We start from the raw sequence: 54,738 nt of genomic DNA, 5'->3' as shown, positions 1-54,738 counted from the left end.
GAGCCCCCCGCCCGTCGTCACCGCGATCGGCACCGGGCGGAACGAGCGCGCCGCCGACCTGGCCGCGCACATACTGCCCCTCGGCACGGGATTCGCCCTGATGGGACTGGGTCTGGGCTACCTCGGGATGCGGCTGCGCAAGGGGCTGTGAGGCGCGCGGACCCCCGTCCGCGGTCGGACCCGGCAGCGCCCGTCCCCCTTCCGATGTACGCCCGGAGATGGTTGCGGCGGCCTGCATACTCGGTATACATACTGAGTATGTCGATTCGCCACGGCCTTCTCGCCCTGCTGGAAAGGGGTCCTCGGTACGGCTCTCAGCTGCGTACCGAGTTCGAATCCCGCACCGGCTCCACCTGGCCGCTCAACGTCGGGCAGGTGTACACCACCCTCGCCCGCCTGGAACGCGACGGCCTCGTCGCTCCCGGTGGCGAGGACGCCGCAGGCCACACCCTCTACGCCATCACCGACTCCGGCCGCTCCGAACTGCACCAGTGGTACGAGCGCCCCGTCGACCGCACCAACCCGCCCCGCGACGAACTGTCCATCAAGCTCGCCATGGCCGTGGGCGCCCCGGGCGTGGACATCCGCGCCGTCATTCAGTCCCAGCGGCACGCCACGATCAAGGCGATGCAGGACTACACCCGGCTCAAGGCGCAGGCGCTCGCCGCGATCGAGAGCGGCAAGTCCCGCGAACGCGACGACGTGGCCTGGCTGCTGGTCCTGGAGCAGCTGATCTTCCAGACCGAGGCCGAGGCCCGCTGGCTCGACCACTCCGAATCACGGCTCGTACGGCTCTCCCTGCCGGCCGACCGGAGAGCCGAGCCCGAGCCGACCCAGGCCGCAGACACCGACGCCCCCGCGGCCACCGCCGCACCGAAGCCCCGCGCCCTCCGCACCCCGCGGGGCTGAAGCCACCACCGTCCCAGGGGGACCCCCATGCCTGACCAGCACTCCGCACCGCACATACAGCCCGGACAGCCCGCACCGTCCTCGCCCTCCGCACAGCCCGTGCTCCGGCTCGAACGACTCGTCCGCACGCACGGCAGCGGCGCCACCGAGGTACACGCACTGCGCGGCATCGACCTGTCCGTGTACCCCGGCGAACTCGTCGCCGTCATGGGCCCCTCCGGCTCCGGCAAGTCCACGCTGCTCACCCTGGCCGGCGGTCTCGACACGCCCACCAGCGGCCACGTCATCGTCGAGGGCACCGACATCACCACCGCGAGCCGGCGCCAGCTGGCCGCGCTGCGCCGCCGCAGCATCGGGTACGTCTTCCAGGACTACAACCTGATCCCGGCCCTCACCGCCGCCGAGAACGTGGCGCTGCCCCGGGAGCTGGACGGGACCTCCGCCCGCAAGGCCCGGGTCTCGGCCCTGGCCGCCCTGGAGGAGATGGGCCTCGCCCAGCTCGCCGACCGCTTCCCCGACGAGATGTCCGGCGGCCAGCAGCAGCGCGTGGCCATCGCCCGCGCCCTCGTCGGCGACCGTCGCCTGGTCCTCGCGGACGAGCCCACCGGCGCGCTCGACTCCGAGACCGGCGAATCCGTACTCGCCCTGCTGCGCTCGCGCTGTGACGCGGGCGCGGCCGGCATCCTCGTCACCCACGAACCGCGGTTCGCCGCCTGGGCCGACCGCGTGGTCTTCCTGCGCGACGGCAGCGTGGTCGACGAGACCCTGCGCAGCCAGGCCGACTCGCTGCTCTCGGGGCAGGCGGCCGGCCGGTGAAGTCCTCGTACCACTCCTGGATCGCGGCCATCCGGATCGCCCGCCGCGACGCCTGGCGCGCGAAGGGCCGCAGCGCCCTCGTCCTCTCGATGATCGCCCTGCCGATCATCGGCGTGAGCGCCGCCGACCTCACCGTGCGCAGCGCCGAGCTCTCGCCCGAGCAGAAGGTGACCCGTCAGATCGGCGCGGCGGACGCCCGGTTGAGCGACTCCCACCTCACGGGGCCCGTCTTCCAGGACGTCGAGGGCAGGAACTCCATGCCCGCCGGCGGCTACGACACGTACGTCCCCGGCTCGGAGCCGGACCCGAAACTCCTGCCCTCGCTGGTCCCGGCGGGCTCCCAGTCCCTCAAGGACAGCACGGCGCGCACCAAGGTCCGGACCCGGTACGGGCTGCTGGAAACCGACCTGCGCGAGATCGACGCGGGCAGCCCCCTCGTCAAGGGCATGATCGAGATGAAGCGCGGGCGCCCGGCCCGGGAAGCGGGCGAGGTCGTCGCCACGACCGCCTTCCTGAAGGAGTCCGGGTTCTTCGTGGGCTCCGAGTTCCGCGCACGCGGTTCGGACAGCTGGTACCGGATCGTGGGCGCCTACGAGCTGCCCTCCGAGCTGAGCAAGACCGAGATCCTCGCCCCACCCGGCACCCTGCTGGCCCCGCTCGACAAGGCCTTCCAGGCCGCGGGGGTCCCGGGGGTGGTGGCCACCGACAGCTACCTGGTCAAGGTCGGCGGCGATGGTTTCACGTGGAACATGGTCAAGGCGCTCAACACGAAGAGCGTGCAGGTGGTCTCCCGCGCGGTGTTCCTGCACCCGCCGGCCGAGTCCGAGGTGCCGTACGTCGTCCAGCAGAAGAAGCTGGGCTACTACTCCCCCGACAAGGGGCTCCCGACCACCGAACTCGCCGTCCTGGCCACGGTCGTCGGCCTCGCGATGCTGGAGATCTGCCTGCTGGCGGGGCCCGCCTTCGCAGTCGGCGCCCGTCGCTCCCGCCGCCAGCTCGGCCTCGTCGGCGCCAACGGCGGCGACCGGCGCCACATCCGGGCCATCGTGCTCTCCGGCGGTCTCGTCATCGGCGCCGCGGCCGCGGTCAGCGGCACGGCCCTCGGCATCGCCCTCACCCTGGGGCTGCGGCCGGTGCTGGAGGAGTATCTCGGCGCGCGCTTCGGCGGGTTCACGCTGCGTCCGCTGGAGATCCTCGGCATCGCCCTGCTCGCCGTGGTGACCGGCCTGCTGGCCGCGATCGCACCGGCGGTCACCGCGTCCCGGCAGACCGTCCTGGCCTCGCTGACCGGCCGTCGCGGGGTCCGCCGGGCCAACCGGGTGCTGCCCGTCCTCGGCCTGATCGCCCTCGCCGCCGGCGCCGCGATCGCCCTCTACGGCACGGCCTCCTCGATGGGCTCCACGGTGGTCGCGGGCGGCAGCGCCATCGCCGAGCTCGGCATCGTCGCCCTGACGCCCGTGCTGGTCGGCCTGTTCGGACGGCTCGGGCGCTGGTTGCCGCTGTCGCCCCGGCTCGCGCTGCGCGACGCCGTGCGCAACCGGGGGCGTACGGCCCCCGCCGTCGCCGCCGTCCTGGCCGCCGTCGCCGGCACCGTCGCGGTGGCCACGTACCAGCACAGCTCGGAGATCCAGGCGCGCCACGAGTACGTCGCCGACCTGCCGGACGGCGCGGGCATAGTCTCCCTCAACGAGCTCGGCCGCAGCAAGGACATGGCCGCCGTCCGCGAGGCGGTGTCGCAGGAACTCCCGCTGGCCGTCCGGGCGGACGTGGACCACATCTCGTACGGCAAGCCCGGCTGCGAGCGGTCCACCGGCAACGACGGGTGCGGGCGGGTCGACATCATGCGGCCCAAGGAGCAGCGCTGCCCGCTCTACGAGGCCAAGAACGGGGCCGACTCCTTCCCTGCCGCGGAGCGCAAGGCACTGCGCAAGGACCCGCGGTGCACGTGGAACCGCCACTCCGCGCAGTTCAACGTCGTCGTCGCCGACGAGAAGCTGCTGCACGCGCTCGCGGTCACCGATCCGGGCGCCGTCGCCGCCCTGAAGGAGGGCAAGGGCGTCTCGTTCGACAAGCGCAACGTGAAGGACGGCAAGGTCACCGTCCGGCTGATCGACAGCAAGGACGAGACCTACGAGCCGGGGGTCGACCCCAAGGGGGTGGACAAGGTCTTCGCCGTCCACCAGACGCCCGACACGACCGAGGGCTACGGCCTGGAGCTCGTCCTGCCGCCGGCCGCGGCCAAGAGCGCCGGGCTGACCACCCTGCCGTTCGCCTCGTACTTCACCCTGGACGGCACGGCCACCAGCCGGCAGAAGCAGCGGGTGGCCGAGCGGATCGACCAGATCGGCGTGGAGGCCCCCGTCACCATCGAGGCCGGGTACCAGGCCCAGGCCGACATCACGGGGCTGGCCCTGACCCTCTTCGCGGGCCTGGTGACCATCGGCGCGGCCGGCATCGCCACCGGACTCGCGCAGGCCGACGCCGAGGCCGACCTGAAGACCCTGGCGGCGGTCGGCGCACCGCCGCGGGTGCGGCGCACGCTCAGCGGCTTCCAGTGCGGGGTGGTGGCCCTGATGGGCGTGGTGCTGGGCTCGGCGGCGGGCATCCTGCCGGCGGTGGGGCTGCGGCTCGTCCAGCGGCAGGAGACGCGGCACCTCATGGAGATGGCCGGCGACGCGAACGATCGGCTGTTCGTGCCGATCGCGGTGCCGTGGGAGACCCTCGGCGGGCTGCTCGTGGTGGTTCCGCTCGGAGCGGCCCTGCTGGCCGCCCTGGTCACCAAGTCCAGCGGCGCCATGGCACGGCGCGAGGCGGGCTGACGGTCACTGTGTGTTCTCGCCCCCGTACAGGTTGGATCACGCCCGTACGGGGGCACACCGTGTGAGTAGGACGGTGTGCGAGAGAATGACGGCATGGAGATGCCGAGCAGTGAACGGTCGCAGGACAGCCCCCCGCCCGGCTTGATCGTGGGACAGGACGGGATGCCGGTCGGCGGCGCCGATGACGAGTCGCGCGAGGTCCCGGTGACGGAGATGGTCGAACAGCCCGCCAAGGTCATGCGGATCGGCAGCATGATCAAGCAACTTCTGGAAGAGGTCCGCGCCGCACCTCTGGACGAGGCCAGCCGGGTCCGTCTGAAGGACATCCACGCAGCGTCCGTGAAGGAGCTGGAGGACGGTCTGGCTCCGGAACTGGTGGAGGAACTGGAGCGGCTGTCGCTCCCGTTCACCGAGGAGGCGATCCCCTCCGAGGCCGAACTGCGGATCGCCCAGGCCCAGTTGGTCGGCTGGCTGGAAGGCCTCTTCCACGGCATCCAGACGGCGCTGTTCGCGCAGCAGATGGCCGCGCGGGCCCAGCTGGAGCAGATGCGCCGCGCCCTTCCGCCGGGCGCCCCGGCGGACGAGGAGGACGGCCACGGCGCCATCCGGTCGGGCCCGTACCTGTAAGCGCGACATGACAAGGGACCCGGGGTCCCGGGACTTCGGCCCTGGGACCCCGGTCCCGTTCACGGGCACCTGGCAAGTGCGGGGCCCCGCGGGGCACATGGGCCGCGCATACTCAGGGGTATGACCTACGACGCGATCGTCCTGGCCGGCGGCGCCGCGAGACGCCTCGGAGGAGCGGACAAACCCGCCCTCCGGGTCGGCGGCCGGGCCCTGCTCGACCGCGTCCTGGACGCCTGCGCCGACGCCGCCACCACCGTCGTGGTCGGCGACCGCCGCCCCACCGCCCGTCCCGTCCGCTGGACCCGGGAGGACCCGCCCGGCGCCGGCCCCGTCGCCGCCCTGGACGCGGGGCTGCGCGCGACCACCGCCGAGCTGGTCCTCGTCCTCTCCGCCGACCTGCCGTTCCTGGACCGGGACACCGTCGCGGCGCTGCTGCGGGCCCCGGCCGCCGGAGGGGACGGCGCCCTGCTGCGCGACCCCGCCGGCCGCGACCAGCCCCTCGTCGCCGCCTACCGCGCCGAACCGCTGCGGCGCGAGATCGCCCTGCTGGCGACCGAGCACGGCGCCCTTTCCGGCCTTCCGCTGCGCGCCCTCACCACCGAGCTCGACCTGGCCAAGGTGGCGGATTCCGCGCCGTTCGCCTCCTTCGACTGCGACACCTGGGAAGATCTCGCGGTCGCCAGAGCCCGGATCAGGGAGCATGGAAGCGTGCTCGACCAATGGATCAACGCCGTCAAGACAGAGCTGGACATCGACGTCGCCGTCGACACCAAGATCCTGCTCGACCTCGCCCGTGACGCCGCACACGGCGTCGCCCGGCCCGCCGCCCCCCTGACCACCTTCCTGGTCGGCTATGCGGCCGCACAGGCCGCAGCCGCCGGTGGGGACCCCGCCACCGCCGTCGCCGAGGCTTCCCGCAGGGCCGCCGAGCTGGCCCTGCGCTGGGCTGCCGAAGCCGAGGCCGAGGCCCGAGAGAACGGCTCAGGATGACACCCACCGACGCCGACCACGCCCTCCAGGCCCTCGACGAGGCCCTGGCCCTGGTCAGCCGCGATCCGCGCGCCGGGGAGCCCTCCGGCGGCGGTCACCGGGCCGCGGGCTGGCCGCAGGCCCGGGAAGCCGCCGCCCGGGCCGGATCCGGCATCCGGGCCCGCACCCACAGGGTCCCCCTCGCGGAGGCGCTCGGCGAGGTGCTGGCCCAGCCCCTGGAGGCCCTCACCGACCTGCCGTCCTTCGACAGCTCCGCCATGGACGGCTGGGCCGTCGCCGGGCCCGGCCCCTGGACCATCCGCCCCGGGGGCGGAGGGCTCGCCGGGTGCGAGCGCCCCGAGCCACTGGCCGACGGGGAGGCCGTGCGGATCGCCACCGGCGCCCGGATCCCCGCCGACACCACCGCGGTCATCCGCAGCGAGCACTCACGCGAGTCCGGTACCCAGCTCCACGCCGTCCGGCCCGTCCTCACCGGCCAGGACATCCGCCCGCGCGGCCAGGAATGCCGCTCCGGCGACCTGCTGCTGCCCGCCGGCTCCCTCGTCACCCCTGCCGTCCTGGGCCTCGCCGCGGCCGCCGGGTACGACGAGCTCACCACCCGGCCCCGGCCCCGCGTGGAGATCCTGGTGCTCGGGGACGAGCTGCTCACCGAAGGCCGCCCGCACGACGGGCTGATCCGCGACGCCCTCAGCCCCATGCTCGGCCCCTGGCTCACCCGGCTCGGCGCCGAGGTCATCGCCACCCGGCGCCTCGGGGACGACCCGGCCGGGGCCAAGGCCCTGCTGGCCGCCGTCACCGACTCCGCGGCCGACCTGGTCATCACCACCGGCGGCACCGCCTCCGGCCCCGTCGACCACGTCCACCCCGTCCTGAGCGAGGCCGGCGCCGAACTGCTGGTCGACGGGGTCGCGGTACGCCCCGGACACCCCATGCTGCTGGCCCGGCTCGGCGAACGCACCGACGGACGCCACCTGGTCGGCCTGCCCGGGAACCCGCTCGCCGCCGTCTCCGGTCTGCTGACCCTCGCCGAACCGCTGCTGCGCGCCCTGGCCGGCCGCCGCCAGCGGCCCCGGTACACGGTTCCGGTGCAGGGGGAGGTGCCGGGCCACCCGTACGACACCCGGCTCGTGCCCGTCCTGCTGACCGACGAGCACGCCGTACCGCTGCGCTACAACGGTCCCGCGATGCTGCGCGGCGTGGCCGCCGCCGACGGGCTCGCCGTCGTACCGCCGCACGGCGCGCGGGACGGACACGAACTGGAGATCCTGGACCTGCCGTGGGTCTCCGGAGGATGTTTCACGTGAAACTTCACGGCCACGACGCGATGGCCCGGGGCGCCGACGAGAAACTCGTCTCACGGCGCATCAAACTGCCCAAGCGCGTGGTGGAGAAGCCGCTGCGGCAGGTGGGCAAGCGCCTGCTGATGGCGCTGTTCGTCCTGTTCCTGACCGTACTGATCGTGTGGCTCGACCGGGCCGGCTACCACGACAACGCGAACGAGACGGTCGACCTCCTCGACTGCGTCTACTACGCCACGGTGACCCTGTCGACGACCGGCTACGGCGACATCGTCCCGTACAGCGACAGCGCGCGGCTGACCAACATCCTGCTGATCACCCCGCTGCGCGTGCTGTTCCTGATCATCCTGGTCGGAACGACCCTGGAAGTCCTGACCGAGAAGACCCGGGAAGAGTGGCGGCTGAACCGCTGGAGGAAGAACTTGCGCGACCACACGGTAGTCGTCGGCTTCGGCACCAAGGGCCGCTCGGCCCTCCAGACGCTGCTGGCCACGGGCCTGCGCAAGGACCAGGTCGTCATCGTGGACCCGAGCGCCAAGGTGATCGACATGGCCAACGCGGAGGGGTTCACCGGCGTGGTCGGCGATGCCACCCGCTCCGATGTCCTGCTCCGCGCCGAGCTGCAGAAAGCCCGTCAGATCGTCATCGCCACGCAGCGCGACGACACGGCCGTCCTGGTCACGCTGACGGCGCGGCAGATGAACCGCGGCGCGAAGATCGTCGCGGCGGTCCGCGAGGAGGAGAACGCGCCGCTGCTGCGCCAGTCGGGCGCCGACGCGGTCATCACGAGCGCGAGCGCGGCGGGCCGGCTGCTGGGCCTGTCGGTGCTGAGCCCGAGCGCGGGCACGGTGATGGAGGACCTGATCCAGCAGGGCAGCGGGCTCGACCTGATCGAACGGCCGGTGTGCAAGGCCGAGGTAGGCAAGGGCGTCCGGGAGACGGAGGACCTGGTGGTGAGCGTGGTGCGCGGCCACCGGCTGCTCGCGTACGACGACCCGCACGCCAGCCCGCTCCAGCTGACGGACCGTCTCATCACCATCGTGCGCGCCGCGCCGCCCTCGGCGCCGCAGGTGACGCTCGGGCCCGCCGATTAGAGGCTCTCGTTCGCGGAGGTGGCGTACCCTCCGGGCCATGCATGCGATCACCATCGAAGAGCCCGGCGGCCCCGAGGCCCTCGTCTGGGCCGAGGTACCCGATCCGGTGGCCGGCGAGGGCGAGGTCCTCGTCGACGTCGCGGCGAGCGCCGTGAACCGCGCCGACGTCCTCCAGCGCCAGGGGTTCTACGATCCCCCGCCGGGCGCCTCCCCCTACCCCGGTCTGGAGTGCTCGGGGCGCATCTCCGCCCTCGGCCCGGGCGTGTCCGGCTGGGCCGTCGGCGATGAGGTCTGCGCCCTGCTCGGCGGCGGCGGGTACGCGGAGCGCGTGGCCGTCCCGGCGGGCCAGCTGCTGCCGGTCCCGGCCGGCGTGGACCTGGTGACGGCGGCGGCGCTTCCCGAGGTGGTCTGCACGGTCTGGTCGAACGTGTTCATGGTGGCCGGTCTGCGGCCCGGCGAGACGCTGCTGGTGCACGGCGGCTCCAGCGGCATCGGCACGATGGCGATCCAGCTCGCGAAGGCGGTCGGCGCGCGCGTGGCGGTCACCGCCGGCGGCCCCGAGAAGCTGGCCCGCCGCAAGGAGCTGGGCGCGGACATCCTGATCGACTACCGCGAGCAGGACTTCGTCGCCGAGGTGCGGGACGCGACGGGCGGCGCCGGGGCGGACGTGATCCTGGACATCATGGGCGCGAAGTACCTGGCGCGGAACCTGGACGCGCTGGCCGTGAACGGCCGGCTCGCGGTGATCGGGCTCCAGGGCGGGGTCAAGGCGGAGCTCAACCTGGGGGCGCTGCTGGCGAAGCGGGCGGCCATCACCGCCACCTCCCTGCGGGCCCGCCCGCTGGAGGAGAAGGCCGCCATCGTCGCGGCCGTACGGGAACACGTCTGGCCGCTGGTGGCCGCGGGCCGGGTGAAGCCGGTGGTGCACGGCTCGTTCCCGATGTGGGAGGCCGCGCAGGCCCACCGCACGCTGGAGTCGAGCACGCACGTGGGCAAGCTGCTCCTGACCACATGATGACCCGGCCACCTGAGCACGCGCGGGCGCCCCACACCTCGGGTGAGGTGTGGGGCGCCCCGCTACGGCGAGCGCGTCACAGCGAGCGCAGCAGCACCGCCGGGGACTCCACGCAGTCGGCCACGTAGCGCAGGAAGCCGCCCGCCGTGCCGCCGTCGCAGACGCGGTGGTCGAACGTCAGCGAGAGCTGGACGACCTGGCGGACCGCCAGCTCACCCCGGTGGACCCACGGCTTCGCCATGATCCGGCCCACCCCGAGCATCGCCGCCTCCGGGTGGTTGATGATCGGCGTGGAGCCGTCCACGCCGAACACCCCGTAGTTGTTCAGGGTGAACGTGCCTCCGGTGAGGTCCGCCGGAGCCAGCTTCCCGGACCGGGCCACCTCGGTGAGGCGGGCGAACTCCGCCGACAGGGACTCGGCTCCGCGCGCCTGCGCGTCCCGGACCACCGGAACCACCAGCCCGCGCTCCGTCTGCGCCGCGAAGCCGAGGTGCACGGACGGCAGCCGGACGATCTCGTTCGCCGCGAGGTCCACGGTCGAGTTGAGCTCGGGATACTTCGCCAGCGCGGCCGTGCAGATCCGGGCCAGCAGCGCCAGCACCGAGATCTTCGGGCCGCCCACGGCGTTCATCGCGGCCCGCGCCGCCATCAGCTCGGTCGCATCGGCGTCGACCCAGCACGTGGCGTCGGGGATCTCCCGGCGGCTGCGCGACAGCTTCTCGGCCACCGCGCCCCGCAGGCCCTTCAGCGGCACCCGCTCGCCCACCGCCGCGGCCGCGGCGGCCACCGGAGCGCCGACGGGCGCCGGCGCAGGCGCCTCGGGGGCCCGGAGCGCCGCCTCCACGTCCGCGCGCAGGATCAGGCCCTCGGGCCCGGATCCGCGCAGCCCGCGCAGGTCGACCCCGTTGTCCCGGGCCAGCTTGCGCACCAGCGGCGAGATGACCGCCACCGGACCGGTCACGGCGGCAGCGGGAGCGGGTGCGGGAGCGGCGGCAACGGCCGGCGCTGCGGAGCCAGGTCGCACCCGCCTCCGACGCGCCGTGCGCGAGTGGTCCGTCCCGTAGCCCACCAGGACGTTGCCCGACCCGGAATCCTCGGGCTCCGCCTCCGGGGCCGTCTCCGCGCCCACCGCCACCGTGATCAGCGGTGCTCCGACGGGGAGTTCCGTGCCCTCCTCCCCGAACCTGGCGGTGACCACACCGCCGTAGGGGCACGGCACCTCCACCATCGCCTTGGCCGTCTCGACCTCGACCACCGGCTGGTCGATGGCCACGACGTCGCCCACCGCCACCAGCCAGCGGACGATCTCGGCCTCGGTCAGTCCCTCCCCGAGATCGGGGAGCTTGAACTCCATTACCTGCGGCATCAGTTCTCCCACTGCAGGCGGGCCACGGTGTCCAGGATCCGGTCCACGCCGGGCAGGTGGTGCTTCTCCAGCATGGGCGGCGGGTACGGGATGTCGAAGCCCGTCACCCGCAGCACCGGCGCCTCCAGGTGGTGGAAGCACTTCTCCTGGATGCGGGCGACGAGCTCCGCGCCCGGCCCCGCGAAGCCGTTCGCCTCGTGGACCACCACCGCGCGCCCCGTACGCCGTACGGAGGCCATGACCGTGTCCTCGTCGAGCGGGACGAGCGAGCGCAGGTCCACGACCTCCAGGTCCCAGCCCTCCTCGCGCGCCGCCTCGGCCGCCTCCAGGCAGACCGGCAGCGAGGGCCCGTACGTGATCAGGGTGGCGCTCGCGCCGGTACGCCGGACGAGGGCCTTCCCGATCCCCGGCACGGCCGCCGGCTCCGCCGGGTCCCACTGCGCCTTCGACCAGTACAGCCGCTTCGGCTCCAGGAAGACCACAGGGTCGTCGCTCGCGATCGAGGCGCGCAGCAGCCCGTACGCGTCCTCGACGGTCGCCGGGGTCACCACGTGCAGGCCGGGGGTGGCCACGTAGTACGCCTCGGAGGAGTCGCTGTGGTGCTCCACGCCGCCGATCCCGCCGCCGTAGGGCACCCGGATGGTGATCGGGAGCGGCATCGCGCCGCGCGTGCGGTTGCGCATCTTCGCCACGTGCGAGATCAGCTGTTCGAAGGCGGGGTAGGCGAACGCGTCGAACTGCATCTCCACGACGGGCCGCAGCCCGTACATGGCCATGCCCACCGCGGCGCCCAGGATCCCGGCCTCCGCGAGCGGGGTGTCCGTGCAGCGCTCCTCGCCGAACTCCTTCGCGAGGCCGTCCGTGATCCGGAAGACCCCGCCCAGCGTGCCGACGTCCTCGCCCATGACGTGGACCGTCGGGTCCTCGGCCATCGCGTCGCGCATGGCGCGCTGCAGCGCCTGCGCCATCGTCGCCGGCTTCACGGCCACCGTGGTCACGACTGCTCCTCCGCGTCGAGCTCGGCGCGCAGCATCTCCGCCTGCTCGCGGAGCCGGCCGGTCTGCTCCGCGTAGACGTTTTCGAACAGGTCCATCGGGTCGAGCACGGGCTCGGCGTTCATCCGCTCGCGCAGGGTCGCGGCCATCGCCTCGGCGGCGTCCTTGGCCTCCTGGATGCCGTCGGCATCCAGCATCCCGCGGGCGGTCAGCTCGCGCTCCAGCAGCTCCACCGGGTCGTGCGCCTTCCATGCCTCGACCTCGGCGTCGCCGCGGTAGCGGGTCGCGTCGTCGGCGTTCGTGTGGGCCTCGATGCGGTACGTGACCGCCTCGATCAGCGTCGGTCCGCCACCGGCACGGGCCCGCCGGACGGCCTCGGACAGCACCTCGCGCACCGCGGCGATGTCGTTGCCGTCGACGAGGCGTCCGGGCATCCCGTACCCGACGGCCTTGTGGGCCAGGGTCGGGGCCGCCGTCTGCTTGGCCAGCGGGACCGATATCGCGAAGCCGTTGTTCTGGACGAGGAAGACCACCGGGGCCTGCCAGACGGCCGCGAAGTTCAGCGCCTCGTGGAAATCGCCCTCGCTGGTGCCGCCGTCGCCCACCAGGGCGAGCGCGACCACGTCGTCGCCGCGCAGCCGGGCCGCGTGCGCCAGGCCGACCGCGTGCGGCAGCTGGGTGGCGAGCGGGGTGCTCAGCGGGGCGATCCGGTACTCGCGCGGGTCGTAGCCGGTGTGCCAGTCGCCGCGCAGCAGGGTCAGCGCCTGTACGGGGTCCAGCCCGCGGGCCACGGCCGCGAGGGTGTCGCGGTAGCTCGGGAAGAGCCAGTCCTGCTCCTCCAGGACCAGCGCGGCCGCGATCTCGCAGGCCTCCTGGCCGACGGTGGACGGGTACACGGCCAGTCGGCCCTGCCGGGTGAGGGCAGTCGCCTGGGCGTTGTACCGGCGGCCGCGGACCAGCTCGGCGTAGCAGCGGCGCATCAGCTCGGGGTCGAGCTTCTCGGCGGCCGGCGTGCCCAGCACCCGGTACGGCTCGGGGTCCGGGAGCAGCGGGGCGGCATCCGTACGGGGCCTCCAGGCGGGCGGCGGGGTGGAGCGGTGGGATGCACCGGCACCGGGCAGCTCTTGGACCGTCATGGCGGCGTACACCTCCTCGTGGGAAGCGGGCAGGGCGACTCGGCTGTGAGGCGCCTCACCAACCGATTGTTCGGTCGATGGCGCAATTTGGCTACAGGCGGCGCCAGGCTGTGGACAAAGTGGCGCCGGGGCCCTGGGATGGGTGCAGGACGTCCAGAAGAGGGAGGCAGTGGGCAATGCCGGATGAACAAATGGCCGCGCCGGGTTCCGGGCCGGGTTCCGCTCCGGTGCCGCCCGGCGGTGCGCCTTCGGCCCCGCAGGCCCCGCCGCTGCCCCCGCGCCCCCTGGATCCCATCGACCGTTCGATCATGCGCCTGCTCCAGGCGGACGGCCGCGCGTCGATACGGTCGGTGGCCGAGCAGGTCCACGTATCGCGCGCGAACGCCTACGCCCGGATCAACCGGCTGATCGACGACGGGGTGATCCGGGGGTTCACGGCCCGCGTCAACCACGAACGGGCGGGCCAGGGCGCCTCCGCCTACATCACCCTGAAGATCGTCCAGAACTCCTGGCGCACGGTCCGCGAGCAGCTGCGCGAGCGTCCGGGCGCCGCGCACATCGCCCTGGTCAGCGGCGATTTCGACGTGCTGCTGCTGGTCCACACGCCCGACAACCGCACCCTGCGCGAGCTGGTCCTGACCCGCCTCCAGTCCATCCCGGAGGTCCTGTCGACCCGCACCCTGCTGGTGTTCGAGGAAACGGATCTGCTCGATTCCGCCCCGGGCCAGGGCGGCGCGGGACCGGCGATCTCGGAGGAGTAGCGGGGCTCCCGGGACTTCCGGGGCCCCCGGGGAACGGCGGAGCCCCGGGAGGGTCGTGAGGGCCTTCCCGGGGCTCTGTACGAGGCCGGAGGCGCGATTACTTGGTCTCGTAGTAGCCGAACATGTCGACGATCAGGTCCGTCGTCGCCCAGCTCTGGTTCCAGAAGTCGACGACGCCGTTGACGCCGCCGGAGCTCGCCTGGACCAGGTTCGGGACGGTCTGGCCGGCCGTCCAGTTCAGGGTGGACGACGTGGGCCGCCCCGGGAAGACGTTCGTGTCGTTGTCGTACTGCTCCGGAGTGTTGGGGTCCGGGGCGACCGACAGGAACCCGTCCTGCTGCGTGTTGGTCACCGTGGTGTTGAGGACGTACCCCGCGATGCCCTCCTCGCCGGTGGAGAAGGGCTGCCAGAGGTAGCCCCGCGCCGGCACCGGCCCCCACTTCGAGGTGCGGGTGTCGATCCAGCGCTGCGGCTTGGCGGGCATGAAGGCCCCCGAGCTGTCGGGGCTGTAGTAGCCGACGACGTCGACGATGACGTCGGTGCCCGCCCAGGCTCCGTTGAAGATGTTGACCTTGCCGTCGGCGCCGACGGGGACGATCACCGAGTTGGCGACGGTCTGCTTGGCCCTGAAGTTCACGTTGGACGTGTTCGGGGCCTGCTGGCCGCTCGGGTAGGCCGTCAGGTGGCCGTCCTCGCGCGGGTTGGTGGCGGTGACGTTCAGCGCCACGGCGGTGGCGCTGCCCGGCACGTACCAGCCGCCGAGCTGCACGCCGATCGACTTGCGGCCGCCGACCTGGCCCTGCGGCGCTCCCTGGCCGGAGCGGGTGTCCACGGCGCGGACCGGGGTCATCGGCGTGTAGCCGCTGGCCGCGGTGCGGGTGAAGTAGCCCGTGATGTCCGCGATCAGGTCGATCGGCGTCCAGCTGCCGTTGTAGAGCTCGACGGTGCCGTCCTTGCCGACCGGCACGATCACCATGTTCGGGACGGTCTGCGCGGCCACGAAGTTGACGTTGGACGTCGTCGGACGCGTGGTACCGCCGGGGAACACCGTGACGTGACCGGGGTTCGAGGTGTTGGTCGCGGTGACGTTCAGGGCCACGGCCGTGACGCCCGCCGGGATCTTGCCGTTGCCGGCGATCTTCAGCTTGGTCGAGGAGTACGCCTGGACCATGCCCCGCGGGGCTCCGGTGCCGTCACGGGTGTCCAGGAGGCGGGTCGGGGCGTACGGGGTGAAGTCCGAGCCGACCGTCGAGAGCGGCAGCTCGTTGACGGACTCGGCCTGGTTCGCACTGTCCGTGACGGTGACCTTGACCTGGTACTCGCCGAGCTCGGCGTAGCTGTGCCTGCGCGACACCTCCTGGCCCGGGGAGGCGTCCGTGACGTCGGTCGTGCCGTCGCCCCACTCGTAGGTGACCTTGAGGGCGGCGCCCGCGGCGCTGACGACCTGGGCGCGCAGCTCGATGCCGTGCGCGGAGACGCTCTTCGCGTCGAGGACGAGGCCGAGCTCCGGGTTGCCCGCGGCGGCGGTCTCCGCGCCCTGCGCGGTGGCGTTGGCGGAGGTCTTGCCCTTGGCGGCGGGCAGGGCCTTGCGGACCGAGCGCTCCTTCGGGCTGTGGAAGGTCTTGACGTCGGACGCACCGGCCGTGGCCAGGTCCGCTCCGGGAGCGGCCACCCCCTTGACCACCGGTGCGGACGAACCCGCGGCCGGACCCGCGGCCGGACCGGCCGCCTGGGCCGCGCCCGGGATGAAACCAACGCTGGCCGCGACGACAACGGCAGCGGAAACTACAAGACGGCGACTGCGCACCGGCCCCCCATTTTCTGTTACTGCTTGTGTTACTGCTTGAACGCGTTCGAAAGCTCGCTCATCGTACAGAGTTCGCACAGCAATTCATCAGAAAATATGGGCCAGGATCGTGCGGATCATGGCGGGGAACTAGCCGCGAACCGTCCGCAGGCCGTCCAGGGCCATGTGGACCACCGCGTCGGCCAGCTGGTCCGCGGTCGTGCCGGGGTGCGGGCGGTACCACTCGACCAGCGAGTTCACCATGCCGAACAGCAGCCGGGTGGCCAGCCGGATGTCCACGTCCGCCCGCAGGTCCCCGTCCGCCGCGGCCGCCTTCAGCAACTCGGCGACCTGGTGGTCGAACTCGCGCCGGCGCTCCAGCGCCCAGCGCTCGGTCCGGGTGTTGCCCCGCACCCGCAGCAGCAGCGTCACGTACGGGAGCTCGGCGACCAGGACCTCGACCGTGCGGCGCGTGACGTACTCGACCCGCTCGACCGCCCGGCCCCGTACCGCGCCGGTCTCCTCCAGGACGGCGAAGAGCCCGTCGAGCGCGCGGCTGACGGCCCGCTGGAGGAGCTCCTCCTTGCCCGCCACGTGGTGGTAGATCGAGGACTTCGAGATGCCCGCCGCCTTGGAGAGGTGCTCCATGGAAGTGCCGTCGTAGCCCCGCTCGTTGAAGACCTGGACGGCGACGGACAGCAGGGTCTCGGGGGTGTAGGTGTCCCGCTTCGCGGTGGTCATGCGGTCTCCTCCGCGGCGCCCGCGTGGCCGTCTTCGCCCTCGTCGCCCCCTTCGCCGCCTTCGTCGCCCTCGTCGTCCTCGGTGTAGCCGAGTTTGAACAGCGCCAGCGAGGGCGCGTAGCGGCCGCCGGGACAGCGCTCGTCGAGGTGGTGCAGCAGGTCGTACGCCCAGTCCCGGCCGAGCCGGCCGTGCCATTCGGAGGGGCCCAGCGGGTAGTTGACCCCGAGCCGCATCGCCGTGTCGATGTCCTCGGCGCTGGCCGCCCCGCGCGCGACGGCATCGGCGGTCAGGTCGATGAGCATCGCGACCGTACGGGCCACGATCATGCCGGGCACGTCGCCGATGACGGAGACCTTCTTGCCGAGCTTCTGGAACAGGCCGATCGCCTCGGCGAGGGTCCGCTCGCCGGTGTCCTCTCCCGCGGAGAGCGCGATCCGGGTGGCGCCCCGGTAGTCGAGCGCGAGGTCGAAGTAGACGACGTCGGCGAACTCGACCGAGGTCTTGCCGTCCGCGAGCACCAGCTGGCCCTCGCCGGGCAGCTGGATGTACGGGCCCCCGTGCCCGGTCTCCGTGACCGCGATCCCGGCCTCTTCCAGCAGCTCGACCAGCCCGGCGGCCGGACCGAGGTCGCCGACCACGGTGACCTTCTCCGGAGCGGCCTGCGGTGCGGCCGTGTGCGGGGCCGGGACCTGGGCGTCCGGGCCGTACGGGAACCAGCCGTGGCCCGACTTGCGGCCGAGGCGGCCCGACTGGACCAGCCGGCGCTGCGCCAGGGAGGGGGTGAACTTGGGGCTGCGGAAGAACGACTCCCACACGGAGCGGGTGACGGCCTCGTTGACGTCCTGGCCGATCAGGTCGGTCAGCTGGAACGGGCCCATCTTGAAGCCGCCGCTCTCGCGGAGCACGGCGTCGATGGTGGCCGGGTCGGCACCCTGCTCCTCGTACACCGCGAAGGCCTCGGCGTAGAAGGGGCGGGCGATCCGGTTGACGATGAAGCCCGGGGTGTCGGCGCAGCGCACCGGCGTCTTCCCCCAGCCCAGCACGGTGGCGTGCGCGCGCTCGGCGGCGGCCGGGTCGGTCGCGAACCCGCTGACCACCTCGACGAGCGGGAGCACCGGGGCCGGGTTGAAGAAGTGCAGCCCGAGGAAGCGGCCGGGATGCGCGAGGCCTGCGGCGAGCTCGGTGACGGAGAGGGAGGAGGTGTTGGTCGCCAGCAGCGTGTCCGGCGCAACCACCTCTTCGAGGGTCTCGAAGAGCGCGCGCTTGACGGCGATGTCCTCGACGACCGCCTCGATGACGAGCGCGGCGTCCGCGAGGTCGGCGAGGGCGGAGGCCGATTCGATCCGGCCGATCGCCTCCTCGGCCTCGGCGCGATCGAGGCGGCCCTTGGCTGCCATGCGGTCGACGCGGTCCTGGACGATGCCGACGCCGCCGGCGGCGAGGGTGGCGTTGATGTCGTAGATCAGCACCCGGTGACCTGCGAGAAGGGCGACCTGGGCGATGCCCTGCCCCATGGTGCCGGCGCCGACGACCGCCACAGTGCGGGACCGCTCGATTGCTGTCATGTCCTGATCCTCCCGCACCGGGTTATCCACAGGCTTGCCGGGCCCTCTTGTCCCGACCGATCGTTCGGTTACTCTAACTCCAGTCTGCTCTTCTTCACCCGCCCCTGCCTGATCTCAGTCTGCGACCCAGCCTGATCTTGCCCGGCTCAACGAGGAGTTGGTCCCTGATGGCCGCCGAGCTCACCGTCCACCAGCTGTCCGACAAGCACCGGTCCACCCTGGACCAGGCCCTGGCGGCCATCCGCAGCCGCGCCTACTGGTCGCCGCATCCGGAGCACCCCAAGGCCTACGGGGAGACCGCCCCGGCCGACGGGCTGGCCGCCTTCGAAGCGGTCCGCGGCACCCGGTTCGACCTGGGCCAGCCCGGTACGGACGGCTGGACCGGCGGCGAGGTGTCCCCGTACGGCCCCGAGCTGGGCGTCGAGTACCCGCACGCCGACCCGGACGTGCTGCTCCCCGCGATGAAGGCCGGCATGGGCGCCTGGCGGGACGCCGGGCCCGAGGCCCGCGCCCTGGTCTGCATCGAGATCCTGGCCCGGATCGGCGCGCGGACGCACGAGTTCGCGCACGCGGTCATGCACACCAGCGGCCAGGCCTTCATGATGGCGTTCCAGGCGGGCGGCCCGCACGCGCAGGACCGCGGCCTGGAGGCGGTGGCCTACGCGTACGAGGAGCAGACCCGCGTCCCCGGGCAGGCCGACTGGTCGAAGCCGCAGGGCAAGAAGGACCCGCTGGAGCTCGGCAAGACCTTCACGGCCGTCCCGCGCGGCATCTCGCTGATGATCGGCTGCAACACCTTCCCGACCTGGAACGGCTACCCGGGCCTGTTCGCCTCCCTGGCCACGGGCAACGCGGTGCTGGTCAAGCCGCACCCGCGCGCCGTGCTCCCGCTGGCGCTGACGGTGAAGGTGGCCCGCGAGGTGCTCGCCGAGGCGGGCTTCGACCCGAACCTGGTGGCCCTGGCCGTGGAGCGCCCCGGCGAGGGCATCGCCAAGGCCCTTGCCGTCCGCCCCGAGATCAAGCTGATCGACTACACCGGCTCGACCGAGTTCGGCGACTGGCTCGAGACCAACGCCCGCCAGGCGCAGGTCTACACCGAGAAGGCCGGCGTCAACACGGTCGTCGTCGACTCGACCTCGAACTACAAGGGGATGCTGTCCAACCTGGCGTTCTCGCTGTCCCTGTACAGCGGCCAAATGTGCACCACCCCGCAGAACCTGCTGATCCCGCGCGACGGCATCGAGACGGACGCCGGCCACAAGTCCTACGACGAGGTCGTCGCGGACCTCGCGGCCTCGGTCGGCGGCCTGCTGGGCGACGACGCCCGGGCCAACGCGCTGCTCGGCGCCCTGGTCAACCCGGACGTCAAGAGCCGCCTGGAGGCGGCGGCCGCCCTCGGCGAGGTGGCGCTGGCCTCGCGCGAGGTGGTCAACCCCGAGTTCCCGGACGCCGTCGTGCGCACCCCGGTGATGGTCAAGCTGGACGCCGCCAAGCCTGACCCGGAGGCCCCGTACCTGTCGGAGTGCTTCGGCCCGGTGTCGTTCGCGGTGGCCGTGGACTCCACGGCGGACGCCCTGGAGCTCCTGCGCCGCACCGTGCGGGAGAAGGGCGCGATGACGGTCGGCGCCTACACCACGTCGGCGGACACCGAGCGGGCCATCGAGGAGGTCTGCCTGGAGGAGTCGGCGCAGCTCTCCCTGAACCTGACGGGCGGGGTCTACGTCAACCAGACCGCGGCCTTCTCGGACTTCCACGGCTCCGGCGGCAACCCGGCGGCCAACGCGGCGCTGTGTGACGGCGCCTTCGTCTCGAACCGCTTCCGCATGGTCGAGATCCGCCGCCAGGCCTGAGGGCCACGCAGGCGGCGGGCCCGGCGCGGCGGCGCCGGGCCCGCCGCTTGACCCTCGACCTGGTGGAGGTCCCAGAGTCGGGGGTGTGGAGAGCGACATGCGCAGCATCGGCGAGATGGGCCGCGACAGCGGGCTCGGGGTGAGCGCCCTGCGGTTCTACGACCGCGCGGGCGTCCTCGTACCGGCGTGGGTGGATCCGGCGACCGGGTACCGCTGGTACGCCCCCGAGCAGCTCGGCGAGGCCCGGCTGCTGGCGCGGCTGCGCCGCTCGGGGATGCCGCTCGCGGACATCCGGCTGGTGCTGGCCGGCTGGGCGGGCGGGGACACCGGCCTGGTGCCCCGGCTGCTCGACGGGCATCTGCGCCGGCTCGAAAGCGGGCTGGCCGAGGCGCGCGAGGAACTCTCCGCGGTACGAGCCCTACTCGGACACAAGGAGACCTCCATGACCACCGCCACCGCCACCGCCCGACTGACCCTGCCGGGCGCGGGGCTCGCGGCCGCCCTGGACGCCGTCCGGTACGCCGCCGGAACCGACCCGGAGCTGCCGGTGCTCGGCGGGATCCACTTCGACATCGAGGGCGACGCCCTGCACCTCGTGGCAACGGACCGCTACCGGATGGCCGTCGCCCGGACCTCCGCCACCGGTGCCGCCACCCCGGCCGACGGCGCTGCTGCCACCGCGTCCGACAGCACTTCCGACAGCGCTTGCGACCCGGCCGGCCACGGCGGGGGCGGCCGGGTCCAGGTGACCGTGCCCCTCCCGCTCGCGGACGCGATGCGCGCCCTGCTGACCGACGGCGCCCCGGCCCGCCTGACCGTGGACGGGGGCAGGGTGGAGCTGGAGACCCAGGGCCGCCAGGTCGCCGGGCAGAGCCTCGGCGAGGACTTCCCCGACTACCGCCGCCTGACCCTGCTGCCCGAGGGACGCCGGCTCCCGCTGGACGTGCCCGCCCTGCGGCGGGCCCTCGGCGGGCAGGAGGCCGAGGTGTGCGTCCTGGTCCTGACGGACACGGTGACCGTCGGCGACGAGGACTGCGCGGGGGACCGGGTGGGGGTCAACCCCGCCTACCTGCTCGACGCGCTCGCCGCCGGGGAGGAACTGCTCCTGGAGTACATCGGCCCCAAGGCCCCGCTCGTCCTCCTGCGCCCCGACGTCGAGGACGCCTTCTCCCTGCTGATGCCGGTCAGTCTCGAGGCGTGACCCTCGGGCCGCCCCAGTGGAAGAGGGTCATGGCCACGCTGGTGGCCAGGTTGTAGCTGGAGACCTGCGGGCGCATCGGGAGCGCGACCAGGTGGTCGGCCCGCTCGCGCAGCTCGGGTGAGATGCCGTGGCGCTCCGAGCCGAAGGCCAGCAGGGCGTCGTCCGGCAGCGTGAGGGAGCGGATGTCCTGTCCCTCCGGGTCGAGCGCGTACAGGGGCCCGGCGGGCAGGGTGTCGATGCCGACCCGGTCCACGGTGGTGGCGTAGTGCAGGCCCGCTCCGGCCCGGACCACGTTGGGGTGCCAGGGGTCGAGGTCGCCGCGGGTGACGACGCCGGTGGCGCCGAAGCCCGCCGCGAGCCGTACGACGGCGCCGACGTTGCCGAGGTTGCGGGGGTTGTCGAGCACGACGACGGGCGCGGTGCGCGGCTGCCGGTCGAGCCGGGCCCGCCCCTCGGCCCGGTCGGGCCGCAGGGCCAGCGCGGCGACCCCGGTGGGATGCACGCGCGCCACGAGCTCCCGCAGGCCTCCCCCGCGCACCAGCCGCCCCACCTGCGCCGCGACGTCCGGAGCCAGCTCGGCGGCCAGCGCCCGTACGCCCTCGGGATCCTCGGCCACGGCCAGCCGCACGTCCGCCCCGAACCGCAGGGCGTGCTTCAGCGCGTGGAACCCGTCGAGCAGCACGAGGTCCCCCCGCCCGACGGCCTCCCGCCACTGCTGCGCGATGTCGTCGGCGCTCCCGTGCAACTCAGTCATACCGCCGAGCGTACGGGCCGGACCGGGCCCGCCTTCGCCGGGGGAAGCACCCCGCGCACCCTGCGCACCCCGCCGGCGGCCCTGGCGCCCAGCCACAGGAGGAAGGGCGTCGGCAGGAACACCGCGTCGGCCGCGATCATCGCCATGGAGAAGAACGGCAGCCCCAGCAGCACCGCGATCCCCGCGTGCTCCAGCATCATCAGCGCCAGCAGCACGTTCTTGATCCGCCGGTTGAACACCGTGAACGGAAAGGCGACCTGCACCGCCACCGTCCCGTACGACAGCAGCATCACCATCGTCCCGCTCCCCGCCAGCACCCCCGACAGCCCCGGCCACGGGGTGAAGTAGTCCAGGCCGAGCGGGTAGTACAGCGCGGTCCCGTCCTGCCACCGCGAGCCCTGGATCTTGTACCAGCCGGCCGTCGCGTAGATCAGGCAGACCTCCGCCATGATCACCAGCAGCCCCGCGTTGTGCACCAGGTTGGCCAGGACGTCCAGGGCGGCCCGCCCCTCGCCCTCCGGCTCGTACCGGTCCGCCATCCACCACACCGCGCACACGACCCACAGCGCCGCGAAGGCCGCCAGCCAGCCGTATCCGAACCGGTCCGTCACCGCCCCGTACGCGAACACCGCGCCCAGCACGCCCCACAGCACCGGTCCGGCCGCCCCCGCCGAGGCCGAGCCCCGCAGCCGCGCGCGCCGCGCGTCGAGCGACCACACCTGCGCGCACCGGGTCAGCACCAGGTAGATCGCCATCAGGTGGATGACGTTGTCCCCGCCGTCGCCCATGAACACGCTGCGGTTCTGCAGCGACAGGACGCCCACCATGAACACCGCGGAGCTCGCGCGGGTCCGCCAGCCCAGCATCAGCAGCAGGGCCGACGCCACCGAGAGCGCGTAGACCGTCTCGAACCAGAGCCCCGAGTCCGACCACATCAGCACCGAGAAGGCGTGGTTCGAGGCGATCAGCCGCTCCGCCAGGGCGAAGCTCCAGGGCCCGTCCGGCCCGTAGAGCTCCGCGCGGTGAGGGAACTCCCGCAGCAGGAAGAACAGCCAGGTCGCCGAGAAGCCGATCCGGACGACGGCGCTCTGGTACGGGCCCAGCGCCCGCCCGCTGACCCGCGCCACCGCCCGGCCCGCGGCGGCCCGCGCCCGCGCGAGCGCCCGCCCGGCCGCCGGAGCCCGTCTCACACCGTCCACCACGGCAGCTCCCGGTAGTACGTCTGGGTGTCGGTCTTCTCTTCGCTCCACGGCGGCGCCGGCACCGCCCGCGTCGTCGAGCGCAGCTGGATCCGTACGATCTCGCCCCGCCCGCCGGCCGCGTCCCGGCCGAGCCGGGCCAGGGCGATCCGGCGCAGGTACTGCTCCGACAGTTCGCCGCGCTCGCCGATCGGCTTGTTGTCCTCGTCGTGCGAGCCGGTGAAGAAGTCCCAGGCCCGGCGCAGCTCGTTCTGCCGGGTGTGGCTCGGCAGCAGGCCGTGCCGGATGGCGGCGCCGTCCTCGGCCGACAGGTCGCGCCAGCCGACGGTCACCGGCTCGCCGCCGAGGGCGGGACGGACCTCGGCCCGCGCCTGCACCGCGATGTTCTGCTGGAGCGGGTTGGGGGCGAAGAGCTTCCAGTTCTGCTCGAACTCGGGGTAGATCCAGTCGTCGACCGTCCGGGCGTGCTGCTTGCTCACCGTGTTGGACGGTGCGACGTGCAGGAAGACCAGCGCCAGGTGCCCGCAGGCGGCGAGGCCCACGGCAGCCAGCGCGAGGGCCGCGAGGACCCGGTACGGGGCGGACAGGCCCGCGATCCCGGGAGCCCGGGGTGGCCGCCCCGGGTCGGCGGGCGGCCCGACCGGGGGATCCGCCGGCGTACGGGCCGCGGGGACGGCCGCCGCGGCGGCCGGCTGAACGGCCGGCTGACCGGTCGGCGGCTCGCTCGGCGGGTTGGCCGGCGGATCGACCGGCGGACCGGCGGGAACGGATGCTTCCGCGGGCTCGCGCTCGTTCGATTCCATCCCGCCCCGATCATCCGGTGTCCACAGGGTCGACCTCAGAGGTTGACACCCTACGGGCCGCCGTCCCACCATTGAAGAGTACGAACCGAACGATCGGTCGGTCGGGCGGTCAACAATCTCTGGCAGGGGGCCGGGATGGTGGCAGTGACCCCGGAGACGGGGCAGGACTCAGGCCTCGGGGCTGACCTCGGGGCTGACCTCGGAGCCCAGCTCGCGGCAGCCTTCGACGCCGCCGTGGCGGCCGACGAGCGCGTCGAGCCGCGCGACTGGATGCCCGAGGCGTACCGCGCCTCGCTCGTACGCCAGATGGCCCAGCACGCCCACTCCGAGATCATCGGCATGCAGCCCGAGGCCAACTGGATCACCCGCGCGCCCTCGCTGCGCCGCAAGGCGATCCTCATGGCCAAGGTCCAGGACGAGGCCGGGCACGGCCTCTACCTGTACAGCGCCGCCGAGACCCTCGGCACCAGCCGCGACGAGCTGCTCGACAAGCTCCACTCCGGCAAGCAGAAGTACTCCTCGATCTTCAACTACCCCACCCTGACCTGGGCCGATGTCGGCGCGATCGGGTGGCTGGTGGACGGCGCGGCGATCACCAACCAGGTGCCGATCTGCCGCTGCTCCTACGGGCCGTACGCCCGCGCGATGGTCCGGATCTGCAAGGAGGAGTCCTTCCACCAGCGCCAGGGCTTCGAGCTCCTCATGGCCCTGTCCAAGGGCACCGAGGCGCAGCACGCGATGGCCCAGGACGCCGTGGACCGCTGGTGGTGGCCCTCGCTGATGATGTTCGGCCCGCCGGACGACGAATCGGCGCACTCCGCGCAGTCCATGGCCTGGCGGATCAAGCGGCACTCCAATGACGAGCTGCGCCAGCGCTTCGTCGACATCGCCGTCCCGCAGGCCGAGGCGCTGGGCCTGACCCTGCCCGACCCCGACCTGAAGTGGAACGAGGAGCGCGGGCACCACGACTTCGGCGCGATCGACTGGGCCGAATTCTGGGACGTGCTCAAGGGCAACGGCCCCTGCAACGAAGAGCGGATCGGCCGGCGGCGCCGGGCGCACGAGGAAGGCGCCTGGGTCCGCGAGGCGGCCGCGGCGTATGCGCGGAAGCACAGCGCACAGCACGCCGTACAGAACACGGCGACGAACGAGGAGGCAGGGGTATGACGCAGAACTGGCCACTGTGGGAGGTGTTCGTGCGCTCGCGCCGCGGCCTCTCGCACACGCACGCGGGCAGCCTGCACGCGCCCGACGCGGAGATGGCCCTGCGCAACGCCCGCGACCTCTACACCCGACGCGGCGAGGGCATCTCGATCTGGGTGGTGCCCTCCGCCGAGATCACCGCCTCCTCGCCGGACGAGCGGGACCCGTTCTTCGCCGCCTCGGCCGACAAGCCGTACCGGCACCCGACCTTCTACGAGATCCCCGAGGGGGTGCACCACCTGTGAGCAGCACCGATGCCGTGCAGAGCCCAGTCTCTCGCCCCGCCGCCCTCTCCCTCGGGGACGACGCGCTGATCCTCTCCCACCGCCTCGGCGAGTGGGCGGGCCACGCCCCCGTCCTGGAGGAGGAGGTCGCCCTCGCGAACATCGCGCTCGACCTGCTCGGGCAGGCCCGCGTCCTGCTGTCCCTGACCGGCGACGAGGACGAGCTGGCCTTCCTGCGCGAGGAGCGGTCCTTCCGCAACCTCCAGCTGGTCGAGCAGCCGAACGGGGACTTCGCCCACACCATCGCCCGCCAGCTCTACTTCTCCTTCCACCAGCACGAGCTGTACACGGAACTGGCCGCCGGCGACGGACCGTTCGCCCCGCTCGCGGCCAAGGCCGTCAAGGAGACCGCGTACCACCGCGACCACGCCGAGCAGTGGACCCTGCGGCTCGGCGACGGCACGCAGGAGAGCCGCGCCCGCATGCGGACCGCCCTGGACGCGCTGTGGAAGTACACGGGCGAGATGTTCCAGCCGGTCGAAGGCATCGAGGGCGTCGACTGGGCCGCCCTGGAGGACCGCTGGCTGGCCGCCGTGGGCGGCGTACTGGAGCGGGCCGGGCTCGCACTCCCCGAGGGCCCGCGCACCGGCGCCTGGGCCGCCGGGGCGGGCCGCCAGGGCCTGCACACCGAGTCCTTCGGCAGGCTGCTCGCCGAGATGCAGCACCTGCACCGCAGCCATCCGGGGGCGTCGTGGTGACGGAGCAGGCCCCCGGGGCCGCCGAGGCCGTGACCCGCCTGGAGGCGGAGCTGGCCGAGCTCGCCGGCTCGGTCCCCGACCCCGAGCTGCCCGTCCTCAGCCTCGCCGAGCTCGGCGTGATGCGCGGGGTGCGGATGTACGAGGACGGCCACGTCGAGGTCACCCTGACCCCGACCTACACCGGCTGCCCCGCCATCGAGGCGATGTCCGCCGACATCGAGCGGGTCCTGACCGGCCACGGCATCCCGGACGTGCGGGTGCGCACCGTCCTGGCCCCCGCCTGGTCCACCGACGACATCAGCGCCGAAGGGCGGCGCAAGCTGGCCGAGTTCGGCATCGCCCCGCCGCGCCCGCACGCGGCCGGCGGACCGGTCCCGGTGGCCCTCTCGGTCCGCTGCCCGAACTGCGGATCGACCGACACCGAACTGCTCAGCCGGTTCTCGTCCACCGCGTGCAAGGCGCTGCGCCGCTGCACCGCCTGCCGTGAACCGTTCGACCACTTCAAGGAGTTGTAGATGGCCGCGTCCACGCCGTCGCCCACGTCGGGCTCCGGGCGCCCCGCGCGCCACGGCGCCTTCCACCCGCTGACGGTGGCGGCGGTCGACCGGCTCACCGACGACTCCGTGGCGCTGACCCTGCGCGTCCCCGAGGAGCTGCGCGGCGAGTACCTGCACGCCCCCGGCCAGCACCTCACGCTGCGCCGCCGCACCCCCGAGGGCACCGAGGTCCGGCGCACGTACTCGATCTGCTCGCCCGCCCCGGCCCCGGCGGGCCCGGGCCCGGCGGCCCTGCGGGTGGGTGTGCGGCTGGTGGAGGGCGGCGAGTTCTCGACGTTCGCCCACAAGGAGATCGCCGCCGGGGACGTGCTGGACGTGATGGTCCCGGCCGGGCGGTTCGTCCTGGAGCCGGCCGCCGCCCCGGCCGGTGGGCACTACGCGGCGATCGTCGGCGGCAGCGGGATCACCCCGGTGCTGTCGATCGCGGCCTCGCTGCTGGCGGAGCGGCCCGACGCCCGGTTCTGCCTGGTCCGCAGCGACCGTACGGCCGCGTCGACGATGTTCCTGGACGAGGTCGCCGACCTCAAGGACCGCTTCCCGGACCGGTTCCAGCTGGTGACCGTCCTCTCCCGCGAGGAGCAGGAGGCCGGGCTGCCGTCCGGCCGGCTCGACGAGGAGCGGCTGAAGGCCCTGCTGCCCGCGCTGCTGCCGGTCGCGGAGGTGACGGGCTGGTACCTGTGCGGCCCGTACGGGCTGGTCATGGGCGCGGAGCGGGCCCTGGGGGCGCTCGGCGTCGTACGGACCCGGATCCACGAGGAGATCTTCCACGTAGAGGACTCGGCCGCCCCGGCCCCCGCCGCGGCCCCGTCCCGCGTACGGGTCACGGCCCGCCTCGACGGCCGCTCCGGGACCTGGCCGGTCCAGGGCGGCGAGTCCCTGCTGGACGCCGTGCTGCGCAACCGCGCGGACGCCCCCTACGCCTGCAAGGGCGGTGTCTGCGGCACGTGCCGGGCGTTCCTGGTCGCGGGCGAGGTCCGGATGGACCGGAACTTCGCGCTGGAGGCGGAGGAGACGGAGGCCGGGTTCGTGCTGGCCTGCCAGTCGCACGCGGTGACCGGGGACGTGGAGATCGACTTCGACCGCTGAGGCCGCGGCCTGACCCGCGCTGTCCATTTCCCCCGTCCTGCTCTATCTTGACGCACCGTCAGGTCCGGTCCGGGCCTGACGCCGGGATCCGGTGCGCGCGGGAGGACAGGCAGTGGACTTCACCTTCACCGAGGAGCAGCAGGCCGCCGTCGAGGCGGCGAAGGCCGTCTTCGCGGACGTCGCCCCCGACGGCGTGCCCAGCCCCGCGCTGACCCCGGGGGCCGTCGCCGAGGACTTCGACCGGCCGCTGTGGGCCAAGCTGGCCGCGTCCGACCTGCTGAGCCTGGTCCTCGCCGAGGAGCACGGCGGCGCGGGCCTCGACGCGGTCGCCCTGTGCCTGGTGCTGCGCGAGGCGGCGAGAGTGCTGGCCCGGGTGCCGCTGCTGGAGCACTGCGCCACCGCCATGGCCGTCCAGGCCCACGGCAGCCCCGAGCTGGCCGCCGCCCTGCTGCCCGGCGCCGGCCGCGGGACGCTCGTCCTCACCGCCGCCGCCCACGGCCGCAGCGGGCACGATCCCGCGGAACTCGCCGTCACTGCCCGGCGCGAGGGCGCGTGGTGGACCCTCGACGGGGTGCAGACGGCCGTCCCGTGGGCGCAGGGCGCCGACTGGATCGCCGTACCGGCGCACACCGGCGAGGGCGGGGCCGTCCTTGCGCTCGTACCGCGCGCCGCCGAGGGCCTCACCCTGGCCGACCAGGTCTCCACCAGCGGGGAGCGGCTCGCCGAACTCGCCCTGGACGGCGTACGGGTGCCCGCGAGCCATCTCATCGAGACCCCGAGCGCATGGGAGCGGCTGCACCAGCTCCTGGCCACCGGAACCTGCGCCCTGGCCCTCGGCCTGGGCGAGAGCGTGCTCACCATGACCAGCCAATACACCCGCAAACGCGAGCAGTTCGGCTTCCCGGTGGCCACCTTCCAGGCCGTCGCCGTCCAGGCCGCCGACCGCTACATCGACCTGCGCGCCATGGAGGTCACCCTCTGGCAGGCCGCCTGGCGGCTCGACGCGGCGACCGGCGGGGCCGGCGGCCCGCTGCCGAGCGCCGGGGACGTGGCCGTCGCCAAGATCTGGGCCTCGGAGGGGGTGCGCCGGGTCGTGCAGACCGCACAACACCTGCACGGCGGCTTCGGCGCCGACACCGACTACCCGCTGCACCGCTACCACGCGTGGGCCAAGCAGCTGGAGCTCCAGCTGGGCCCGGCCGCGGCCCACGAGGAGGCACTGGGCGACCTGCTGGCCGCCCACCCCCTCGCCTGAAGGCCGTGAAGCCCCTGACGGACGGCCGGCAGCCGCGCCTGCCGGTTTAGAGCACGAAGGCCGGGTTCCCGGTGTCGGTCACCATCGGGCGCCCGGCACCGTCCCAGGCCTGCATGCCGCCGTCGATGTTCACGGCGTCGATGCCCTGGCGCACCAGGTACTGGGTGACCTGCGCGGAGCGACCGCCCACCCGGCACATCACATGCACGCGGCGGCCGTCCTCGACGGCCTCCGTCAGCTCACCGAAGCGGGCCACGAAGTCACTCATCGGAATGTGCAGGGCACCTTCCACGTGTCCGGCAGTCCATTCGTCGTCCTCACGGACGTCGAGGACAAAGCCTTCGGAGGGCACCGCGGCGGCGTCCACCGAGGGAAGCGGTCCGAAGTTCATACGTCGCCTTCTCTCATCGCAGGTCTGTTCCCCAACCTATCCAACGAGCGCGGCAAGCTCCGCCTCACGCTTCGCGACATCGGCGAGCAGCTGCTCCGCGATCTGATCCAGCAGCCGGTCCGGGTCCTCCGGAGCCATCCGCAGCATCGATCCGATCGCGCTGTCCTCCAGCTCCCGCGCCACCACCGACAGCAGCTCCTTGCGCCGTGCCAGCCACTCCAGCCGGGCGTAGAGCTCCTCGCTCTCGTTCAGCCGCCGTACCTCCTCGGGCACGGGACCCGCGGCCCACTCCTCGGCCAGCTCGCGCAGCAGCCGCTCCTCGCCCCGCCCGTACGCGGCGTTGACCCGCGCGATGAACGCGTCGCGGCGCTCCCGCTCGGCCTCGTCCCGGGCCAGGTCGGGGTGCGCCTGGCGGACCAGCTCGCGGTAGAGGCGGCGTACCTCCTCCGTGGGCCGCACCCGCTGCGGCGGCCGCACGGTGCGGTCGGTGAGCATCGCGGACGCGTCGTCGGAGATGCCTTCCGAATCCATCCAGTCGTGGAACAGCTCGTCCACCCCGGGCATCGGCATCACCAGCGAGCGGGCGTCCCGGGCCCGCCGCAGATCCTCGGCGTCCCCGCTGCGCGCCGCCTTCGCCTCGGCGATCAGCGCGTCCAGCTCGTCGAGCCGCGAGTACATCGGGCCGAGTTTCTGGTGGTGCAGCCGGGAGAAGTTATCCACCTCCACCCGGAAGGTCTCCACCGCGATCTCGAACTCGATCAGCGCCTGCTCGGCGGCCCGTACGGCCCGCTCCAGGCGCGCCTCGGGTCGCTCGTCGCCCGTCTCTTCAGTCTGCTGCTCGCTCACCCGGCCAGCCTAAGGCCGTCCACGCCGGCTCCATGTTTCACGTGAAACATGGAGCCCGACCGTGACCCGCTCAGACCCCGGCCTCCGCCGCGATCCGCCCCGACTTCACCGCTGCCACGAGGTGGGCGTGGTCGGCCTCGCTCCGATCGGCGTACGCCACCGCGAAGGCGGCCATCGCCTCGTCCAGCTCGTCGTTCTTGCCGCAGTACCCGGCCAGCAGCCGCGGATCGGCGCTGTGCGCGTGCGCCCGGGCCAGCAGGGCGCCGGTCATCCGCCCGTAGTCGTCGATCTGCTCGGGGGCCAGCGCCGCCGGGTCCACGCTGCCCTTGCGGTTGCGGAACTGCCGCACCTGGTAGGGCCGCCCCTCCACCGTGGTCCAGCCCAGCAAGATGTCCGAGACCACCTGCATGCGCTTCTGCCCGGCCACCACACGACGGCCCTCGTGCTCCTCGGCCGCGCTCTCGAAACCCAGCGCGGGCAGGTGGGGCAGCAGCACGGACGGCCGCGCCTCCTTCACCTGGAGCACCAGCGGCTCGCCCCGGTGGTCCAGGAGCAGCACCACGTACGAGCGGGTGCCCACGCTCCCGGTACCCACCACCCGGAAGGCCACGTCGTGGATGGCGTAGCGGGCCAGCAGCGGCAGCCGGTCCCCCTGGAGGGTCTTCAGGTACGGGCCCAGCGCGGCCGCCACGGCCGCCGCCTCCCCGTCGCCGACCCGGCGCAGCACCGGCAGCGCGTCCACGAAGCGGCGCGACCCGTCGGGGCCGGCCTCGGTGGACTTGGCGGCGAACCGGGCCGAGGTGTTGTTGCGGGCCTTCTCCGAGACCCGCTCCAGGGTGCCCAGCAGATCGCGGGCGTCGGTGTGCGAGACGAGCTCCTCGTCCGCGATGGCGTTCCAGGCGTCCAGCGCGGGCAGCTTGGCCAGCAGCCGCATCGTCCGGCGGTACGCGCCCACCGTGTCGAGCGCCGCGGCCCGGCAGGTGTCCTCGTCCGCTCCGGCCACCCGTCCGGCCAGGACCAGCGAGGTCGCGAGCCGCTTCAGGTCCCACTCCCACGGGCCGAAGACGGTCTCGTCGAAGTCGTTCAGGTCGATGACGAGCCGGCCGCGGGCGTCCCCGTACAGACCGAAGTTGGCCGCGTGGGCGTCACCGCAGATCTGTGCGCCGACACCGGTCACCGGACCGCCGGAGAGGTCGTGCGCCATCAGCCCGGCCGCTCCGCGCAGGAACGCGAAGGGGTTCGCGGCCATCCGGCCGACCCGGATCGGCGCCAGCTCGGGGACGCGCCCCACATTGGAGTCCTCCACGGCCCGCACCGCGTCCGGCCGTCCGGCCGGCGCCTCGAAGTGCGCGTGCGCCGCACGCGGCACCCGCAGCCGCAGGGCCTTGCCCGCCTCCTTGGGAGAGCCCGCCGCGGCCCGCGCCGCGAACCCGGCGACAGCAGGTATCCGCCCGTCCGCGAGCGCCCACCCGTCCGCCCCGTCCGGCCCTGCCACTCGCTGCTCCGGTACCGTCGCCATCCGTGCCGCCCCCGCCCGTACCCGTCGTACTGTTCCGGCCGGACGACACCCGTCGCCCGGCTCACCACATGGATTCGGCCCGACCGTACCTACAGCCCGGCGTCCCTGGCCAGCAGGGCGGCCTGTACCCGGTTCTCGCAGTCCAGCTTGGACAGGATCCGGCTCACGTACGTCTTCACCGTCGCCTCGCTCATGTGCAGCCGCCGGCCCGCGTCCGCGTTGGACAGGCCCTCGCCCAGCAGCGCCAGCACCCCGCGCTCCCGCTCGCTCAGCTCCGCCACCCGCCGCCGGGCCCGCTCGCCGCGCGCCGCGCCCTGCCCCGTGGCCAGCTGGTCGACCACGTGCCGGGTCGCCCCCGGCGAGAGGTACGCGTCCCCGGCCGCGGCCGCCCGCACCGCGCCGATCAGCTCACCCGGAGCCGAGTCCTTCAGCAGGAACCCCGCGCCGCCCGAGCCCAGCGCCCTCAGCACGTTCTCCTTCTCCCCGAAGGTGGTCAGGATCAGCGCCCTGACCTCCGGCGCCGCCCGCCCCAGCTCGCCGAGCGCGGTCAGGCCGTCCATCACCGGCATCTGGATGTCCAGCAGCACCACGTCCGGCGCGTGCGCGCGGGCCAGTTCCAGGGCCTCGCGCCCGTTCGCCGCCTCCGCGACGACCTCGATGTCGGGCGCCGAGGTCAGGATCATCCTGATCCCCGCCCTGATCAGCGGCTCGTCGTCAGCGATCACCACTCGGATCACCTTGGCTGTCACCCGTGCTCCTACTGCTCGGACTCGTACGCCTGCTTGTCGACGAGCTTGCCGTCCTTGAAGCAGAACCGGAAAACAGTATTGGTGGTCAGCCCCGAGTCGTCCGACGACAGCAGTGCCAGACAGTCCGAGCCCGCCGGCCGCTCCGGGCCCTTGCGCTCCAGTCCCTCGGTCATGAAGCTGTCGCCGTCGGGCAGCTTCTTGCGGACCGCCTCCTCGGACTCGCCCACCCGGACCTTGTCGAAGTCCTCCTGGCTGATCATCGCGCTGCCCGCCGATCCGACCAGCATCACCACCCCGGCCCCGATCACGATCACCAGCAGCACCACCGCCGCGAAGGCGATCCCGCAGCCCATCGCGACGCCCCCGGCCCGGCTGCGGCCCCCCACGGCCAGCTCCTTGTCCACCGCCGCCCAGTCCATCGGCGGCGGCGCCACCGTGAACCCCCCGGCCTGCGCCTGGGCTTGGGCCTGCTGTCCGAAGTCGTCGGCGATGTCCTCCACTCCGGCCGGCTCCGCCCCGTACGGGAGCACGCCGGCCACCCGGAAACCGCCGCCCTCGGTCCCGCCCGCGTGCACCATCCCGCCGACCAGGCGGGCCCTTTCCCGCAGCCCGGTGAGCCCCTGGCCGCCCGAGACCACCGCACCGACGCCCGGACCGGCGGCCGGCCCGTTGGCGATCTCCACCACCAGCGAGTCGTCCTCGTACCGCAGTTCCACCGAGATCGGCGCCCCCGAGGCGTGCTTGTAGGCGTTGGTCAGCGCCTCCTGCACGATCCGGTAGGCCGCGTGGTCGCACGCCGCGACCAGCGGCCGCGGCCGCCCCGCCACGGTCATCCGTACGTCGGTCCCCGCACTCCGCGCCGCCTCCACGATCCCGGCGATCCCGGCCACCCCGCGCGCCGCGGGCTGTGCCTCCTCGGCCGGCACCGGTGCCTCGACCCCGTCCCGCAGGATCCCGACGACCTCCCGCAGTTCGTGCATCGCCGCGACCGAGGCCTGCCGCAGCACGCCCACCGCCTCGCGCTGGCGCTCGGTCAGCTGCGGGTCCACCTCCAGGGCGCCGGTGTGCACGGCGATCAGCGCCAGCTGGTGGCCCAGGCTGTCGTGCATGTCCTGGGCGATCCGCTGCCGTTCGCGCAGCCGGGCCTGCCCGGCGACCATCACGCGCTCCCGCATCAGCTGCCCGTTGCGCTCCTGGAGGGCCTGGAGCAGGGTCCGGCGCTGCGACCAGTAGCGGCTGGCCAGGCCCGGCATGACCGTCATCGCGAGGAACATCAGCGTGGAGAACACGATCACGAGCACGGGCCGCTCGTCGGACCACGCCTGCACCACGCTGAAGACGACCGCGGCGAGGAAGGCCACGGTGAACGCGGCCATCGCCCGGCCCACCCCGACGATCCGGCGCCCCGCCGACCAGCCGAGCAGGACGGTGACGAGCAAGGAGCCCGGCAGGAACGGGGAGACCGCCGAAGCCACGATCAGGGTCGTGGCCGGGAGCCGGCGCCGCGCCAGCGTGAGCAGCACCACGGCGGCGGCGCCGGCCGCCATCCGCTGCACGCTGCCGTTGTCGAGCTCCTCCACGCCCAGCCCGAGCAGCGCGAGCACCCCGCCGAGCACGAGGTCGCCCGCCAGCATCCGCCGCGTCCACGGCTCGGGCCCCTTCAGCCAGTTCCAGCCCGCCCGCATCCTCGCCGTCGCATCCACGCGGACGACCCTAGACACCACCGCGCCGCGGGGCCGCCCTCTTTCGTCGCGCCCGGGACGACGAAAGTCGAACCCTCGCGCGGGTGCCTTTCGCCAGGGCTGTAATCCGCATCACGAATGTGTGTGAACGTGCCGCCCGCTGCCAGGCGCCCGGGCCATCCGCCCGCGCACCGAAGGGAACTGACGGGAAGAAGTCCGGGAACCACGAAACGGCCGCCACCGCTTTCGCGATGACGACCGTTTCGTCGATGTGGGCGAGGGGGGATTTGAACCCCCACGTCCCGAAGGACACTGGCACCTGAAGCCAGCGCGTCTGCCGTTCCGCCACTCGCCCGAGCAGCACCCCAGTGGATCTTCCCTTTCGGTCCGTTCCCCTGGCGACGTCGAAACATTAGCACGTCGGAGGGGGTGGATTCACATCGCTTTCCCCGCACCCCCGGGCCCGGCCCGGATTGCCCCTCCCGCACCGTGCTCCCGGTGCGGGACACTGTCCCCTGAGCGCCCCTACGATCCCTTGTGAGTACCAACACTCATGCGCATGGGACCCAGGGGGAACCACCCGAATCCGCCACGCGTGGATACGATCAGTAAGCAGTACAGGGCGACAACGACGGAGGAGGTGCCCCATGGGAGTCCTGAAGCGGTTCGAGCAGCGACTCGAAGGTCTGGTGAACGGCACCTTCGCCAAGGTGTTCAAGTCCGAGGTCCAGCCCGTCGAGATCGCCGGCGCCCTCCAGCGCGAGTGCGACAACAACGCGACGATCTGGAACCGGGAGCGGACGGTCGTCCCGAACGACTTCATCGTCGAACTCAGCACCGGCGACTACGAGCGCCTGAGCCCCTACTCCGGGCAGCTCGGCGACGAGCTCGCGGGCCTCGTCCGCGACTACGCCAAGCAGCAGCGCTACAGCTTCATGGGCCCGATCAAGGTCCACCTGGAGAAAGCCGACGACCTGGACACCGGGCTCTACCGGGTCCGCAGCCGCACGCTCGCCTCCAGCACCTCCCAGGCGCCGCCGCAGGCCGCCCCCCAGAACCAGCAGGGCGGCTACGGCTACCCGCCGGTCTCCGCACCGCCGATGCCGGCCGGACCGCCCCCGGGCGCACCCGCTCGCCGGCCGGGCGCCGCGGGCCCGGCCCCCGTACCCACCGGAGGCGCCACCCGGCGCCACTGGATCGAGATCAACGGCACCCGCCACCAGATCTCGCGTCCCACGCTCGTACTCGGCCGAAGCACCGAAGCCGACGTGCGGATCGACGACCCCGGCGTCTCGCGCCGGCACTGTGAGATCCGGACCGGAACGCCCTCGACGATCCAGGATCTCGGGTCCACCAACGGCATCGTGGTGGACGGGCAGCACACCACCCGCGCTACGCTCCGCGACGGCTCGCGGATCGTCGTGGGCAGCACCACCATCATTTACCGGCAAGCCGAAGGGTGAAGCGGGGGCAATGTCAGAGCTGACCCTGACGGTCATGCGGTTGGGTTTCCTGGCCGTTCTGTGGCTGTTCGTCATCGTGGCCGTCCAGGTCATCCGCAGCGACCTCTTCGGTACGCGCGTCACCCAGCGCGGCTCGCGCCGCGGTGGCGGGAACGCGTCCGGAGCACCGGCGCAGGCCGGCCGCCAGGCCGCCGCGCCGCCGCAGCAGCGCCAGCGCCGCGGAGCGCCCACCAAGCTGGTCGTCTCCGAGGGCACCCTCACGGGCACCACGGTCGCCCTCGCGGGGCAGACGATCACGCTCGGCCGGGCACATGACTCAACGATCGTGCTGGACGACGACTACGCGTCCAGCCGCCATGCCAGGATCTACCCCGACCGTGACGGCCAGTGGATCGTCGAGGATCTCGGGTCCACCAACGGCACGTATCTCGACCGGACCCGGCTGACCACCCCGACGCCCATTCCGCCGGGCGCCCCGATCCGCATCGGCAAGACCGTCATCGAGCTGCGGAAGTAGTACGAGAATGAGCGAGCGGAGCGAGCGAGCCGCGGCAGTCCGGACCACCCGGGACACGGACCCGAGCGCGCTCCCGACCGGAGGGTGGGCAGTGTGGCTCGAGACCGGTTGTACCCGGAGGAATCGACTGGGCAGGTGCGCATGAGTCTGTCCCTGCGGTTCGCCGCCGGATCCCACAAGGGCATGATCCGCGAGGGCAACGAGGACTCCGGCTATGCCGGTCCCCGGCTCCTCGCCGTCGCGGACGGCATGGGCGGCCAGGCCGCCGGCGAGGTCGCCAGCTCCGAGGTGATCTCCTCCCTCGTGCAGCTCGACGACGACGTCCCGGGCTCCGACATCCTCACGTCGCTCGCCACCGCCGTGCAGCGAGCGAACGACCAGCTGCGCGTCATGGTCGAGGAGGACGCCCAGCTCGAAGGCATGGGCACCACCCTGACCGCGCTGCTGTGGACCGGCCAGCGCCTCGGCCTCGTCCACGTCGGCGACTCCCGCGCCTACCTGCTCCGCGACGGCGTCCTCACGCAGATCACCCAGGACCACACATGGGTGCAGCGCCTCGTCGACGAGGGCCGCATCACCGAGGAGGAAGCCACCACCCACCCGCAGCGCTCCCTCCTCATGCGGGCGCTCGGCAGCGGCGACACCGTCGAGCCGGACCTCTCGATCCGCGAGGTCCGCACCGGTGACCGCTACCTGATCTGCTCCGACGGGCTCTCCGGCGTCGTCTCGCACCAGACCCTGGAAGAGACCCTCGCCGACTACCACGGCCCCCACGAGACCGTGCAGGCCCTGATCCAGCTCGCCCTGCGCGGCGGCGGACCGGACAACATCACCTGCATCGTCGCGGACGTCCTCGACACCGACAGCGGCGACACCCTCGCCGCCCAGCTGAACGACACCCCGGTCGTCGTCGGCGCGGTCGCCGAGAACCAGCACCAGCTCTTCGACGCGGGCGCCATGCAGACCCCGGCGGGCCGCGCCTCCGGCCTGGGCCGCCAGGCCCCCCCGCAGGCCGGCGCCTTCGGGCCCCCCGGCAGCGGCGAGGCCCCCGGCTACGGATACCCCGACCAGGGCCAGGGCGGCGGCGGCACGTACGGCAGCTTCGGCGAACCCGACCCGTACGAGGACGACTCGCGCTACGAGGACACGTACGACCACCCCCGCCGGCGCCGCGGCAAAGGGCGCAAGTGGACCACCCGCACCCTGATCCTGCTGATCGTCGCCGGCGCCATCGGAGGCGGCCTCTACGCCGCCCACCGCTGGACCCAGACGCAGTTCTACATCGGCGTCAAGGGCGAACACGTGGCGCTGTTCCGCGGCATCAGCCAGAACCTCGGGCCGCTGGAGCTCTCCAAGGTGGAGAACGACCGCACCGACATCGAACTGAAGTACCTGCCGCCCTTCAAGCGGAAGCTGGTCGAGGCCACCATCACCGAGACCAGCCTCGACGGCGCCCGCCGGAAGATCGACGAACTCGGCGTCCAGGTCGCCGCCTGCAAGAAGGACGAGGAGCGCCGCGCCGCGGAAGCGCAGAACCCACCAGCACCCGGTCCCAGCCTGACTCCCACGGAGCAGTCCCTGGTCGGCCTCTGCGGCAAGCAGTAGTACACACCCGCGGGCACAGGGGGCCTGCCACACCATGAGCGTAGTCACCAACACGACCACCATCGGCGCCATCGAGCTGCCGAGCCGGCGGAACACCGAGCTCCTGCTGCTCGTGTTCGCCGTGGTCATCCCGATCTTCGCCTACGCCAACGTGGGCCTGTCGATCCACGGCAAGCTGCCGCCGGGCATGATCGCGTACGGCGGCGGCCTGGCCGTCCTCGCCGGCATCGCCCACTTCGTGGTGCGCCGCTACGCGAAGTACGCCGACCCGCTGCTGCTGCCGATCGGCACGCTGCTCAACGGGCTCGGCTGCGTCCTGATCTGGCGGCTCGACCAGTCGCAGCGGCTGCAGAACCTGGCCAAGCGCCAGTTCGGCCACTTCTCCGAGTCGGCCCCCCGGCAGATGATGTACACGGCGCTCGCCATCGCGCTGTTCGCCGCCGTGCTGCTGCTCCTCAAGGACCACCGCACGCTCCAGCGCTTCACGTACATCTCCATGGCCGCCTCGCTGGTCCTGCTGATCCTGCCCGTCATCCCGGGCCTCGGCGCCGACGTCTTCGGCGCGAAGATCTGGATCAGCGTCGCCGGCTTCTCCATCCAGCCCGGCGAGTTCGCGAAGATCGTCATCGCGATCTTCTTCGCCGGCTACCTGATGGTGAAGCGCGACGCCCTCGCGCTGGCCAGCCGCCGCTTCATGGGCCTCTACCTGCCGCGCGGCCGCGACCTCGGCCCGATCCTGATGATCTGGGCGATGAGCCTGCTCGTCCTCGTCTTCGAGAACGACCTCGGCACCTCGCTGCTCTTCTTCGGCATGTTCGTGATCATGCTGTACGTGGCCACCGAGCGCACCAGCTGGATCGTGATCGGCCTGGTCATGAGCGTGGCCGGCGCGGCCGTCGTCGGCGCGACCGCCAGCCACGTCAAGGCCCGTGTCACCGCCTGGCTCGACCCCTTCGCCTGCTACACCAAGTCGGGCGCCTGCGAGCAGGTCGGCCAGTCGATCATGAGCTTCGGCTCCGGCGGGGTCCTCGGCACGGGCTGGGGCCAGGGCAACTCCGACCTCATCGGCTTCGCCGCCAACTCCGACTTCATCTTCTCCACGGTCGGCGAGGAGCTCGGCCTCGCGGGCGTCATGGCCTTCCTCCTGCTCTACGGCCTGATCATCGAGCGCGGTGTGCGCACCGCCCTCGCCGCCCGCGACCCCTTCGGCAAGCTCTTCGCCATCGGTCTCTCCGGCGCCTTCGCCCTGCAGATCTTCGTGGTCGCCGGCGGAGTCATGGGCCTCATCCCCCTGACCGGCATGACCATGCCCTTCCTGGCTTCCGGCGGTTCCTCCGTCCTCGCCAACTGGGCCCTCATCGGGATCCTCATCCGGATCAGCGACACCGCACGCCGCCCCGCCCCGGCCCCGGCTCCGTCCCCCGACTCCGAGATGACCCAGGTGGTCCGCCCGTCATGAACAAGCCCCTGCGCCGCATCTCGCTCTTCTGCGGGCTGCTCGTCCTCGCGCTGCTGATCCGGACCAACTGGCTGCAGTACGTCCAGGCCGAGGACCTCAGCACCCGCAAGGAGAACCGCCGGGTCCAGATCGCCCAGTACGCCACCCAGCGCGGAAACATCATCCTCGCGAACGGTCAGGCCATCACCGGTTCCGCCACCACCGACGGCAGCGACTACAAGTACAAGCGCACCTACACCGAGGGCGCGCTCTGGGCGCCGGTGACGGGTTACGCCTCGCAGGCCTTCGGTGCCACCCAGCTCGAATCCCTCGAGGACAAGATCCTCACCGGCAACGACGACCGGCTGTTCTTCGACCGCACCATCGGCATGTTCACCGGCGAGAAGAAGGCCGGCGGCAACGTCGTCACCACGCTGATGCCCGAGGCCCAGAAGGCCGCGTACGACATCCTCGGCGGCAAGACCGGCGCCGCGGCGGCGATCGACCCGCGCACCGGCGCCATCCTCGCGCTGGTCAGCACCCCCTCCTACGACCCGACCCTCTTCGCCGGAAACTCCAAGACCGACGAGAAGAACTGGGTCGAGCTGAAGGACAGCCCGGAGAAGAAGCTCGTCAACCGCGCCCTGCGCGAGACGTACCCGCCCGGCTCGACGTTCAAGGTGGTCACCGCCGCGGCCGCGCTGGAGCACGGCGTCGTCACCGACATCGACGCGCCGACGGACACCCCCGAGCCGTTCTTCCTGCCGACGACCAAGACCCCGATGGTCAACCACGCCAAGGGCTGCGAGAAGGCGACGCTCAACTTCGCGCTCCAGGTGTCCTGCAACTCCGTCTTCGCCAACATCGCCGACAAGGTGACCAAGGACAAGATGCTGGAGACCGCGCAGAAGTTCGGCTTCAACAACGACAAGATCGACACCCCGGTCCGGGCGTTCGCCAGCGTCTACGACAAGAACATGGACCGGCCGGGCAACTCGCTCTCCGCGATCGGCCAGTTCAACACCGCCGCCACCCCGCTCCAGATGGCGATGGTCGCCGCGGCCGTCGCCAACGACGGCAAGCTGATGAAGCCGTACATGGTCGACCAGCTCACCGCCCCCAACCTCGACGTCATCGAGAAGCACGAGCCGCAGGAGATGAGCCGCCCGCTCTCCCCGGCCAACGCGCAGAAGCTCCAGAAGATGATGGAGAACGTCGTCGAGAACGAGAACGGCACCGGCGGCAAGGCCAAGATCAAGGGCGTCACCGTCGGCGGCAAGACCGGTACCGCCCAGCACGGCGAGAAGAACGCCAAGCGCCCCTACGCCTGGTTCATCTCCTACGCCAAGACCGACAAGGGCTCCCCGGTCGCCGTCGCCGTCGTCATCGAGGACAGCGACGCCGACCGCGAGGACATCACCGGCGGCGGTCTCGCGGCCCCCGTCGCGAAGGCCGTCATGGAAGCCGTGCTCAAGAACCAGAAGGGCTGACGGGCGGGACGCAAGGGGCCCGCAGGGACGCGAGAGCCGATCCGGAGTGATCCACATCACTGTTCCCGTCCGGATCCGAGCGTACGGTACCGGTCCGGTATCAGCCTGTGGTCACGAACCGATCACCGACGATCGGCCGGTAGCCTTTGCGCGAACAGCACACCGCCGGACCACACACGGGTGCGGTCGGGACTGACGGAGAGGGCTGCAACGTTATGGAAGAGCCGCGTCGCCTCGGCGGCCGGTACGAGCTGAGCCACGTGCTCGGCCGCGGTGGCATGGCCGAGGTCTACCTCGCCCACGACACCCGGCTCGGCCGTACCGTCGCCGTCAAGACCCTGCGTGCCGACCTCGCCCGCGACCCGTCCTTCCAGGCCCGGTTCCGGCGCGAGGCGCAGTCGGCCGCATCGCTCAACCACCCGGCGATCGTCGCGGTCTACGACACCGGCGAGGACTACGTCGACAACATCTCCATCCCGTACATCGTGATGGAGTACGTCGACGGCTCCACCCTGCGTGAGCTGCTGCACTCCGGGCGCAAGCTGCTGCCCGAGCGCACCCTGGAAATGACCATCGGCATCCTCCAGGCGCTCGAGTACTCGCACCGCGCCGGCATCGTGCACCGTGACATCAAGCCCGCCAACGTGATGCTCACCCGCACCGGCCAGGTCAAGGTCATGGACTTCGGCATCGCCCGCGCCATGGGCGACTCCGGCATGACCATGACGCAGACCGCGGCCGTCATCGGTACCGCCCAGTACCTCTCCCCGGAGCAGGCCAAGGGCGAGCAGGTCGACGCGCGCTCCGACCTCTACTCGGCCGGCTGCCTGCTGTACGAACTCCTGTGCGTCCGGCCGCCGTTCATCGGCGACTCCCCGGTCGCCGTGGCGTACCAGCACGTACGGGAAGAGCCGCAGCCCCCGTCGAACTTCGACCCCGAGATCACGCCCGAGATGGACGCGATCGTACTGAAGGCCCTGGTCAAGGACCCCGACTACCGCTACCAGTCCGCCGACGAGATGCGCGCCGACATCGAGGCCTGCCTCGACGGCCAGCCCGTCGCGGCCGCGGCGGCCATGGGGGTGCCCGGCTACGGCTACCCCGACCAGGGCCACGGGTACGGACACCAGGGCTACGACCAGCCCACCACCGCCCTGCGCACGTCCGACGCCGGCCAGACCTCCATGCTCCCGCCGATGCCCCCGGGCGACGGCGGGTACCCGGGCCAGGGCCAGAGCGGCTACGACCAGGGCGGCCACGGCCGCCGGCAGCAGAAGAAGAGCAAGGCCTCGACGATCCTGCTGGTCACGGCCGGCATCCTCGTCCTGGTCGGCGCGATCCTGATCGGGCGCTCGGTCTTCGGCGGCGGCGCCGACAACCGGCCCACCGTGCCGAAGTTCATCGGCGAGACCCTCGAAGCGGCCCAGAAGGCCGGCGACAACGTCGGTCTCAAGGTCGAGAAGGAAGCCGACGAGGCCTGCGACAACCAGCCCAAGGGCAACATCTGCTCGCAGAACCCGGCACCGGACACCAAGGTCGACAAGGGCTCCACGGTCAAGGTCAAGGTCTCCTCGGGCGCCCCGAACCTTCCGGTGCCCAACGTCGTCAACCTGAAGTTCGAGGACGCGGAGAAGGCGCTCAAGGACAAGGGCTTCGCCGTCGACAAGAAGACCCAGGAGTCCGACCGGCCCGCCGGCACCGTCCTCGACCAAGACCCGAAGAGCGGCCAGGCCCAGAAGGGCTCGACCGTCACGCTGACCGTCGCCAAGGAGCAGTCGAAGGCCGAGATGCCGGACCTCCTCGGGAAGACCCGGGAAGCGGCGATCAAGGCACTGAACGACGCCAAGCTCAAGCTGGGCAGCCAGACGGAGGTCGACTCCCCCGGAGCCGCGCCGAAGACGATCGTCCAGCAGCAGTACCAGCCGGGCGAGCAGCTCGCCGTGGGCACCACGGTCAACGTCCAGATCGCCAAGGCCGCGCAGCAGACCCAGGTCCCGCTGCTGCTGGGCAAGACGGTCGCCCAGGCCAGGAACGAGCTCGCGAGCCGGGGCCTGAACCTCCAGGTCATCGCCGGCCCGACGGACGACAAGGCGATCGTCATGAACACCGATCCCCCGGCGAACACCCCCGTCGAGCCGGGCCGGGTCATCAACGTGCAGACGATGGCCGGCCAGCAGAACGGCGGCAACGACGGAGGGCTGTTCGGCGGCCTGACCGGCGGTGGCGGCCGCCGTTAGTCGGCCCGGACCCTCTCCCCGCCAGGACGCGCAAAAAGCCCCCGTGGGCGGCCTCGGAGCCGCTCACGGGGGCTTTCCCGTGCCGGCGGTGTCAGCGCAGCTCCGCCGGGGGAGTGCGCTGCGCGTCCACCTTCTCCGTCCGGACCAGCTCGCCCCACACGATGTAGCGGAACTTCGACGTGTAGACCGGCGTGCAGGTCGTCAGCGTGATGAAACGGCCCGGCGCCGTGCGGCCCGATTCCTTCGGGACCGCCGAGATCACGTCCACGTTGTACTTCGAGGTCTGGCGCAGCTCCGCGAAGACCTTGTACACGTACCAGGTGTCCCGGGTCTCGAAGACGACGGCGTCGCCGTTCTTCACCTTGTCGATGGCGTGGAACTTCGCGCCGTGCCCGTCCCGGTGCGCCGCCAGGGCGAAGTTGCCCGAGGCCTCCCACGGCAGGGCCGCCTTCACCGGGTCCGTGTAGTACCCGGCCACGCCGTCGTCGAGGACGTCCGGCGCCGTGCCCTTCTTGACGAGGACCTCGCCGTTCTCCATCGCCGGCACGTGCAGGAAGCCGATGCCGTCCTGGGTGTCCAGGGCCCCCGGCCCCGGGGCCCCGTTCGCCCCCGGGGCGCTCTGCCACTGCCGGCGGATCTCGTCGCCCCGCGCCGACGCCTGCCGGTCCGCGAGCACGTTCGTCCACCACAGCGAGTACGCGACGAACAGGCCGAGGACGAGGCCGACGGTGATCAGGAACTCGCCCAGCAGGCTCAGGAACCCGGCGAGCACACTACGGCTCGGCGGCTGCGGCGACGCGGCACGTGACACTGATCGGTGATCCTTACGGGCTGGCCAGGGCGGGCGGAGCACCCTGGCTGCGGGGGCGTTCGTCGGTCATCCTGCCCCATACGATCATGCGGTAGGTGCTCGTGAACTCGGGCGTGCAGGTCGTCAGCGTGATGTACCGGCCCGGCGCGGTGAAACCCGAGCCCTCCGGCACCGGTTTGATCACCGACACGTTCGCCGGCGGGGTCTGCGCCAGCGACGAGGTGATCTCGTACGTGTAGTAGGCGTCCCGGGTCTCGACCACGACCGGGTCCCCCGGCGCCAGCCGGTTGATGAAGCGGAACGGTTCGCCGTGGGTGTTGCGGTGGCCCGCCAGCGCGAAGTTGCCCTGCTGGTCGGCCGGCATCGCCGACTTCAGCGCGCCGTCCGCGTAGTGCCCGACCATGCCCTTGTCGAGCACCTTCGGCTTGCTGACCCCCTCGGCCACCGGCACCTTCACGTCCAGTTTCGGAATGTGGAGGATCGCGAAGCCCTGGCCCGGCTCGAACGCCGAGACCTCCGGGGCGGCGGCTGCGCCCTGGTCCCGCTCCCAGTTCTGGCGCAGCGAGCCGGCCGCCCCGTTCGCCGTCCGCTCCGCCAGCACGTTCGTGTACCAGAGCTGGTAGGCGACGAACAGCAGCATCACCACGCCCAGGGTGATGAACAGCTCCCCGGCGAGCCGGCTCAGGGCGACCACCGGGCCGCCCGACGCGGGCCGCCTGCGCCGACGGCCCCCGCTGCGCCTGCGCGTGCGCTTCGCGGCCTCCTGAGCTGCCCTGCGCCGCGCGGCCCGGCCCTCCGTGGGCGCGGACGGCGCGACCGCGGTCACGCGACGGCCTTGCCCACCACCGGGGCCAGCCCCACCGAGCGCTCGACGGCCCCCGCGTCCCCGCAGCGCACCAGCCAGTTCGCGAGCATCCGGTGGCCCCACTCGGTCAGCACCGACTCGGGGTGGAACTGCACGCCCTCGACGTCGTGCTCCCGGTGCCGCAGCCCCATGATGATCCCGTCCTCGGTGCGCGCGGTGACCTCCAGCGCGTGCGGCAGGGTCCCCGGCTCGGCCGCGAGCGAGTGGTAGCGGGTCGCGGTGAAGGGCGAGGGCAGCCCCGCGAAGACGCCGAGACCCCCGTGCACCACCGGCGAGGTCTTCCCGTGCAGCAGCTCGGGGGCCCGGTCCACGACGCCGCCGTACGCCACGGCCATGGACTGCATGCCGAGGCAGACGCCGAAGACCGGGACGCCGGTGTCGGCGCAGTGGCGGACCATGTCGACGCAGACGCCCGCCTGCTCGGGCGTACCCGGTCCGGGCGACAGCAGCACGCCGTCGAAGCCGTCCTGCGCGTGGGCGAGTTCGACCTCGTCGTTGCGCAGCACCTCGCACTCCGCGCCGAGCTGGTACAGGTACTGGACCAGGTTGAAGACAAAGCTGTCGTAGTTGTCGACAACCAGAATGCGCGCGCTCACGGAGTGGCTCCCGATCCCTCGTCCACCGTTACGTCGTTGAACGGGAGGAGCGGCTCGGCCCACGGGAAGACGTACTGGAACAGCACGAAGACCACGCCGAGGACCAGTACGAGGGAGATCAGCGCGCGAATCCACGCGCTGCCCGGCAGATGCCGCCAGATCCAGCCGTACATGCCGTCTGTTTCCTATCCGTCCACGATCGACCACCGCACCGCGGGGGCGGTACGCGAACAGACTAAAGGCAGCGGCCCGGCCGGGTGGGTCAGCTCGGCAAACCCTCCGGGCGGCCCTGGGCGACCGGGCGGGTACGCGTCAGCTCCGCCCAGACGACCAGCCGGTGGCTGTGCCCCCACTCCGGCTCGCAGGTCGTGAGGGTCAGGTACCGCCCGGGGCCGGTGAAGGGTGAGCGGCGCGGCACCGGGTCGACCACCCCGATGTCGGTGGGCAGGGTGCGCAGCGGCGCGCCGCGCACCGTGTACGTGTACCAGGCCGTGGCGTCCTTGAGGATCACGGTGTCGCCGGGGCGCAGCTCGGGGAAGTCCTTGAAGGGGTCGCCGTAGGTGCGCCGGTGGCCCGCGACCGAGAAGTTCCCGGTGCCGCCGAGGGGGGCGGTGCCGGCGTAGTGGCCGAGGCCCTTCTTCAGCACGTCGGTGCCGGTGCCCTCCAGGACCGGCTTGTTCCAGTCCGGGCCGAAGCGCGGGACGTACATCTCGGCGAAGGCCTGCCCGGGCGGGTATCCGGGCGGCTCCTGCGCCGGGGGCGCGGCCTGGGGTGCGGGCTGCGGTGCGGTGGCCGGAGCTGCTGCCGGGGCCGCGGCCCAGCGGTCGCGCATCCGGGCCATCTCCCCGTCCATGGCCCGGTCGGCCTTGACGCCGGTCCACAGCAGGACGTACGCCACGAACAGCACGATCAGCGTGCCCGCCGTCAGGCAGACCTCGCTGAACGTCCGCACCACCAAGCGCAGTACGACGTCACGGCGTACTGCTCGCGGAGGCGGATTCCAGCGGCTTCGCATAGTGGAGGTCCACTGTGCCGGAGTAGCCGGGGAGTGTCAGCTCCTTGTGCTCGTCCACTTTCCAGCCGAGCCCGTACGCCGCCACGTACTGCTGGTAGTTCTGCAGGGCCGGGGAGGCGGCGAGCGCCTTGCGCAGCGCGGCCGGGTCCCCGACCGCCGTCACCTTGTAGGGGGGCGAGTAGACGCGGCCCTGGAGGATCAGCGTGTTGCCCACGCAGCGCACCGCGCTGGTGGCGATCAGGCGCTGGTCCATGACCTGGACGCCCTTGGCCCCGCCCAGCCACAGGGCGTTCACCACGGCCTGGAGGTCCTGCTGGTGGATCACCAGGTCGTTGGGCTGGGGGTCGGGCACGTTCGGGATGCGGGCGGTGGCGTTCGGCGGGGCGTCGTTCAGGGTGACCGTGAGCCCCTTGCCGGACAGCGCCTCGGTGCCGGACGCGACCCGCAGGGCGGCCAGCTTGGCGTCCTCGGCCCTGGTGCTGCCGTCGTCGCGCTCGGCGAGGGTGTCCACCCGGTCGCGGACGGCCGCGGTGCTCTGTTCGAGCAGCGCGTTGTTCTGGCTGCGCTCGTGGATGAGGTCCGAGAGCTTGAGGAGCGAGGCGTCCGTCCGGATGTTCGTACCCTTGGAGGTGTTGAAACTGGTGACGAAGATGAGACCGGCCAGGGCGAAAACAGCGGCCGTCAGCAGCCGGACCGGCCTGGCCCGGCGACGGGGACCCGCGGAGGAGTCGTCGGAATTGCTCAACGTACCCTTCTCCTTCAACGCCACAGGTCCACTACGCTAACGGACGCCCGGGGCAGGCAAGGTCCCCAGCGCATCGACAGGAGAGCCCCTCGTGCCGAAGTCACGTATCCGCAAGAAGGACGACTACACGCCGCCGCCGGCGAAGCAGGCGCAGGCGATCAGGCTGACCAACCGCAGCTGGGTCGCCCCGGTCATGCTGGCGTTCTTCCTGATCGGTCTCGCGTGGATCGTCGTCTTCTACGTGACCGAGACCCAGCTGCCGGTCGAGGCACTGGGCAACTGGAACATCGTGGTCGGATTCGGCTTCATCGCGGCGGGATTCGGCGTGTCCACGCAGTGGAAGTAGCCGGTCCCCGATCGGGCGCCCGCATGCACAGGCGCACCGGGTCCGACAAGCTCTCCCCAGGAGTTATCCACAGCGTCATCCACACCTGAGGAAAAGACAGAAGATCTGTGGATAACTCTGTGGAGTGTTGACGCCGGTGTGATCAGGTGAGTTCGGCCGTACGGACCAGGACCACCGCCGCTGCCAGCAGGAACGCCGCCGCACAGGTCCCCCACTGGACCAGCGCGCGCGTCCTGCCGGCGGCCGGTCCGACCATGCCCAGACCGACCAGCAGACCCGTCACCAGGCCCCCGATGTGGGCCTGCCAGGAGACGGACAGGCTGCCTCCGAAGGGCACGAAGGTCAGCACCAGCATGAGCACGACCATGGTGATCACCGGCCGCATCTCGTAGCGCAGGCGGCGCACCAGCACGACGGTCGCGCCGAGCAGACCGAAGATCGCGCCGGAGGCGCCGAGGGTCGGCGTGTTCGGCGCGGTCAGCAGATAGACGAGGGCGCTGCCGCCCAGCCCAGACAGCACGTACACGGCGAGATAGCGGACCCGGCCCAGGGCCGCCTCCAGCGGGCCGCCGATCACCCACAGGGCCAGCATGTTGCCCCCGATGTGCCACCACTCCACGTGCAGGAACACCGAGCTCAACAGCCGGTAGTACTGGCCGGTGGAGACCCCTTCCACCGGGCCGCCGAAGTACTCGACGTACCGCCCGAGCAGCTCCAGCCGGACCACGACCGCCGGCGCGACCAGGCCCAGCAGGAACACCGCGGCGTTGATCCCGACGAGGATCTTGGTGACGAGGTGCGGATCGGCTGGGACCACCCCGCCCGCGACGGTGCGCGGCACGTTGGCGGCCGGGGCGTGGCCCGTACCCGAGCCGTCACGGACGCACTCGGGGCACTGGAAGCCGACAGAGGCGCTGATCATGCACTCGGGGCAGATGGGGCGCTCACAGCGCGCGCAGCGGATCCCCGTGTCGCGGTCCGGGTGGCGGTAGCAGCCCGGCAGACGGTCCGTGTCCATCGGTCCCCTCGGTCAGCGGCCGGACGGGCGGTGCACCCCGCCGGCCGTCCGGCTGTGGCCCCGGCGGGTTCCACGCATGCAGGACGGACGGGCGGGGCGGAAAGGTTCCCGGGGCGCCCGGGGCGCCCGCGCGGCGGCGGTCAGCGCTTCTCCACGACGACGGACCGGATGATCACGTCGTCGAGGGGGCGCTCGGTGCGCGGGTTCGTCCGCAGGCCCGCGATGTCGTCCACGACCTTCTGGCTGGCCTTGTCCGTCACCTCGCCGAAGATGGTGTGCTTGCGCGTCAGCCAGGCGGTGGGCGCGACGGTGATGAAGAACTGGGAGCCGTTGGTGCCGGGGCCCGCGTTGGCCATGGCCACCAGGTAGGGCTTGGTGAAGGCCAGGTCGGGGTGGAACTCGTCGGCGAACTGGTAGCCGGGGCCGCCGGTGCCGTTGCCGAGCGGGTCGCCGCCCTGGATCATGAACCCGCTGATGACGCGGTGGAAGACGGTGCCGTCGTACAGCGGATCGGTGGTCTTCTGGCCGTCGGTGGGACGGGTCCATTCCCGGGCGCCCGTGGCCAGCTCCACGAAGTTCCTGACCGTCTTCGGGGCGAAGTTGGCCAGGAGCTCGATCTCGATGTCGCCGTGGTTCGTCTTCAGGGTGGCGTAGAGCTTCTCGGCCACGGATCTGCCTTCCATAGTCGTCACTGTCGGTTCCAGATCCTCCCACGGAGCGCTGCGCGGCACAGAAATCCTCCACTCGTATGCCCTGTCACGCATGCCCCCCGGCCGTAAGGCAGGCATGATCCGACAAAGGGTGGAAAGGTGAACTGTGTCCGCCACCGAGGAGGAGGATCCTGTGACCCGCAAGGACAGCGTGCACCTGGCCGCCGAAAGCGCCAGGGAAACGGCGAGGCACGCAGCGGAAGCGGTGGCCCCGTACGCAGCGGCCGCCCGGGACGCCGCTGCGCACTACGCGGCCGAGGCGAACGAGCGGCTGGCACCGAAGGTCTCGTACGCGACGGCCGAGGCGGCCCGGCAGGCCCGTACGGCGTACGACGAGCATCTGCACCCGCGGATGAGGGCGGCCCGCACGCACGTGCCCCCGAACGTGGACCGCGCGGCGACGATGGCCGTGCACCACACCCGGCGGGCGGCGCGGCAGGCGGCCGACTACACGCAGCCCAGACTGGAGAGCGCGCTGGCCGCGGCCCAGCCGGTGGCCGAGGAGGCCGCGTCCCGGTCGACGGCGGCCCTGGCGGCGCTGCGCGGCCAGGTGTCGGCCAAGGAGGTCCAGCAGCTGGTGAAGCGCCAGGAGCGGCGCTCCCGGGCCGGGCGGGCCTTCAAGGTCGTCGCGGTGGTCGGCGCACTGGCCGTGGGCGCGTACGCGGCCTGGCGGTGGTGGGACCAGCAGTCGAACCCGGACTGGCTCGTCGAGCCGCCGGCCGCCACCGAGCTCTCGCACGAGCGGGAGCCGGCCAGCTTCGACGACGAACTGGCGGCGAAGGAGCGCGAGTCCTCCTCCGGCACGGCGGACGAGTGAGCGGTCGGTGACCGCGACGGCCTGAGCGGGACGGCGGGAGGGCCCGGATCCATCGGATCCGGGCCCTCCCGCCGTGCACCCCCTAGCGGGGCAGGGTGAGCACCTGGCCGGGTTGGATCACCTCGGGGTTCGAGCCGATGACGCCCCGGTTCATGGCGTAGAGCTCGCGCCAGCGGGCCTCGTTGCCCAGCTCGCGGCGGGCGATCGCGGAGAGCGAGTCGCCCGTCTTGACGATGTACGTGCGCCGCGCGGCGGCCGTCGCAGGCCTCGGCTCCGGAGCCGCGGGAACCGCCTTGTGCGCGGCGGACGTGGGCTTCGGGGTGTGCGGGGCGGGCTTCGGCGGCGCCGCTGCGGCCATCCGCTCGGCGGCGGCCTTGGTGGCCGACACGGCGTCGGTGTACTTCGCCGCGTAGTCGGCGGCCGCGGCCGCCGCGGCCTTGTCGGCGGCCTCGTGCTTCTTCTTGTCGGACTTGAGGAAGTCGAAGAGTCCCATGTGTCTGTGCGCCTCCGGCATGGTGTCGCCCCCTGGCTCGGTGCCTTCCCCCCACTGTCGGCCAGCCCGCGCCGCCCGGCCCTGTGACAGGGCCAACCGGGGGACCCGGGCGGGCGGCGCCCGGCTGTTACCGTCGACGGATGCCCGAGCTCGTCTTCCCCTCCCCCCGCCTGCACGACTCCTGGCTCGAAGCCCGCGCGGAATGGGGCCGCGACAGCCACATGGACGGCGCCGGACTCGGCTCCGAGGACGACGTGGACAGCCCCGGGGGCTTCGCGGCCTGGACGGAGCGGCTGCGCGGCTACGGGGACCGGACCCGCCCCGTGGAGCAGGGCCGCGTGCACGCCACGTACTGGTGGATCGCCGAGGGCGACACCTACCTGGGCGCCATCGACCTGCGCCACTACCTCAACGGCTTCCTCCTCGACGCCGGAGGCCACATCGGTTACGGCATCCGGCCCTCCGCGCGCCGGCGCGGGCTGGCCGGCTGGGCGCTCGGCTCGGTCCTGTACGAGGCCCGGCTGCTGGGGATGGACCGGGTACTCCTGACGTGCGACCCCGGCAACACGGGGTCGGTACGCACGATCGAGCGCGGCGGCGGGGTCCTGGAGGACGTCCGCGAGACCCTCGTCGGCCCCAAGCGCCGCTACTGGATCGACCTCTGACGGAGGGTGCGCCGCACCACGCAAAGAGGCCATCTGACCTGCGTTTCCGCTGGTCAGATGGCCTCTGGCACTGTGGAGCTTAGGAGATTCGAACTCCTGACATCTGCCTTGCAAAGGCAGCGCTCTACCAACTGAGCTAAAGCCCCGAAAAGACGGACGCGACCGCCTCCCGCGAAGGTGTGGCCGTTCCGCAGAACAGAGTACCGGGTGTACCCCCGCATCTCGCAAAATTATGGGGGCTCCCGCCATGCGACCACGCTCCGTAAGATGCTCGCGAGGTTCGCACCAGCGAAGTAGGGGAGTACTGAGAGTGGACGCTGTTCAGCAAGAGGCCACGGCCAGAGCCAGAGAGCTTCAGCGCAGCTGGTACGGGGAGCCGCTCGGCGCGCTCTTCCGCCGGCTCATAGATGACCTCGGCTTGAACCAGGCACGCCTCGCTGCGGTCCTCGGACTGTCGGCGCCCATGCTGTCCCAGCTGATGAGCGGCCAGCGGGCCAAGATCGGGAACCCGGCCGTGGTGCAGCGCGTCCAGGCCCTCCAGGACCTCGCGGGCCAGGTGGCGGACGGAAGCGTCAGCGCGGCCGAGGCCACGGACCGGATGGACGAGATCAAGAAGACCCAGGGGGGCTCCGTCCTCAGCAACAGCGGCCAGACCACGACCGGTTCGGGCGCACCCACGGTCAAGCGCGTCGTGCGCGAGATCCAGTCGCTGCTGCGCTCGGTCTCGGCGGCGGGCGACATCATCGACGCGGCCGACTCCCTCGCCCCCAGCCATCCCGAACTGGCGGAGTTCCTCAGGGTCTACGGGGCGGGCCGCACCGCGGAAGCGGTCGCCCACTACGAGTCCCACCAGAACTGACGCGCGACACCCCGCGCACGGGACGCGGGCACGGGACGCGGGCACGGCACGCACGTACGGGACGCCCACACGGGACGCACGCACGGGACGGGGGACGGGCGCAGCGATGGGTGAGGTCTTCGCCGGTCGGTACGAGCTGATCGATCCGATCGGGCGCGGCGGCGCGAGCGCCGTGTGGCGGTCCTGGGACCACCGGCGCCGCCGGTACGTCGCCGCCAAGGTGCTGCGGCAGAGCGACGCCCACACCCTGCTGCGGTTCGTCCGGGAGCAGGCCCTGCGCATCGACCACCCGCACGTGCTGGCCCCGGCCGGCTGGGCGGCGGACGACGACAAGGTCCTGTTCACGATGGACCTCGTCGCCGGCGGCTCCCTCGCCCACGTCATCGGGGACTACGGCCCGCTCCCGCCCCGCTTCGTGTGCACGCTGCTCGACCAGCTCCTGTCGGGGCTGGCGGCCGTGCACGCGGAAGGGGTCGTCCACCGCGACATCAAGCCGGCCAACATCCTGCTGGAGGCCACCGGGTCCGGACGGCCGCACCTGCGGCTGTCCGACTTCGGCATCTCGATGCGCAACGGCGAGCCGCGCCTCACCGAGACCGATCACGTGGTGGGCACACCCGGCTACGTCGCCCCGGAACAACTGCTCGGCCGCGAACCCGACTTCCCCGCCGACCTCTTCGCCGTGGGGCTGGTCGCCCTCTACCTCCTGCGGGGCGTAAAGCCCGATTCCCGGGCCCTGGTGGAGCACTTCCTCGCCCATGGCACCCCCGCCGCCCCCGAGGGCGTTCCGGCGCCGCTCTGGGACGTCGTGGCGAACCTCCTCCAGCCGGAGCCCCACCACCGGTTCAAGACCGCCACAGGGGCCCGCAGGGCCCTTGCGGAGGCCTCGGAGCTGCTGGCGCCGCCCGGCCCCGGCGAGGAGCCGGTGGAGGTGTTCGACCAACTCGGTCCGCTGCCGCCCGGTTTCGGCCCCCGGGGACCGCAGAGCACGGCCGCGGTGACCCCCGGGGCATCGGACACGGGCAGCTTCCGCCTCCCGCCGCCGGTGTGCTCCGAGGGGCCCCCGGCCGCCGCCACCCCCGCCGGCCCCGCCACCCCCGCCGCTCCGCACCTGCCGCACCCGCCGCCCGTGCGGACCGAGCGGAGCGAGCGGACCGGTGGGATCGCCCCGCCGTCGGCGAAGGTCGCCGCCGGGATCCTCACGGCGGCGCTGCTCTGCTTCACGGTGGGCGCCTGGGCGCTGACCCGGATCTGAGCCGCCCTGCGCGCCGCGGGCCGTGCGCGCCCTACGCGCGCCTCGGCCCCTGCGCGCCCTGCCCGCGCCGGCCCAGCAGGAACCATCCGCCGAGCACGAGCAGCAGCACCATCCCGGCGCCGAAGCCGGCGCCGGCCACCACCCGCATCACCGAACGCCCTCCGGCCGCCTCCGCCGCCTCGGGTGCGGTGAGCCCGTCCCGGGCGGCCGCCCGGTCGTCCGCGCCCACCCCGAACCCGGCCGCGCTCAGGCTCTCCCGTACGCGGGCGCCCGGGCCGGGCCGCCCGTCACGGCCATGCGCAGCGTCAGCGGCACCGGGCTGGCGTCCTCGGTGAACTCGGCCACCTTCGCGCCCAGGGTCACGGCGACGTAGTACCAGCCCGCCACCCGGACCCCCCGTACCTGCCCGGTGTCCGAGAAGCGGTTCTCGTACGCCACCGGCGCCGTCTTCGGCAGGGTGACGCCCGCCTGCTTTCCGCCGTACGCGACGGCCTTGTCCTCGATCAGCCCCCGGTACGGGCTGTACAGCGCGACGGTGAGCCCGCCCGGGGCCGAGCCGTACGGCTTGGTCATCCTGGCGTCGGCGAGCTCGGCGCCGAGCCCCAACTGCCGTCCCCAGTCGAGGGGGACCCGGTAGAAGCGGGTCTGCCCGGGCCACAGGTCGTCGCGCCAGACCCCGCTGCCCAGCGCCCGGGCGTCGTTGAAGCCGGTGCCCCCGGGGCGCACGACCGGCTCGCTGCCGGGCAGCGTCGGCGAGGCGGAGGGCCAGACGCCGGGGGCGGTGGCGGGGGCGTTGCCCACGGCGAGGCCGGGTTCGCGCTGGAGCAGCAGTTCCACCGGCCACGCGCCCCGGTCGGAGTCCTTGGCGGCGGTACGGGTGACCTTGGCGAAGTAGACGCCGGCGCCCTGGCATGCGGCGTCCTCCTCCAGCCGGCGGACCGCCGCCGCGCCGAGGGGGACCGGGTCGTAGCCGAAGCCGGCCCGGCCGGGGTTGTTCGGGCAGCGCTCGCCCTCCTTGGTCATGATCTCGACCTCAAGGCCGTCGCCGTAGCCGACCTCGGCGCCGCGCGGGGGCTGGAGCACGGCGGAGAAGTACACGCTGGAGGCGTCGTCGAGGTTCAGCCGGTAGAAGCGCTCGCCCGGGCCGATGGTGTCGGCGTAGGCCCGCCCGGCCGCCACCAGCGGCGCGTCCGCGCTGACGGGCCCGCCCCGGATCCGCTCGGCGCCCTCGGCGCCCCGGTACGCGGGCGCCGGCCGCGGGGGCGCCGTGGCGGCCGACGCCGCCCCCGGGAGTGTCCCGGCCAGCGCCAGGGCCGCCGCCCCCGCCAGCACCGTCGTCCGCAGCCGCCCCATCACGCCCACCCCGATTTTGCTCATGCAAGCCAAATCTTTGCAAAACGTAACTATTCGTCACAGAACAGCACAAAGCCCCGGCCGCAGCGGCAGCCGGGGCTTCATGAGATCAGCTTTCGGTCTCACACACCGGAACCGGAAGGCACGGAGTCAGTTGCCTCCGTCCACAGGTCCTGCTCGGCGCGGTCCGCCTGGATCTGGCGGTACACGAGGAGCCCGCCGATGGCGGCCAGTGCGACCAGGAGCAGCTTCTTCACCGCGCGACCTCGTCTTTCGTTGACGTTGGGGACTTCTGACGGCCAACAATACACACGCACCGATACCGTTCGGTGACCTGGGAAGCCCCAACTGAGCATACGAAGAAGACCCCCAGGGCGAGGGCCTGGGGGTCTTCATTCACTGTGGGGCTAACAGGATTTGAACCTGTGGCCTCATCCTTATCAGG

53 protein-coding genes, 2 tRNA genes and 1 pseudogene are annotated in these 54,738 nt (G+C 72.4%); 28 read left to right on the top strand and 28 right to left on the bottom strand.

Translation table 11 applies throughout. From position 1 onward, the window contains the following. Positions 1-258 precede the first annotated feature (258 nt). The 8 genes from ACS04_RS19660 to ACS04_RS19625 all read left to right on the top strand — a co-directional run bounded on the left by ACS04_RS19660 (position 259) and on the right by ACS04_RS19625 (position 9,568). Entirely contained in the window at positions 259-909 is a 651-nt protein-coding gene (locus ACS04_RS19660) for a PadR family transcriptional regulator (protein ID WP_048477962.1), read from the top strand. Positions 910-936: 27 nt separating this feature from the next. After that, a complete protein-coding gene (locus ACS04_RS19655; RefSeq protein ID WP_398023295.1) occupies positions 937-1,725 on the top strand; it encodes an ABC transporter ATP-binding protein in 789 nt (262 codons plus the stop codon). After that, positions 1,722-4,544 (top strand): ABC transporter permease, encoded by a 2,823-nt coding sequence (locus ACS04_RS19650; RefSeq protein ID WP_048477960.1) that lies wholly within the window; start codon positions 1,722-1,724, stop codon positions 4,542-4,544. The genes ACS04_RS19655 and ACS04_RS19650 overlap by 4 nt, the downstream gene beginning before the upstream one ends. A gap of 93 nt (positions 4,545-4,637) precedes the next feature. After that, positions 4,638-5,171: a bacterial proteasome activator family protein gene (locus tag ACS04_RS19645; protein ID WP_048477959.1), complete on the top strand. Its 534-nt coding sequence runs from the start codon at positions 4,638-4,640 to the stop codon at positions 5,169-5,171. Positions 5,172-5,291: 120 nt separating this feature from the next. Further along, the gene (locus tag ACS04_RS19640; RefSeq protein ID WP_048477958.1) at positions 5,292-6,161 is read left to right on the top strand and encodes an NTP transferase domain-containing protein; all 870 of its coding nucleotides are present in this window, start codon (positions 5,292-5,294) and stop codon (positions 6,159-6,161) included. Beyond that, positions 6,158-7,465 carry a molybdopterin molybdotransferase MoeA gene (locus ACS04_RS19635; RefSeq protein ID WP_078865006.1) on the top strand — a complete coding sequence of 436 codons (1,308 nt, stop codon included), beginning with the start codon at positions 6,158-6,160 and terminating at the stop codon, positions 7,463-7,465. Before ACS04_RS19640 ends, ACS04_RS19635 begins: the two co-directional genes overlap by 4 nt. Next, positions 7,453-8,553 carry a potassium channel family protein gene (locus ACS04_RS19630; protein WP_078865004.1) on the top strand — a complete coding sequence of 367 codons (1,101 nt, stop codon included), beginning with the start codon at positions 7,453-7,455 and terminating at the stop codon, positions 8,551-8,553. Before ACS04_RS19635 ends, ACS04_RS19630 begins: the two co-directional genes overlap by 13 nt. A gap of 37 nt (positions 8,554-8,590) precedes the next feature. Beyond that, entirely contained in the window at positions 8,591-9,568 is a 978-nt protein-coding gene (locus tag ACS04_RS19625; RefSeq protein ID WP_048477956.1) for an NAD(P)H-quinone oxidoreductase, read from the top strand. Between the two features lie 76 nt (positions 9,569-9,644). On the opposite strand, the gene ACS04_RS19620 is transcribed toward ACS04_RS19625, so the two are convergent. The 3 genes from ACS04_RS19620 to pdhA are packed head-to-tail and all read right to left on the bottom strand — an operon-like array spanning position 9,645 to position 13,065. Continuing rightward, positions 9,645-10,934, bottom strand: a complete 1,290-nt coding sequence (locus ACS04_RS19620; protein WP_048477955.1) for a dihydrolipoamide acetyltransferase family protein — start codon at positions 10,932-10,934, stop codon at positions 9,645-9,647. Further along, entirely contained in the window at positions 10,934-11,902 is a 969-nt protein-coding gene (locus ACS04_RS19615; RefSeq protein ID WP_245236449.1) for an alpha-ketoacid dehydrogenase subunit beta, read from the bottom strand. The genes ACS04_RS19620 and ACS04_RS19615 overlap by 1 nt, the downstream gene beginning before the upstream one ends. A 26-nt stretch (positions 11,903-11,928) precedes the next feature. Further along, the gene (pdhA, locus tag ACS04_RS19610; protein ID WP_048477953.1) at positions 11,929-13,065 is read right to left on the bottom strand and encodes a pyruvate dehydrogenase (acetyl-transferring) E1 component subunit alpha; all 1,137 of its coding nucleotides are present in this window, start codon (positions 13,063-13,065) and stop codon (positions 11,929-11,931) included. Between the two features lie 176 nt (positions 13,066-13,241). Here pdhA and ACS04_RS19605 point away from each other — a divergent pair, with 176 nt between their 5' ends. Beyond that, complete coding sequence (locus ACS04_RS19605; RefSeq protein ID WP_078865002.1) at positions 13,242-13,826, top strand: Lrp/AsnC family transcriptional regulator; 585 nt, start codon at positions 13,242-13,244, stop codon at positions 13,824-13,826. Between the two features lie 97 nt (positions 13,827-13,923). Here the strand turns inward: ACS04_RS19605 and ACS04_RS35810 are convergent, their stop codons facing one another. The 3 genes from ACS04_RS35810 to ACS04_RS19590 all read right to left on the bottom strand — a co-directional run bounded on the left by ACS04_RS35810 (position 13,924) and on the right by ACS04_RS19590 (position 17,918). Then, positions 13,924-15,498, bottom strand: coding sequence for a PKD domain-containing protein (locus tag ACS04_RS35810; RefSeq protein WP_158977340.1), 1,575 nt, complete (start codon positions 15,496-15,498; stop codon positions 13,924-13,926). Between the two features lie 264 nt (positions 15,499-15,762). Continuing rightward, positions 15,763-16,353: a TetR/AcrR family transcriptional regulator gene (locus tag ACS04_RS19595; RefSeq protein WP_048477950.1), complete on the bottom strand. Its 591-nt coding sequence runs from the start codon at positions 16,351-16,353 to the stop codon at positions 15,763-15,765. Next, positions 16,350-17,918 carry a 3-hydroxyacyl-CoA dehydrogenase gene (locus ACS04_RS19590; RefSeq protein WP_048477970.1) on the bottom strand — a complete coding sequence of 523 codons (1,569 nt, stop codon included), beginning with the start codon at positions 17,916-17,918 and terminating at the stop codon, positions 16,350-16,352. The genes ACS04_RS19595 and ACS04_RS19590 overlap by 4 nt, the downstream gene beginning before the upstream one ends. Before the next feature lie 167 nt (positions 17,919-18,085). Here ACS04_RS19590 and paaN point away from each other — a divergent pair, with 167 nt between their 5' ends. Together paaN and ACS04_RS19580 are read left to right on the top strand one after the other, a co-directional pair. Then, the gene (gene paaN, locus ACS04_RS19585) at positions 18,086-19,768 is read left to right on the top strand and encodes a phenylacetic acid degradation protein PaaN (RefSeq protein WP_048477949.1); all 1,683 of its coding nucleotides are present in this window, start codon (positions 18,086-18,088) and stop codon (positions 19,766-19,768) included. 97 nt (positions 19,769-19,865) lie between these two features. Continuing rightward, the gene (locus ACS04_RS19580) at positions 19,866-20,969 is read left to right on the top strand and encodes a DNA polymerase III subunit beta family protein (RefSeq protein WP_048477948.1); all 1,104 of its coding nucleotides are present in this window, start codon (positions 19,866-19,868) and stop codon (positions 20,967-20,969) included. On the opposite strand, the gene ACS04_RS19575 is transcribed toward ACS04_RS19580, so the two are convergent. The 3 genes from ACS04_RS19575 to ACS04_RS19565 are packed head-to-tail and all read right to left on the bottom strand — an operon-like array spanning position 20,953 to position 23,725. Further along, positions 20,953-21,723 carry a TrmH family RNA methyltransferase gene (locus ACS04_RS19575; RefSeq protein ID WP_078865001.1) on the bottom strand — a complete coding sequence of 257 codons (771 nt, stop codon included), beginning with the start codon at positions 21,721-21,723 and terminating at the stop codon, positions 20,953-20,955. The two genes, ACS04_RS19580 and ACS04_RS19575, sit on opposite strands and share 17 nt — an antisense overlap. Continuing rightward, positions 21,720-22,913 carry an HTTM domain-containing protein gene (locus ACS04_RS19570; RefSeq protein WP_048477968.1) on the bottom strand — a complete coding sequence of 398 codons (1,194 nt, stop codon included), beginning with the start codon at positions 22,911-22,913 and terminating at the stop codon, positions 21,720-21,722. Before ACS04_RS19570 ends, ACS04_RS19575 begins: the two co-directional genes overlap by 4 nt. Next, positions 22,910-23,725: a DUF5819 family protein gene (locus ACS04_RS19565; protein ID WP_078864999.1), complete on the bottom strand. Its 816-nt coding sequence runs from the start codon at positions 23,723-23,725 to the stop codon at positions 22,910-22,912. The genes ACS04_RS19570 and ACS04_RS19565 overlap by 4 nt, the downstream gene beginning before the upstream one ends. A 135-nt stretch (positions 23,726-23,860) precedes the next feature. Here ACS04_RS19565 and paaA point away from each other — a divergent pair, with 135 nt between their 5' ends. From paaA to ACS04_RS19535, 6 genes are all read left to right on the top strand, one after another. Next, positions 23,861-24,892: a 1,2-phenylacetyl-CoA epoxidase subunit PaaA gene (gene paaA / locus ACS04_RS19560; protein WP_048477946.1), complete on the top strand. Its 1,032-nt coding sequence runs from the start codon at positions 23,861-23,863 to the stop codon at positions 24,890-24,892. After that, positions 24,889-25,173: a 1,2-phenylacetyl-CoA epoxidase subunit PaaB gene (gene paaB / locus ACS04_RS19555; protein WP_048477945.1), complete on the top strand. Its 285-nt coding sequence runs from the start codon at positions 24,889-24,891 to the stop codon at positions 25,171-25,173. The genes paaA and paaB overlap by 4 nt, the downstream gene beginning before the upstream one ends. Then, complete coding sequence (gene paaC, locus ACS04_RS19550) at positions 25,170-25,910, top strand: 1,2-phenylacetyl-CoA epoxidase subunit PaaC (protein ID WP_048477944.1); 741 nt, start codon at positions 25,170-25,172, stop codon at positions 25,908-25,910. The genes paaB and paaC overlap by 4 nt, the downstream gene beginning before the upstream one ends. Beyond that, positions 25,904-26,425 carry a 1,2-phenylacetyl-CoA epoxidase subunit PaaD gene (gene paaD, locus ACS04_RS19545; RefSeq protein WP_398023306.1) on the top strand — a complete coding sequence of 174 codons (522 nt, stop codon included), beginning with the start codon at positions 25,904-25,906 and terminating at the stop codon, positions 26,423-26,425. Before paaC ends, paaD begins: the two co-directional genes overlap by 7 nt. Continuing rightward, positions 26,426-27,553, top strand: coding sequence for a 2Fe-2S iron-sulfur cluster-binding protein (locus ACS04_RS19540; protein WP_048477943.1), 1,128 nt, complete (start codon positions 26,426-26,428; stop codon positions 27,551-27,553). Between the two features lie 112 nt (positions 27,554-27,665). Then, positions 27,666-28,808 carry an acyl-CoA dehydrogenase family protein gene (locus ACS04_RS19535; protein ID WP_048477942.1) on the top strand — a complete coding sequence of 381 codons (1,143 nt, stop codon included), beginning with the start codon at positions 27,666-27,668 and terminating at the stop codon, positions 28,806-28,808. Positions 28,809-28,854: 46 nt separating this feature from the next. On the opposite strand, the gene ACS04_RS19530 is transcribed toward ACS04_RS19535, so the two are convergent. The 6 genes from ACS04_RS19530 to ACS04_RS19505 form a co-directional block, all read right to left on the bottom strand. Further along, complete coding sequence (locus ACS04_RS19530; protein WP_048477941.1) at positions 28,855-29,199, bottom strand: rhodanese-like domain-containing protein; 345 nt, start codon at positions 29,197-29,199, stop codon at positions 28,855-28,857. A gap of 36 nt (positions 29,200-29,235) precedes the next feature. Further along, positions 29,236-30,045 (bottom strand): J domain-containing protein, encoded by an 810-nt coding sequence (locus ACS04_RS19525; protein ID WP_048477940.1) that lies wholly within the window; start codon positions 30,043-30,045, stop codon positions 29,236-29,238. A gap of 70 nt (positions 30,046-30,115) precedes the next feature. Beyond that, entirely contained in the window at positions 30,116-31,564 is a 1,449-nt protein-coding gene (locus ACS04_RS19520; protein ID WP_245236448.1) for a DUF2252 domain-containing protein, read from the bottom strand. A gap of 89 nt (positions 31,565-31,653) precedes the next feature. After that, on the bottom strand, positions 31,654-32,301 hold the full coding sequence (locus tag ACS04_RS19515) for a response regulator transcription factor (protein ID WP_167352593.1): 648 nt from the start codon (positions 32,299-32,301) through the stop codon (positions 31,654-31,656). Positions 32,302-32,321: 20 nt separating this feature from the next. Continuing rightward, on the bottom strand, positions 32,322-33,998 hold the full coding sequence (locus ACS04_RS19510; protein WP_048477938.1) for a sensor histidine kinase: 1,677 nt from the start codon (positions 33,996-33,998) through the stop codon (positions 32,322-32,324). A gap of 269 nt (positions 33,999-34,267) precedes the next feature. Continuing rightward, positions 34,268-34,350: transfer RNA gene (locus tag ACS04_RS19505), tRNA-Leu, on the bottom strand. A 292-nt stretch (positions 34,351-34,642) separates the two neighbouring features. On the opposite strand from ACS04_RS19505, the gene ACS04_RS19500 reads away from it, so the two are divergent. From ACS04_RS19500 to pknB, 6 genes are all read left to right on the top strand, one after another. After that, a complete protein-coding gene (locus ACS04_RS19500) occupies positions 34,643-35,458 on the top strand; it encodes an FHA domain-containing protein (RefSeq protein ID WP_048477937.1) in 816 nt (271 codons plus the stop codon). Between the two features lie 10 nt (positions 35,459-35,468). After that, entirely contained in the window at positions 35,469-35,975 is a 507-nt protein-coding gene (locus tag ACS04_RS19495) for an FHA domain-containing protein FhaB/FipA (RefSeq protein ID WP_048477936.1), read from the top strand. Positions 35,976-36,116: 141 nt separating this feature from the next. After that, a complete protein-coding gene (locus tag ACS04_RS19490) occupies positions 36,117-37,580 on the top strand; it encodes a Stp1/IreP family PP2C-type Ser/Thr phosphatase (RefSeq protein WP_048477935.1) in 1,464 nt (487 codons plus the stop codon). A 34-nt stretch (positions 37,581-37,614) separates the two neighbouring features. Beyond that, positions 37,615-39,039: an FtsW/RodA/SpoVE family cell cycle protein gene (locus ACS04_RS19485; RefSeq protein ID WP_048477934.1), complete on the top strand. Its 1,425-nt coding sequence runs from the start codon at positions 37,615-37,617 to the stop codon at positions 39,037-39,039. Then, entirely contained in the window at positions 39,036-40,508 is a 1,473-nt protein-coding gene (locus ACS04_RS19480) for a peptidoglycan D,D-transpeptidase FtsI family protein (protein ID WP_048477933.1), read from the top strand. The genes ACS04_RS19485 and ACS04_RS19480 overlap by 4 nt, the downstream gene beginning before the upstream one ends. 215 nt (positions 40,509-40,723) lie before the next feature. After that, the gene (gene pknB, locus ACS04_RS19475) at positions 40,724-42,745 is read left to right on the top strand and encodes a Stk1 family PASTA domain-containing Ser/Thr kinase (RefSeq protein ID WP_048477932.1); all 2,022 of its coding nucleotides are present in this window, start codon (positions 40,724-40,726) and stop codon (positions 42,743-42,745) included. A gap of 91 nt (positions 42,746-42,836) precedes the next feature. Here pknB and ACS04_RS19470 read toward each other — a convergent pair whose 3' ends face one another. The 6 genes and pseudogenes from ACS04_RS19470 to ACS04_RS19445 form a co-directional block, all read right to left on the bottom strand. Further along, a complete protein-coding gene (locus ACS04_RS19470; protein ID WP_048477931.1) occupies positions 42,837-43,556 on the bottom strand; it encodes a class E sortase in 720 nt (239 codons plus the stop codon). 13 nt (positions 43,557-43,569) lie between these two features. Continuing rightward, positions 43,570-44,397: pseudogene (locus ACS04_RS19465) on the bottom strand (class E sortase); the annotation flags it as partial. Next, a complete protein-coding gene (locus ACS04_RS19460) occupies positions 44,379-45,017 on the bottom strand; it encodes an aminodeoxychorismate/anthranilate synthase component II (protein ID WP_048477930.1) in 639 nt (212 codons plus the stop codon). The pseudogene ACS04_RS19465 and the gene ACS04_RS19460, both read right to left, overlap by 19 nt. Beyond that, positions 45,014-45,190, bottom strand: a complete 177-nt coding sequence (locus ACS04_RS38665; RefSeq protein WP_048477929.1) for a hypothetical protein — start codon at positions 45,188-45,190, stop codon at positions 45,014-45,016. The genes ACS04_RS19460 and ACS04_RS38665 overlap by 4 nt, the downstream gene beginning before the upstream one ends. 89 nt (positions 45,191-45,279) lie before the next feature. Beyond that, positions 45,280-46,032 (bottom strand): class E sortase, encoded by a 753-nt coding sequence (locus ACS04_RS19450; RefSeq protein WP_048477928.1) that lies wholly within the window; start codon positions 46,030-46,032, stop codon positions 45,280-45,282. Beyond that, the gene (locus ACS04_RS19445; RefSeq protein WP_048477927.1) at positions 45,989-46,777 is read right to left on the bottom strand and encodes a DUF881 domain-containing protein; all 789 of its coding nucleotides are present in this window, start codon (positions 46,775-46,777) and stop codon (positions 45,989-45,991) included. Before ACS04_RS19445 ends, ACS04_RS19450 begins: the two co-directional genes overlap by 44 nt. A 91-nt stretch (positions 46,778-46,868) precedes the next feature. Here ACS04_RS19445 and crgA point away from each other — a divergent pair, with 91 nt between their 5' ends. Then, positions 46,869-47,123 (top strand): cell division protein CrgA, encoded by a 255-nt coding sequence (gene crgA, locus ACS04_RS19440; protein ID WP_048477926.1) that lies wholly within the window; start codon positions 46,869-46,871, stop codon positions 47,121-47,123. A 142-nt stretch (positions 47,124-47,265) separates the two neighbouring features. Here the strand turns inward: crgA and ACS04_RS19435 are convergent, their stop codons facing one another. Together ACS04_RS19435 and ACS04_RS19430 are read right to left on the bottom strand one after the other, a co-directional pair. Then, positions 47,266-48,141 (bottom strand): rhomboid family intramembrane serine protease, encoded by an 876-nt coding sequence (locus tag ACS04_RS19435; RefSeq protein ID WP_048477925.1) that lies wholly within the window; start codon positions 48,139-48,141, stop codon positions 47,266-47,268. Positions 48,142-48,281: 140 nt separating this feature from the next. Continuing rightward, positions 48,282-48,809, bottom strand: coding sequence for a peptidylprolyl isomerase (locus ACS04_RS19430; RefSeq protein ID WP_048477924.1), 528 nt, complete (start codon positions 48,807-48,809; stop codon positions 48,282-48,284). Positions 48,810-48,984: 175 nt separating this feature from the next. Here ACS04_RS19430 and ACS04_RS19425 point away from each other — a divergent pair, with 175 nt between their 5' ends. Next, complete coding sequence (locus ACS04_RS19425) at positions 48,985-49,668, top strand: DUF5324 family protein (RefSeq protein ID WP_048477964.1); 684 nt, start codon at positions 48,985-48,987, stop codon at positions 49,666-49,668. An 82-nt stretch (positions 49,669-49,750) separates the two neighbouring features. On the opposite strand, the gene ACS04_RS35330 is transcribed toward ACS04_RS19425, so the two are convergent. Further along, complete coding sequence (locus tag ACS04_RS35330; RefSeq protein ID WP_053080835.1) at positions 49,751-50,161, bottom strand: LysM peptidoglycan-binding domain-containing protein; 411 nt, start codon at positions 50,159-50,161, stop codon at positions 49,751-49,753. A gap of 140 nt (positions 50,162-50,301) precedes the next feature. On the opposite strand from ACS04_RS35330, the gene ACS04_RS19415 reads away from it, so the two are divergent. After that, positions 50,302-50,826: a GNAT family N-acetyltransferase gene (locus ACS04_RS19415; RefSeq protein WP_048477923.1), complete on the top strand. Its 525-nt coding sequence runs from the start codon at positions 50,302-50,304 to the stop codon at positions 50,824-50,826. A 73-nt stretch (positions 50,827-50,899) separates the two neighbouring features. On the opposite strand, the gene ACS04_RS19410 is transcribed toward ACS04_RS19415, so the two are convergent. Then, a tRNA-Ala gene (locus ACS04_RS19410) sits at positions 50,900-50,972 on the bottom strand. Positions 50,973-51,136: 164 nt separating this feature from the next. Between ACS04_RS19410 and ACS04_RS19405 the strand changes: the two genes are divergently transcribed. Together ACS04_RS19405 and ACS04_RS19400 are read left to right on the top strand one after the other, a co-directional pair. Beyond that, positions 51,137-51,685 (top strand): helix-turn-helix domain-containing protein, encoded by a 549-nt coding sequence (locus ACS04_RS19405; RefSeq protein WP_048477922.1) that lies wholly within the window; start codon positions 51,137-51,139, stop codon positions 51,683-51,685. A gap of 106 nt (positions 51,686-51,791) precedes the next feature. Then, positions 51,792-52,940: a serine/threonine-protein kinase gene (locus tag ACS04_RS19400; RefSeq protein ID WP_048477921.1), complete on the top strand. Its 1,149-nt coding sequence runs from the start codon at positions 51,792-51,794 to the stop codon at positions 52,938-52,940. Between the two features lie 31 nt (positions 52,941-52,971). Here ACS04_RS19400 and ACS04_RS39400 read toward each other — a convergent pair whose 3' ends face one another. From ACS04_RS39400 to ACS04_RS38925, 3 genes are all read right to left on the bottom strand, one after another. Further along, a complete protein-coding gene (locus ACS04_RS39400) occupies positions 52,972-53,169 on the bottom strand; it encodes a hypothetical protein (RefSeq protein WP_053080834.1) in 198 nt (65 codons plus the stop codon). Positions 53,170-53,186: 17 nt separating this feature from the next. Continuing rightward, positions 53,187-54,317, bottom strand: coding sequence for a hypothetical protein (locus tag ACS04_RS19395; protein WP_245236447.1), 1,131 nt, complete (start codon positions 54,315-54,317; stop codon positions 53,187-53,189). Between the two features lie 98 nt (positions 54,318-54,415). Further along, positions 54,416-54,550: a DLW-39 family protein gene (locus ACS04_RS38925; RefSeq protein ID WP_208809277.1), complete on the bottom strand. Its 135-nt coding sequence runs from the start codon at positions 54,548-54,550 to the stop codon at positions 54,416-54,418. Positions 54,551-54,738 lie beyond the last annotated feature (188 nt).

It is taken from the genome of Streptomyces roseus (genome assembly GCF_001044425.1).
In the GTDB taxonomy this organism is placed as follows: domain Bacteria; phylum Actinomycetota; class Actinomycetes; order Streptomycetales; family Streptomycetaceae; genus Streptomyces; species Streptomyces roseus.
This window is presented reverse-complemented; position numbering and strand designations above follow the sequence as displayed.

Excerpts from the sequence above, each read along its gene's own strand:
- ACS04_RS19660 (WP_048477962.1), top strand. The coding sequence starts at position 259 with ATGTCGATTCGCCACGGCCTTCTCGCCCTGCTGGAAAGGGGTCCTCGG.
- ACS04_RS19655 (WP_398023295.1), top strand. The coding sequence starts at position 937 with ATGCCTGACCAGCACTCCGCACCGCACATACAGCCCGGACAGCCCGCA.
- ACS04_RS19645 (WP_048477959.1), top strand. The coding sequence starts at position 4,638 with ATGGAGATGCCGAGCAGTGAACGGTCGCAGGACAGCCCCCCGCCCGGC.
- ACS04_RS19640 (WP_048477958.1), top strand. The coding sequence starts at position 5,292 with ATGACCTACGACGCGATCGTCCTGGCCGGCGGCGCCGCGAGACGCCTC.
- ACS04_RS19635 (WP_078865006.1), top strand. The coding sequence starts at position 6,158 with ATGACACCCACCGACGCCGACCACGCCCTCCAGGCCCTCGACGAGGCC.
- ACS04_RS19630 (WP_078865004.1), top strand. The coding sequence starts at position 7,453 with ATGTTTCACGTGAAACTTCACGGCCACGACGCGATGGCCCGGGGCGCC.
- ACS04_RS19625 (WP_048477956.1), top strand. The coding sequence starts at position 8,591 with ATGCATGCGATCACCATCGAAGAGCCCGGCGGCCCCGAGGCCCTCGTC.
- ACS04_RS19620 (WP_048477955.1), bottom strand. The coding sequence starts at position 10,934 with ATGCCGCAGGTAATGGAGTTCAAGCTCCCCGATCTCGGGGAGGGACTG.
- ACS04_RS19615 (WP_245236449.1), bottom strand. The coding sequence starts at position 11,902 with ATGGCGCAGGCGCTGCAGCGCGCCATGCGCGACGCGATGGCCGAGGAC.
- pdhA (WP_048477953.1), bottom strand. The coding sequence starts at position 13,065 with ATGACGGTCCAAGAGCTGCCCGGTGCCGGTGCATCCCACCGCTCCACC.
- ACS04_RS19605 (WP_078865002.1), top strand. The coding sequence starts at position 13,242 with ATGCCGGATGAACAAATGGCCGCGCCGGGTTCCGGGCCGGGTTCCGCT.
- ACS04_RS19595 (WP_048477950.1), bottom strand. The coding sequence starts at position 16,353 with ATGACCACCGCGAAGCGGGACACCTACACCCCCGAGACCCTGCTGTCC.
- ACS04_RS19590 (WP_048477970.1), bottom strand. The coding sequence starts at position 17,918 with ATGACAGCAATCGAGCGGTCCCGCACTGTGGCGGTCGTCGGCGCCGGC.
- paaN (WP_048477949.1), top strand. The coding sequence starts at position 18,086 with ATGGCCGCCGAGCTCACCGTCCACCAGCTGTCCGACAAGCACCGGTCC.
- ACS04_RS19580 (WP_048477948.1), top strand. The coding sequence starts at position 19,866 with ATGCGCAGCATCGGCGAGATGGGCCGCGACAGCGGGCTCGGGGTGAGC.
- ACS04_RS19575 (WP_078865001.1), bottom strand. The coding sequence starts at position 21,723 with ATGACTGAGTTGCACGGGAGCGCCGACGACATCGCGCAGCAGTGGCGG.
- ACS04_RS19565 (WP_078864999.1), bottom strand. The coding sequence starts at position 23,725 with ATGGAATCGAACGAGCGCGAGCCCGCGGAAGCATCCGTTCCCGCCGGT.
- paaA (WP_048477946.1), top strand. The coding sequence starts at position 23,861 with ATGGTGGCAGTGACCCCGGAGACGGGGCAGGACTCAGGCCTCGGGGCT.
- paaB (WP_048477945.1), top strand. The coding sequence starts at position 24,889 with ATGACGCAGAACTGGCCACTGTGGGAGGTGTTCGTGCGCTCGCGCCGC.
- ACS04_RS19540 (WP_048477943.1), top strand. The coding sequence starts at position 26,426 with ATGGCCGCGTCCACGCCGTCGCCCACGTCGGGCTCCGGGCGCCCCGCG.
- ACS04_RS19530 (WP_048477941.1), bottom strand. The coding sequence starts at position 29,199 with ATGAACTTCGGACCGCTTCCCTCGGTGGACGCCGCCGCGGTGCCCTCC.
- ACS04_RS19520 (WP_245236448.1), bottom strand. The coding sequence starts at position 31,564 with ATGGCGACGGTACCGGAGCAGCGAGTGGCAGGGCCGGACGGGGCGGAC.
- ACS04_RS19510 (WP_048477938.1), bottom strand. The coding sequence starts at position 33,998 with ATGCGGGCGGGCTGGAACTGGCTGAAGGGGCCCGAGCCGTGGACGCGG.
- ACS04_RS19500 (WP_048477937.1), top strand. The coding sequence starts at position 34,643 with ATGGGAGTCCTGAAGCGGTTCGAGCAGCGACTCGAAGGTCTGGTGAAC.
- ACS04_RS19495 (WP_048477936.1), top strand. The coding sequence starts at position 35,469 with ATGTCAGAGCTGACCCTGACGGTCATGCGGTTGGGTTTCCTGGCCGTT.
- ACS04_RS19490 (WP_048477935.1), top strand. The coding sequence starts at position 36,117 with ATGAGTCTGTCCCTGCGGTTCGCCGCCGGATCCCACAAGGGCATGATC.
- ACS04_RS19485 (WP_048477934.1), top strand. The coding sequence starts at position 37,615 with ATGAGCGTAGTCACCAACACGACCACCATCGGCGCCATCGAGCTGCCG.
- ACS04_RS19480 (WP_048477933.1), top strand. The coding sequence starts at position 39,036 with ATGAACAAGCCCCTGCGCCGCATCTCGCTCTTCTGCGGGCTGCTCGTC.
- pknB (WP_048477932.1), top strand. The coding sequence starts at position 40,724 with ATGGAAGAGCCGCGTCGCCTCGGCGGCCGGTACGAGCTGAGCCACGTG.
- ACS04_RS38665 (WP_048477929.1), bottom strand. The coding sequence starts at position 45,190 with ATGTACGGCTGGATCTGGCGGCATCTGCCGGGCAGCGCGTGGATTCGC.
- ACS04_RS19450 (WP_048477928.1), bottom strand. The coding sequence starts at position 46,032 with ATGCGAAGCCGCTGGAATCCGCCTCCGCGAGCAGTACGCCGTGACGTC.
- ACS04_RS19435 (WP_048477925.1), bottom strand. The coding sequence starts at position 48,141 with ATGGACACGGACCGTCTGCCGGGCTGCTACCGCCACCCGGACCGCGAC.
- ACS04_RS35330 (WP_053080835.1), bottom strand. The coding sequence starts at position 50,161 with ATGGGACTCTTCGACTTCCTCAAGTCCGACAAGAAGAAGCACGAGGCC.
- ACS04_RS19415 (WP_048477923.1), top strand. The coding sequence starts at position 50,302 with ATGCCCGAGCTCGTCTTCCCCTCCCCCCGCCTGCACGACTCCTGGCTC.
- ACS04_RS19400 (WP_048477921.1), top strand. The coding sequence starts at position 51,792 with ATGGGTGAGGTCTTCGCCGGTCGGTACGAGCTGATCGATCCGATCGGG.
- ACS04_RS19395 (WP_245236447.1), bottom strand. The coding sequence starts at position 54,317 with ATGAGCAAAATCGGGGTGGGCGTGATGGGGCGGCTGCGGACGACGGTG.